This window comes from Stenotrophomonas maltophilia (genome assembly GCF_001676385.1).
Lineage (GTDB): Bacteria > Pseudomonadota > Gammaproteobacteria > Xanthomonadales > Xanthomonadaceae > Stenotrophomonas > Stenotrophomonas maltophilia_J.
In genome coordinates this window covers 57,672-114,093 of record NZ_LYVJ01000007.1, presented here as the reverse complement: position 1 = coordinate 114,093, position 56,422 = coordinate 57,672, and the positions used below count along the sequence as shown (strand labels likewise).

General features: G+C 66.3%; 49 protein-coding genes, 1 other RNA gene, 7 pseudogenes and 1 riboswitch (2 of these 58 only partly in view). Of the genes and pseudogenes, 42 read left to right on the top strand and 15 right to left on the bottom strand.

The annotated features are described in order from the left end of the window. Together bcsC and bcsZ are read left to right on the top strand one after the other, a co-directional pair. Positions 1–1,007, top strand: the final stretch of a protein-coding gene (bcsC, locus tag A9K58_RS10585; protein ID WP_065199323.1) for a cellulose synthase complex outer membrane protein BcsC. 2,575 nt of this gene lie to the left of the window's left edge; 1,007 of the gene's 3,582 nt are visible here — the last part of the coding sequence; the start codon falls outside the window, past its left edge; its stop codon occupies positions 1,005–1,007. After that, a pseudogene (gene bcsZ / locus A9K58_RS20205) lies at positions 991–2,122 on the top strand (cellulose synthase complex periplasmic endoglucanase BcsZ). Before bcsC ends, bcsZ begins: the two are co-directional and overlap by 17 nt. Before the next feature lie 42 nt (positions 2,123–2,164). On the opposite strand, the pseudogene A9K58_RS10575 reads toward bcsZ, so the two are convergent. Together A9K58_RS10575 and ettA are read right to left on the bottom strand one after the other, a co-directional pair. Then, positions 2,165–3,480: pseudogene (locus A9K58_RS10575) on the bottom strand (NCS2 family permease). A 163-nt stretch (positions 3,481–3,643) separates the two neighbouring features. Then, a pseudogene (gene ettA, locus A9K58_RS10570) lies at positions 3,644–5,306 on the bottom strand (energy-dependent translational throttle protein EttA). Between the two features lie 250 nt (positions 5,307–5,556). Here ettA and A9K58_RS10565 point away from each other — a divergent pair. The 5 genes from A9K58_RS10565 (at position 5,557) to ribD (ending at position 9,870) form a co-directional block, all read left to right on the top strand. Continuing rightward, positions 5,557–6,033, top strand: a complete 477-nt coding sequence (locus tag A9K58_RS10565) for an RcnB family protein (RefSeq protein ID WP_065199322.1) — start codon at positions 5,557–5,559, stop codon at positions 6,031–6,033. 186 nt (positions 6,034–6,219) lie between these two features. Continuing rightward, positions 6,220–7,473: a serine hydroxymethyltransferase gene (glyA, locus tag A9K58_RS10560; RefSeq protein WP_065199321.1), complete on the top strand. Its 1,254-nt coding sequence runs from the start codon at positions 6,220–6,222 to the stop codon at positions 7,471–7,473. 124 nt (positions 7,474–7,597) lie between these two features. Next, complete coding sequence (locus tag A9K58_RS10555) at positions 7,598–8,017, top strand: hypothetical protein (protein ID WP_065199320.1); 420 nt, start codon at positions 7,598–7,600, stop codon at positions 8,015–8,017. Positions 8,018–8,142: 125 nt separating this feature from the next. Further along, positions 8,143–8,664 (top strand): transcriptional regulator NrdR, encoded by a 522-nt coding sequence (gene nrdR, locus A9K58_RS10550; RefSeq protein WP_065199319.1) that lies wholly within the window; start codon positions 8,143–8,145, stop codon positions 8,662–8,664. A 120-nt stretch (positions 8,665–8,784) separates the two neighbouring features. Next, complete coding sequence (gene ribD, locus A9K58_RS10545; RefSeq protein ID WP_065199318.1) at positions 8,785–9,870, top strand: bifunctional diaminohydroxyphosphoribosylaminopyrimidine deaminase/5-amino-6-(5-phosphoribosylamino)uracil reductase RibD; 1,086 nt, start codon at positions 8,785–8,787, stop codon at positions 9,868–9,870. Between the two features lie 32 nt (positions 9,871–9,902). Here the strand turns inward: ribD and A9K58_RS10540 are convergent, their stop codons facing one another. The 5 genes and pseudogenes from A9K58_RS10540 to A9K58_RS10520 all read right to left on the bottom strand — a co-directional run bounded on the left by A9K58_RS10540 (position 9,903) and on the right by A9K58_RS10520 (position 14,562). Next, a complete protein-coding gene (locus tag A9K58_RS10540; protein WP_231109295.1) occupies positions 9,903–10,268 on the bottom strand; it encodes a hypothetical protein in 366 nt (121 codons plus the stop codon). Positions 10,269–10,426: 158 nt separating this feature from the next. After that, a pseudogene (locus A9K58_RS10535) lies at positions 10,427–11,310 on the bottom strand (hypothetical protein). A 138-nt stretch (positions 11,311–11,448) separates the two neighbouring features. Further along, complete coding sequence (locus tag A9K58_RS10530; RefSeq protein ID WP_065199317.1) at positions 11,449–12,075, bottom strand: outer membrane beta-barrel protein; 627 nt, start codon at positions 12,073–12,075, stop codon at positions 11,449–11,451. 117 nt (positions 12,076–12,192) lie between these two features. Beyond that, positions 12,193–13,902, bottom strand: a complete 1,710-nt coding sequence (locus tag A9K58_RS10525) for a type IV secretory system conjugative DNA transfer family protein (protein WP_231109306.1) — start codon at positions 13,900–13,902, stop codon at positions 12,193–12,195. A gap of 93 nt (positions 13,903–13,995) precedes the next feature. Beyond that, on the bottom strand, positions 13,996–14,562 hold the full coding sequence (locus A9K58_RS10520; RefSeq protein ID WP_065199315.1) for a hypothetical protein: 567 nt from the start codon (positions 14,560–14,562) through the stop codon (positions 13,996–13,998). 671 nt (positions 14,563–15,233) lie between these two features. Here A9K58_RS10520 and A9K58_RS10515 point away from each other — a divergent pair. From A9K58_RS10515 to thiL, 24 genes and pseudogenes are all read left to right on the top strand, one after another. Next, positions 15,234–15,575, top strand: a complete 342-nt coding sequence (locus A9K58_RS10515; RefSeq protein ID WP_231109292.1) for a hypothetical protein — start codon at positions 15,234–15,236, stop codon at positions 15,573–15,575. Positions 15,576–15,584: 9 nt separating this feature from the next. Next, positions 15,585–16,529 carry a VirB8 family type IV secretion system protein gene (locus A9K58_RS10510; RefSeq protein WP_081284027.1) on the top strand — a complete coding sequence of 315 codons (945 nt, stop codon included), beginning with the start codon at positions 15,585–15,587 and terminating at the stop codon, positions 16,527–16,529. Then, positions 16,526–17,302 (top strand): TrbG/VirB9 family P-type conjugative transfer protein, encoded by a 777-nt coding sequence (locus tag A9K58_RS10505; protein ID WP_081284026.1) that lies wholly within the window; start codon positions 16,526–16,528, stop codon positions 17,300–17,302. The genes A9K58_RS10510 and A9K58_RS10505 overlap by 4 nt, the downstream gene beginning before the upstream one ends. Continuing rightward, the gene (locus A9K58_RS10500; RefSeq protein WP_065199312.1) at positions 17,299–18,489 is read left to right on the top strand and encodes a TraB/TrbI/VirB10 family type IV secretion system protein; all 1,191 of its coding nucleotides are present in this window, start codon (positions 17,299–17,301) and stop codon (positions 18,487–18,489) included. Before A9K58_RS10505 ends, A9K58_RS10500 begins: the two co-directional genes overlap by 4 nt. 19 nt (positions 18,490–18,508) lie before the next feature. Then, positions 18,509–19,543 (top strand): P-type DNA transfer ATPase VirB11, encoded by a 1,035-nt coding sequence (gene virB11, locus A9K58_RS10495; protein WP_065199311.1) that lies wholly within the window; start codon positions 18,509–18,511, stop codon positions 19,541–19,543. 85 nt (positions 19,544–19,628) lie between these two features. Then, the gene (locus tag A9K58_RS20130; protein ID WP_081284025.1) at positions 19,629–20,501 is read left to right on the top strand and encodes a lytic transglycosylase domain-containing protein; all 873 of its coding nucleotides are present in this window, start codon (positions 19,629–19,631) and stop codon (positions 20,499–20,501) included. Between the two features lie 72 nt (positions 20,502–20,573). Next, positions 20,574–20,957 (top strand): TrbC/VirB2 family protein, encoded by a 384-nt coding sequence (locus A9K58_RS10485; protein WP_065199310.1) that lies wholly within the window; start codon positions 20,574–20,576, stop codon positions 20,955–20,957. After that, entirely contained in the window at positions 20,950–21,264 is a 315-nt protein-coding gene (locus A9K58_RS10480; RefSeq protein WP_065199309.1) for a VirB3 family type IV secretion system protein, read from the top strand. The genes A9K58_RS10485 and A9K58_RS10480 overlap by 8 nt, the downstream gene beginning before the upstream one ends. A gap of 4 nt (positions 21,265–21,268) precedes the next feature. Beyond that, positions 21,269–23,734 (top strand): VirB4 family type IV secretion/conjugal transfer ATPase, encoded by a 2,466-nt coding sequence (locus A9K58_RS10475; RefSeq protein ID WP_065199308.1) that lies wholly within the window; start codon positions 21,269–21,271, stop codon positions 23,732–23,734. Between the two features lie 48 nt (positions 23,735–23,782). Further along, the gene (locus tag A9K58_RS10470; protein ID WP_065199307.1) at positions 23,783–24,601 is read left to right on the top strand and encodes a hypothetical protein; all 819 of its coding nucleotides are present in this window, start codon (positions 23,783–23,785) and stop codon (positions 24,599–24,601) included. A 17-nt stretch (positions 24,602–24,618) separates the two neighbouring features. Continuing rightward, positions 24,619–25,605, top strand: coding sequence for a TrbL/VirB6 family protein (locus A9K58_RS10465; protein WP_065199306.1), 987 nt, complete (start codon positions 24,619–24,621; stop codon positions 25,603–25,605). Next, on the top strand, positions 25,602–26,033 hold the full coding sequence (locus A9K58_RS20200) for a DUF4189 domain-containing protein (protein WP_081284024.1): 432 nt from the start codon (positions 25,602–25,604) through the stop codon (positions 26,031–26,033). The genes A9K58_RS10465 and A9K58_RS20200 overlap by 4 nt, the downstream gene beginning before the upstream one ends. An 82-nt stretch (positions 26,034–26,115) precedes the next feature. Beyond that, entirely contained in the window at positions 26,116–26,775 is a 660-nt protein-coding gene (locus A9K58_RS20125; RefSeq protein ID WP_065199305.1) for an XVIPCD domain-containing protein, read from the top strand. Positions 26,776–27,243: 468 nt separating this feature from the next. Beyond that, entirely contained in the window at positions 27,244–27,813 is a 570-nt protein-coding gene (locus tag A9K58_RS10455) for a hypothetical protein (RefSeq protein WP_065199304.1), read from the top strand. Then, entirely contained in the window at positions 27,810–29,015 is a 1,206-nt protein-coding gene (locus A9K58_RS10450) for a Tle-like phospholipase domain-containing protein (RefSeq protein ID WP_065199303.1), read from the top strand. Before A9K58_RS10455 ends, A9K58_RS10450 begins: the two co-directional genes overlap by 4 nt. Positions 29,016–29,081: 66 nt before the next feature. Then, entirely contained in the window at positions 29,082–29,972 is an 891-nt protein-coding gene (locus A9K58_RS10445) for a hypothetical protein (RefSeq protein WP_081284023.1), read from the top strand. 100 nt (positions 29,973–30,072) lie between these two features. Continuing rightward, complete coding sequence (locus A9K58_RS10440; RefSeq protein WP_196769187.1) at positions 30,073–30,549, top strand: transglycosylase SLT domain-containing protein; 477 nt, start codon at positions 30,073–30,075, stop codon at positions 30,547–30,549. A 29-nt stretch (positions 30,550–30,578) separates the two neighbouring features. Continuing rightward, the gene (locus A9K58_RS10435) at positions 30,579–31,907 is read left to right on the top strand and encodes a peptidoglycan-binding protein (protein WP_155760474.1); all 1,329 of its coding nucleotides are present in this window, start codon (positions 30,579–30,581) and stop codon (positions 31,905–31,907) included. 116 nt (positions 31,908–32,023) lie between these two features. Continuing rightward, entirely contained in the window at positions 32,024–32,383 is a 360-nt protein-coding gene (locus tag A9K58_RS10430) for a hypothetical protein (RefSeq protein WP_065199300.1), read from the top strand. Positions 32,384–32,469: 86 nt separating this feature from the next. Next, positions 32,470–32,616: riboswitch (FMN riboswitch) on the top strand. Positions 32,617–32,690: 74 nt separating this feature from the next. Beyond that, positions 32,691–33,316: pseudogene (locus A9K58_RS10425) on the top strand (riboflavin synthase). After that, positions 33,313–34,412 (top strand): annotated as a pseudogene (ribB, locus tag A9K58_RS10420) (3,4-dihydroxy-2-butanone-4-phosphate synthase). Before A9K58_RS10425 ends, ribB begins: the two co-directional pseudogenes overlap by 4 nt. A gap of 179 nt (positions 34,413–34,591) precedes the next feature. Next, positions 34,592–35,059 (top strand): 6,7-dimethyl-8-ribityllumazine synthase, encoded by a 468-nt coding sequence (ribH, locus tag A9K58_RS10415; RefSeq protein ID WP_010481977.1) that lies wholly within the window; start codon positions 34,592–34,594, stop codon positions 35,057–35,059. Further along, complete coding sequence (gene nusB / locus A9K58_RS10410; RefSeq protein ID WP_065199299.1) at positions 35,056–35,535, top strand: transcription antitermination factor NusB; 480 nt, start codon at positions 35,056–35,058, stop codon at positions 35,533–35,535. The genes ribH and nusB overlap by 4 nt, the downstream gene beginning before the upstream one ends. A 125-nt stretch (positions 35,536–35,660) precedes the next feature. Continuing rightward, positions 35,661–36,623 carry a thiamine-phosphate kinase gene (gene thiL / locus A9K58_RS10405; RefSeq protein WP_081284034.1) on the top strand — a complete coding sequence of 321 codons (963 nt, stop codon included), beginning with the start codon at positions 35,661–35,663 and terminating at the stop codon, positions 36,621–36,623. 191 nt (positions 36,624–36,814) lie between these two features. Here thiL and A9K58_RS10400 read toward each other — a convergent pair whose 3' ends face one another. Continuing rightward, positions 36,815–37,186 (bottom strand): DUF805 domain-containing protein, encoded by a 372-nt coding sequence (locus tag A9K58_RS10400; protein WP_065199298.1) that lies wholly within the window; start codon positions 37,184–37,186, stop codon positions 36,815–36,817. Between the two features lie 128 nt (positions 37,187–37,314). Next, positions 37,315–37,725: a hypothetical protein gene (locus A9K58_RS10395; protein WP_065199297.1), complete on the bottom strand. Its 411-nt coding sequence runs from the start codon at positions 37,723–37,725 to the stop codon at positions 37,315–37,317. Positions 37,726–38,212: 487 nt separating this feature from the next. Between A9K58_RS10395 and A9K58_RS10390 the strand changes: the two genes are divergently transcribed. After that, positions 38,213–40,234 (top strand): acyltransferase family protein, encoded by a 2,022-nt coding sequence (locus A9K58_RS10390; RefSeq protein ID WP_065199296.1) that lies wholly within the window; start codon positions 38,213–38,215, stop codon positions 40,232–40,234. A 446-nt stretch (positions 40,235–40,680) separates the two neighbouring features. Here A9K58_RS10390 and A9K58_RS10385 read toward each other — a convergent pair whose 3' ends face one another. Genes A9K58_RS10385 through A9K58_RS10370 form a run of 4 tightly spaced genes read right to left on the bottom strand, consistent with a single transcriptional unit; the run spans position 40,681 to position 44,809 of the window. Next, complete coding sequence (locus tag A9K58_RS10385; protein WP_065199295.1) at positions 40,681–42,066, bottom strand: FAD-binding oxidoreductase; 1,386 nt, start codon at positions 42,064–42,066, stop codon at positions 40,681–40,683. After that, positions 42,063–42,680 carry a metal-dependent hydrolase gene (locus tag A9K58_RS10380; RefSeq protein WP_065199294.1) on the bottom strand — a complete coding sequence of 206 codons (618 nt, stop codon included), beginning with the start codon at positions 42,678–42,680 and terminating at the stop codon, positions 42,063–42,065. Before A9K58_RS10380 ends, A9K58_RS10385 begins: the two co-directional genes overlap by 4 nt. Before the next feature lie 49 nt (positions 42,681–42,729). Then, a complete protein-coding gene (locus tag A9K58_RS10375) occupies positions 42,730–43,098 on the bottom strand; it encodes a YraN family protein (protein WP_196769186.1) in 369 nt (122 codons plus the stop codon). After that, positions 43,088–44,809: a penicillin-binding protein activator gene (locus tag A9K58_RS10370; RefSeq protein WP_065199444.1), complete on the bottom strand. Its 1,722-nt coding sequence runs from the start codon at positions 44,807–44,809 to the stop codon at positions 43,088–43,090. The genes A9K58_RS10375 and A9K58_RS10370 overlap by 11 nt, the downstream gene beginning before the upstream one ends. A gap of 81 nt (positions 44,810–44,890) precedes the next feature. On the opposite strand from A9K58_RS10370, the gene rsmI reads away from it, so the two are divergent. After that, positions 44,891–45,709 carry a 16S rRNA (cytidine(1402)-2'-O)-methyltransferase gene (gene rsmI / locus A9K58_RS10365; protein WP_065199292.1) on the top strand — a complete coding sequence of 273 codons (819 nt, stop codon included), beginning with the start codon at positions 44,891–44,893 and terminating at the stop codon, positions 45,707–45,709. Between the two features lie 154 nt (positions 45,710–45,863). After that, an RNA gene (rnpB, locus tag A9K58_RS10360) (RNase P RNA component class A) lies at positions 45,864–46,214 on the top strand. 88 nt (positions 46,215–46,302) lie between these two features. On the opposite strand, the gene A9K58_RS10355 is transcribed toward rnpB, so the two are convergent. Continuing rightward, entirely contained in the window at positions 46,303–46,782 is a 480-nt protein-coding gene (locus tag A9K58_RS10355; RefSeq protein ID WP_065199291.1) for a DM13 domain-containing protein, read from the bottom strand. A gap of 287 nt (positions 46,783–47,069) precedes the next feature. Next, positions 47,070–47,858, bottom strand: coding sequence for an NRDE family protein (locus tag A9K58_RS10350; RefSeq protein WP_065199290.1), 789 nt, complete (start codon positions 47,856–47,858; stop codon positions 47,070–47,072). Between the two features lie 324 nt (positions 47,859–48,182). Here A9K58_RS10350 and mraZ point away from each other — a divergent pair, with 324 nt between their 5' ends. The 8 genes and pseudogenes from mraZ to ftsW form a co-directional block, all read left to right on the top strand. Further along, positions 48,183–48,629, top strand: coding sequence for a division/cell wall cluster transcriptional repressor MraZ (gene mraZ / locus A9K58_RS10345; RefSeq protein WP_004143635.1), 447 nt, complete (start codon positions 48,183–48,185; stop codon positions 48,627–48,629). A 14-nt stretch (positions 48,630–48,643) separates the two neighbouring features. Next, positions 48,644–49,612 carry a 16S rRNA (cytosine(1402)-N(4))-methyltransferase RsmH gene (gene rsmH, locus A9K58_RS10340; RefSeq protein ID WP_065199289.1) on the top strand — a complete coding sequence of 323 codons (969 nt, stop codon included), beginning with the start codon at positions 48,644–48,646 and terminating at the stop codon, positions 49,610–49,612. Continuing rightward, complete coding sequence (ftsL, locus tag A9K58_RS10335) at positions 49,609–49,872, top strand: cell division protein FtsL (RefSeq protein WP_065199288.1); 264 nt, start codon at positions 49,609–49,611, stop codon at positions 49,870–49,872. The genes rsmH and ftsL overlap by 4 nt, the downstream gene beginning before the upstream one ends. After that, positions 49,869–51,713, top strand: coding sequence for a peptidoglycan D,D-transpeptidase FtsI family protein (locus tag A9K58_RS10330; RefSeq protein WP_065199287.1), 1,845 nt, complete (start codon positions 49,869–49,871; stop codon positions 51,711–51,713). The genes ftsL and A9K58_RS10330 overlap by 4 nt, the downstream gene beginning before the upstream one ends. Next, positions 51,710–53,218, top strand: a complete 1,509-nt coding sequence (locus A9K58_RS10325) for a UDP-N-acetylmuramoyl-L-alanyl-D-glutamate--2,6-diaminopimelate ligase (protein ID WP_065199286.1) — start codon at positions 51,710–51,712, stop codon at positions 53,216–53,218. Before A9K58_RS10330 ends, A9K58_RS10325 begins: the two co-directional genes overlap by 4 nt. Continuing rightward, a complete protein-coding gene (locus A9K58_RS10320) occupies positions 53,215–54,609 on the top strand; it encodes a UDP-N-acetylmuramoyl-tripeptide--D-alanyl-D-alanine ligase (protein ID WP_065199285.1) in 1,395 nt (464 codons plus the stop codon). Before A9K58_RS10325 ends, A9K58_RS10320 begins: the two co-directional genes overlap by 4 nt. After that, positions 54,599–55,683 (top strand): annotated as a pseudogene (mraY, locus tag A9K58_RS10315) (phospho-N-acetylmuramoyl-pentapeptide-transferase). The gene A9K58_RS10320 and the pseudogene mraY overlap by 11 nt, the downstream one beginning before the upstream one ends. Position 55,684: 1 nt before the next feature. Beyond that, positions 55,685–56,422 carry the 5' portion of a putative lipid II flippase FtsW gene (gene ftsW / locus A9K58_RS10310; RefSeq protein WP_065199284.1) on the top strand. 579 nt of this gene lie beyond the right edge of the window, so only the first 738 of its 1,317 coding nucleotides appear in the window; its start codon is at positions 55,685–55,687; its stop codon lies beyond the right edge, outside the window.

Genomic DNA, 56,422 nt, shown 5'->3' with positions numbered 1-56,422 from the left:
ACTTCGGCAGCTGCGATCTGGATCTGGTCCAGGCTGACGGCACGCGCCTGCGGGCGCCGGGCTGCACGCGGTTCGTGCATCAGCGGCGCAATTCGGGGGCCGGCTTCGCCGTGGGTTGGCGTACGCTGGACGATCGCTGGAACATCGATTTAGGCCACACCCCTTCCCACTACGTGGTCGGCAACTGGCTCGGCGGCGTGACTCTCAACGGTGACCTCGGCCGTTTCGGCTGGGGCGCCACAGTGTCGCGGCGACCCATGACCAACTCGCTGCTCTCGCAGGCCGGCGCATATGATCCGCGCAGCGGAATCGCCTGGGGCGGTGTCACCGCCAACGGCGTGACCTTCAGCCTGGGCTACGACCAGGGCGGGCGCAATGGTGTCTGGTCGAACTGGAGCTGGCATCGCCTGACCGGCCGCAACGTGGTGGACAACACCCGCGCGCGCGCGATGGCGGGCTGGTACCACAAGCTGATCCAGCATCCGGACATGCGCCTGGACGTGGGCACGACCGCCATGTACTGGCGTTACCAGAAGGACCTGGGGGGCTATTCGCTGGGCCAGGGCGGCTACTACAGCCCGCAGCGCTATGCCTCGCTGAGCCTGCCGGTGAGCTTCGCTTGGCGAAACGACAACTGGTCGGTGCGCCTGGACGGATCGGTCAGCGTATCCAGTGCGCGGACGTCCTCCATCAGCCGTTACCCCGATCAGGCGCTGATCGAGCGGGTGATCACCCAGCTTGAACCACAGTATGGCCCCTTGGCACTGGACGAGGCCGGGCTGTACACCGGCGACAGCAGCAGCACCGGTACCGGCTATCGGCTTTACGGCGCGGTGGAGCGCCGCCTCGGCGACCATTTCGTGCTTGGGGCTGCCGGCACCCTGCAGCGCAGTCGCGATTTCTCGCCGAACTCGTTCCAGCTCTACCTGCGCTATACCTTCAAGCCCTGGCAGGGCAACCTGCCGTTGCCCGTCTCTCCGCTGGTGCCCTATGGTGAATTCCGCTGACCCGCACCGGCGGCGCCTGCTGCAGGCGACCGCAGCACTGCCGCTGCTGGGTTGGGGGCGGTCGCGGGCGCGACCGGCACCGCGCTGGCCGGCGTGGCAGGTACTGGTCGACAGCAGCCTGAGCCGCGACGGCCGGATGATCGATCACAGCCACGCGGACCAGCGCAGCACCTCGGAAGGGCAGTCCTACGCACTGTTCTTCGCCCTGGTCGGCAACGACCAGGCCTTGTTTGACCGCATGCTCGGCTGGACCCAGGACAACCTTGCAGGCGGCGACATGCGCCAGAACCTGCCTGCCTGGCTATGGGGACGGGATGACAAGGGGGGCTGGAGGGTCCTGGACGGCAACCCCGCGCCGATTCCGATCTGTGGCTGGCCTATGTGCTGCTTGAGGGCGCGCGCCTGTGGCGGCGCCCGGCGCTGCAGGGATCGCCGAAGGCATGCTGCAGCAGGTGCGTGCCAGGGAGATCGTGCAGCTGGACTCCCTGGGCCCCATGCTGATGCCCGGGCCGCAGGGATTCATCAAGGATGACGCGACGCGGATCAATCCCAGCTACCTGCCGCTGCCCCTGCTGCGCCGGTTCGCGTCGGTTGATCGCACGGGGCCGTGGCAGGCATTGGCGGGCAACACGGTGCGCATGCTCCAGCAGAGCAGCCCGCACGGGTTCGCACCGGATTGGACGGCCTGGCAGGCGGGTCGCTTCGTGGCTGACCCGGTCAACGGTGCAGTCGGCAGTTACGATGCCATCCGCTGCTATGCCTGGGCAGGCATGACGGCACCGCGCGACCCGCTGTTCCGCCCGCAGCTGGTGGCACTGTCCGGCCCGCTGCAGCGCCTGCGCAGCGGTGCGACGATGTGGGAGAAGGTGGACACCCGCACCGGGCAGGGGCAGGGCGAAGGCAACTACGGATTCCGCGCAGCCCTGTTGCCGTACCTGCTGGCGCAGGGCGAGAAAGCGCTGGCGGCGACGCTGCTGGCCAGCCTGCCCAGTGCCGAGCAGCAGCGGGCCGATGAGCCGGCCTACTATTCGCAGATGCTGGCCTTGTTCGGCCGCGGCTGGGCCGAAGGCCGCTGGCGCTTCGCCGCCGACGGCCGCCTGCAGCCCGGGGGATGAGGATGGCTTCCGCCGGGCCAGGCCCGGCGCTACCAGGCGTGCCTACTCCAGCGCATAGCGCAGGGCGAACAGCACCGCCACCAGCCATACCGCCGGATGTACATCGCGCCAGCGACCGGTACCGGCTTTCAACGCCGCGTAAGCGATGAAACCGAATGCCAGGCCGTTGGCGATGGAGTAGGTGAACGGCATCGCCAGCGCGCACAACGCGGCCGGCACCGATTCGGTCAGGTCGCTCCAGTCCACCTCCACCAGCTCGCGCAGCATCAGGCCCGCCACGAACAGCGCGCCGGTGCGGTGGCGTAGCTGGGCACCATTGCTGCCAGCGGCGAGAACAGCAGCGCGGCCAGGAACAGTGCCGACACCACCAGCGCGGTCAGGCCGGTACGTCCACCCACCTGCACGCCGGACGCACTTTCGGCGAATGCCGTGGTACTGCTGGTGCCCAGCATCGAACCGGCCACGATGGCGGTACTGTCGGCCAGCAGCGCACGGCCGAAGCGCTTCTGCGCACCCGGCAGCTTCAGCAGGCCGGCGCGGCCGACCACGCCGTACAGGGTCCCGGTGGCATCGAACACTTCCACCAGCACGAACACCAGCACCACCTGCAGCAGCACCGCGACCGGCGCACCGCCGTCATGGTGCAGCAGGCCTGGCAGGTCCAGCTGCAGGAAGGTCGGCGCCAGGCTCGGTGGCAGCGAGACCAGTCCGCGGAACTGCACATCGCCCAAGGCCCAGCCCGCAGCGGTCACGGCCAGGATGCCGATCAGGATCGCGCCGCGGATCCGGCGTGCTTCCAGCACTGCGATCAACAGGAAACCGGCCAGCGCCAGCAGTGGCGGCGCCGTGTTCAAGGGGCCCAGCGCCACCAGCGTGTCTTCGTTGCCGATGATCACGCCGGACTTCTGCAGCGCGATGATCGCCAGGAACAGGCCGATGCCGGCCACGATGGCCGAACGCAGCGAGGCGGGTATGCCCGACACCAACCATGCACGCACGCCGGTCAGCGACAGCACCAGGAACACCAGGCCGGAGATGAACACCGCGCCCAGCGCCTGTTGCCAGTGCAGGCCAGTGGAACCGACCACGGTGAACGCAAAGAACGCGTTCAGGCCCATGCCCGGCGCCATGCCGACCGGGAAGTTGGCGGCCAGCGCCATCACGGCCGATCCCAGCGCGGCGGCCAGGCAGGTAGCGACGAATACCGCGCCTGCGTCCATGCCGGTGGTGCCGAGGATCTCGGGGTTCACGAAGACGATGTAGGACATCGTCAGGAAGGTGGTGGCACCGGCCAGCAGCTCGGTACGCACCGTGGTGCCGTGCTGCTGCAGCTGGAACAGGCGTTCGAACAGGGGCATGGGACTTCTCGCAACAATAAGGTGTCACGACCAACGGTCGTGACCTACCCGAATGAAGAACGTGGGTACCGACCGTTGGTCGGTACGCTTCAAAGCGTCACCACCAACGGTGGTGACCTACCGAAATGAGAAAGGCCGCGCGAGCGCGGCCTTTCCGGTTGCCTTATTTCAGCGCCTTGAAGCGCAGGCGCTTGGGTGCGGCGTCGTCGCCCATGCGGCGCTTCTTGTCTTCCTCGTACTCGCGGTAGTTGCCCTGGAAGAACTCCACATGCGAGTCGCCCTCGAAGGCGATGATGTGGGTGGCGATGCGGTCCAGGAACCAACGGTCGTGCGAGATCACGAAGGTATTGCCCGGGAATTCCAGCAGCGCGTCTTCCAGCGCACGCAGGGTTTCGATGTCCAGGTCGTTGGACGGTTCGTCGAGCAGCAGCACGTTGCCACCCTGCAGCAGGGTCTTGGCCATGTGCAGGCGGCCGCGTTCACCGCCGGACAGGGTGCCGACCATCTTCTGTGGTCCTGGCCCTTGAAGTTGAAGCGGCCGATGTAGGCGCGCGACTGGATCTCGATGCCGTTGATGTTGAGGATGTCCAGGCCACCGGCGATTCCTGGAAGACGTTGTGGTTGCCCTCCAGCTTGTCGCGGCTCTGGTCCACGTAGGACAGCTGCACCGTCGGGCCGATCACGATCTCGCCCGAATCCGGCTTCTCCTGGCCGGTGATCATCTTGAACAGGGTCGACTTGCCGGCGCCGTTCGGGCCGATGATGCCGACGATGGCGCCCGGCGGGATCAGCATCGACAGGTTGTCGATCAGCAGGCGGTCACCGAACTTCTTGGAGACGTTCTTGAACTCCATCACCATGTTGCCCAGGCGCTCGCCCGGCGGGATGAAGATCTCGTTGGTCTCGTTGCGCTTCTGGTAGTCCTGCGACTGCAGCTCTTCCAGGCGGGCCAGGCGGGCCTTGCCCTTGGAACGGCCGCCCTTGGCGTTCTGGCGCGACCACTCCAGTTCCTTCTGGATCGCCTTCTGGCGGGCCTTTTCCTGGTTCTCTTCCTGCTTCAGGCGCTCATCCTTCTGCACCAGCCACTCGGTGTAGTTGCCCTTCCACGGAATGCCGCGGCCGCGGTCCAGTTCCAGGATCCACTCGGCGGCATTGTCCAGGAAGTAGCGATCGTGGGTCACCGCCACCACGGTGCCGGTGTAGCGCGCCAGGAACTGCTCCAGCCATTCCACCGACTCGGCGTCGAGGTGGTTGGTCGGTTCGTCCAGCAGCAGCATGTCCGGCTTCTGCAGCAGCAGGCGGCACAGCGCCACGCGGCGCTTCTCACCGCCGGACAGGTTGGCGATCTTGGCGTCCCACGGCGGCAGGCGCAGCGCGTCGGCGGCCACGTCCAGCTGGTTTTCGAGGGTGTGCGCGTCGCCGGCGGCCAGGATTGCCTCCAGGCGTTCCTGTTCCTTGGCCAGCGCATCGAAGTCGGCGCCTTCCTCGGCGTAGGCGGCATACACCGCCTCCAGCGCAGCCTGCGCCTGCAGCACTTCGCCGACGCCTTCCTCGACCGATTCACGCACGGTCTTGTTCGGGTCCAGCTCCGGCTCCTGCGCCAGGTAGCCGACCTTGATGCCCGGCTGCGGACGGGCCTCGCCCTCGAAATCGGTGTCCACGCCGGCCATGATCTTCAGCACGGTGGACTTGCCGGCGCCGTTCAGGCCCAGCAGGCCGATCTTCGCACCCGGGAAGAAGGACAACGAGATGTCCTTGATGATCTGCCGCTTGGGCGGGACCACCTTGGACACGCGGTTCATGGTGTAAATGTATTGCGAGGACATGAGGTCTCCGTAGGCGCGACCCTGCACCCGGCCCGTCACGGGGCTTCCCGTTGCGGCAGCGGGCACAGACTGGAATGGAATACCGCCAATTATAGCCGGAACCGCTTCCGGGCCGTGCTCCTCTGCGTCGGCCGGCTGGCCACGGGCTGAACACTGCGTCACAGTCCTGCGGTGGGAAGCGTTTCCAGCTGGATACCATTCAGATCGGGTGCGCAATATGGGCTCACCACCACCCAAGCAGAGGTCTGACATGCGCATCAATCGAGTAATGGCCAGCGCCGTGGCCTCTGTGCTGGCGCTCGGCGCGGTTGCTCCGGCCTTCGCCGACGACGACCATCGCCGCGGCCATGACCGGCGCGAGTGGCGGGAGGACCGCCGCGAATGGCGGCAGGACCGCCGTGACTGGGAACGCGACCGCCGCGAGGCGCGGCGCGACTGGGAGCGCGACCGCCGCGACTGGCACCGCGACCATGACCGCTACTACCGTCCGGGACCGCCGCCGCGCGTGGTCTACCGTCCGGCCTATGGCCCGGGCTACGGCTGGAAGGTGGGCCACCGCTACCGCGATTACTACCGCGGCCCGATCTACGTGGTGAACGACTACCCACGCTACCACCTGCGCCGCCCGCCGTACGGGCACCACTGGATCCGCGACGACCGCGGCAACATGCTGCTGGTGGCCGTGGCAACCGGCATCATCGCCGACTACATCATCAACGGCCGCTGAGGATCGCGGCCGGGGTCGGATTCCTTTCCAACGGAAAGGGCTCTGACCCCACAACATCACTCGAAACCATACGGGGCCGGATTCCCTCGGGAATGCCGGCTCCGTCCGTTTCGGCCCCGGCGGGCCAGCGCGGGGCTACAATCACAGGCAGAGCCGTACCCCTTTCCCTGCCTGCTGGAGTACCCGATGTTCCCGCGTGACGTCCGCCTCGAAACCTACGATCCCGAACTGGCCAAGGCCATCGCCGCTGAGACCCAGCGCCAGGAAGACCATGTCGAGCTGATCGCCAGCGAGAACTACACCAGCCCGGCGGTGATGGAAGCCCAGGGCAGCCAGCTGACCAACAAGTACGCCGAGGGCTACCCGGGCAAGCGCTACTACGGTGGCTGCGAATACGTGGATATCGCCGAGCAGCTGGCGATCGACCGCCTCAAGCAGCTGTTCGGCGCCGACTACGCCAACGTGCAGCCGCACAGTGGCTCGCAGGCCAACCAGGCCGTGTACTTCGCCCTGTTGCAGCCGGGCGACACCATCCTTGGCATGAGCCTGGCCCATGGCGGCCACCTCACCCACGGCGCCAAGGTCAATGCCTCCGGGAAGCTGTTCAACGCCGTGCAGTACGGCGTCAACGACCAGGGCCTGATCGACTACGACGAAGTCGAGCGCCTGGCCCTGGAGCACAAGCCGAAGATGGTGGTGGCCGGCTTCTCGGCCTACTCGCAGGTGATCGATTGGGCGCGCTTCCGCGCCATCGCCGACAAGGTCGGTGCCTATCTGTTCGTCGACATGGCCCACGTCGCCGGCCTGGTCGCCGCCGGCGTCTACCCGAGCCCGCTGGACCATGCCCACGTGGTCACCTCCACCACCCACAAGACCCTGCGCGGCCCGCGCGGCGGCATCATCCTCGCCAAGGGCGCCGACGAGGACCTGGTCAAGAAGCTGCAGTCGATCGTGTTCCCGGGCATCCAGGGCGGTCCGCTGATGCACGTCATCGCCGGGAAGGCCGTGGCCTTCAAGGAAGCGCTGGAACCGGCCTTCAGGACCTACCAGCAGCAGGTGGTGAAGAACGCCCAGGCGATGGCGAAGACGCTGATCGCGCGCGGCTACAAGATCGTTTCCGGTGGCACTGAAAACCACCTGATGCTGGTCGACATGATCGGCAAGGACGTGTCCGGCAAGGATGCGGAAGCCGCGCTGGGCAAGGCCCACATCACCGTCAACAAGAACTCCGTGCCGAATGACCCGCGTTCGCCGTTCGTGACCTCGGGCCTGCGCCTGGGCACCCCGGCGGTGACCACCCGCGGCTACACCGAACAGGACTGCGTGGACCTGGCCAACTGGATCGCCGACGTGCTCGACGCACCGAACGATGACGCCGTCATCGCCCGCGTGCGCGACGCTGTCAGCGCGCAGTGCCGCAAGTACCCGGTCTACGGTTGATCGGGGTAGCGGTCAGAGCCCTTTCCTGAGGGAAAGGGATCCGACCCCACCACCTGGATCGAAGCAGGGGGCGGATCCCTTCCCGCAGGGAACGGCCCTGACCCCGCCAGCAGGAATCCCGCGCATGGACGAGCGCCATCTCAAGTACCTGTACACGGCGTTGGCGCTGCTGTTCGGCCTGCCCAGCCTGCTGGCCGGCGGGGCCGCGGCGCTGATGCTGTTGCTGACGGGGCTGGGCCAGTTCGGCCACGGCAGCCTGGCGTCGGTCACCGTGATGCCGCTGTGGGGCCTGGCGGGCATTGCCGGCTGCCTGGCCTGGTTGTGGCTCAGCGCCGGTTATCTGCTGCACGGGCGTGCGGGATTGCAGGTGCGTCCGGTCTGGTGGTGGATCCTGCTGGCCGGAGGCCTCGCCGCCCTGCCGCCGCTGGGGTTGGCGTTGTTGTGGGGCGCGACGGTCGGCCTCGAGGGCTTCAGCCTGCTGCTGCTGGGACCGTCGATGCTGGTGCCGGCAGGCATGCTGGTGAGGCTCAAAGGCCGCCCCTGAAGCCGCCCCCGGGTTGCCCGCAGGCACATCCATGCTGCGGGTATTTGCTGCTTTGCCCCTTCTCAGGTACCGTTGCGACGCTGCCATGACGATGGTGGTCGGTTTTCTCCTGAGCCAGGCGTCCCATGTACTGCCCCTTCTGCCAACACGCCGATACCCGGGTCATCGACTCGCGCGTCTCCGAAGACGGCGCGACGATCCGCCGTCGGCGTGAGTGCGAGGCCTGCGGCGAGCGCTTCAGCACCCTGGAAACCGTTGAACTGAAGCTGCCGGCGATCATCAAGAGCGATGGCACCCGCGAGGCCTTCGATCAGCGCAAGGTGCGCGCCGGTTTCGACCGCGCGCTGCAGAAGCGTGCGGTGGCCGAAGACAAGATCGAAGCGGCGGTGCGTGCGGTGGTGCACCAGCTGCGCATCAGCGGCGAGCGTGAAGTGCCCTCGATCAAGGTCGGCGAGTTCGTGATGAACGAACTGCGCAAGCTCGACCATGTCGGCTACGTGCGCTTCGCCTCGGTGTATCGCAGCTTCGAGGACGTGGCCGATTTCCGCGAGGAAATCGAGAAGCTCGAACGCGAACTGCCTGCCAGCACCGAACAGCTGCAGCTGCTGGGCGATGTGATTGCCCTGACCAAGAAGAAGAAGGGCTGACGGCCTCTGCCTTGGGGGTGCCAACTTTGGTTGGCACCGGTGGCCGCATTCACTGGTGGGTGCCAACCGTTGGTTGGCACTGACGGCGTGGATCAACACCGGCGGCGTTACCATGGCCGCATGAGCACCCCGTTCTCCGTCCTCGACCACCTGCACATGGCCAACGCACTGCGCCTGGCCGAGCGTGCGGCCTATACCACCCGTCCCAATCCAATGGTCGGCTGCGTGATCGCCCACGGCGAACGCGTGGTTGGACAGGGCTGGCACCTGCGCGCCGGTGGCCCGCATGCTGAAGTGTTCGCGCTGCGCGAAGCCGGCAGCGAAGCACGCGGTGCCACCGCCTACGTCACCCTGGAACCGTGCGCGCACCACGGGCGCACGCCACCGTGTGCGCTGGCGCTGATCGAAGCGGGCGTGTCGCGCGTGGTCGCCGCGATGCGCGACCCGTTCCCGCAGGTCGATGGCGGAGGCTTCGATCTGTTGCGCAATGCCGGCATCGAGGTTGCCGAGGGGCTGATGGCGACGCAGGCGCGCGAGCTCAACAAGGGATTCCTGTCGCGCGTGGAACGCAACCGCCCGTGGCTGCGCGTGAAGCTGGCCGCCAGCCTCGACGGCCGCACCGCGATGGCCGACGGCAGCTCCAAGTGGATCACCGGCCCGGCTGCACGCGCGGACGTGCAGCACTGGCGTGCACGTGCGGGTGCGATCCTGACCGGTGCCGGCACGGTGCTGGCCGACGACCCGATGCTGACCGTGCGCCTGGCCGATACCGAGGTAGCGCCACCGCTGCGCGTGGTACTCGACTCGCGCCTGCGTTCGCTGGAATGCGGGGGTGTACGCGAGGGTGGGGCACCGACGTTGTACCTGCATGATGCGGCGACAAGCGCACCGGATGCGGCCGATGCCGAGTTCCGCAGCGTGCGCTGCGTTGATGGCCAGTTGGATCTCGGTGCAGTGCTGGCGCTGCTGGCCGGGCGCGGCATCAACGAGGTGCACACAGAAGCCGGCGCCACGCTGGCTGGTGCGCTGCTGCGCGGCGGCTGGGTGGACGAACTGCTGCTCTACCAGGCGCCCACCTTGCTCGGTGACCGTGGACGCCCGCTGCTGGCGGGTCTCGGCATTGACGCGATGGACCAGCAGCGCCGCCTGCGGGTGGTCGATCAGCGCCAGGTCGGCGATGACATCAGGCTGCTGTTGCGCCCGTGAGGGAGTGAGCCGGCAGGGCTGCTCCAGCGGCCTCAGGCGCCTTCGTCGTCGTCTTCGCCAACCGGGCATTGGCCTTTCCATTGCTGCTTCCACAGCACATGCAGGTCGCGGCAGTACGCGCCCAGTGCCTCGCCCGGCAGTTGTCTGGCCCTCAATCGCAGCTGGTGGCGGGTGAAACCGTCGTCGTACTGATCCGGCAGGACCAGCACGGCACACTGATCGTGGTACATCAGGAAGTCGCGGCAGTGATCATCCTCACTCATCCACGCATCCAGGTGCCTGTCGCTCAGCTGCGTTGACTCGAAGGCGACCGAGGGTTGGACGACGATAATCTTCGTGGCTTTGAATCTGGACGCCTCGGCCTGCCAGCACACCATCAGCGCCAGCAGCGTGAGCATGATCGATGTCATACGGTGTTTCATGCAGTTGCCCCGGTGGAAGAGGGCAACAGCATTGACCATGCGGGCCGCGCAGGGCCATGCAACGGTTCTGAAAGTGTGGGTGCTTTCGTCGTCCGCGGCCGGGAGCCGAGCATGGGCTCGGCTCTACAGCGCGCTTACGCGCATTCGTCGGTCCACATCATCTCGGCGATCGGGCGCAGCGCTTTGCACTCCTGGGTCATTTCCTCGGCCGACTTCACCTTGGCCTTGGCCTTGAGTTCTTCTGCCATCGCGTCCACGCCGCTGATCTGGTCCGGTGCGATCTTCGACACGCAGCTGCGGTGCTGCTGCAGCAGCAGGTCACAACCCGGCACGCCGGTCACCTTGGGTGCGCTGGCCGCTTCAGCGTCCTGCATCCAGTCTTCGAACGGTGCCAGCGCACCGACCACCGTGCCGACCAGGTCGTCGAAATTGCCGCTGTACCAGTAGCCGTTGTCCTTGGCCGGGTACAGCGTGAAGGTGCCGGTGACGCTCTGTCGTGGGCCACCCTGCAGCGCCTGGTGTACGCCTCGGTGAACTGCCTGCGCGTGGCCGGGCTGGCATCGTCGGCAAGGCTCGCCGCGAACAGTGGACGCACCTTGCCAAGGTCCGGCACCTGGCAGGCGAAGGTGATCCGTGCCAGCTTTTCATCGTCCACGTATTCGTTGTCTTCGATCACGCTCTTGCTCGTGCGGCACTTCGTGTCGAGCAGGGCCTTGGCGTACATGGCTTCGACCGCAGCGACGTCGACCTGGCTGCCACTGGCGGCGAGCATCGCGTGCCAGGGTTCGGCCAGTCCCTTGGCGAGCGCCCCGCGCTCGGGCGTCAGCGAGTCCTGGCCTTCGAACGCGGGCTTCAGAGCATCGTTGAGCGTGCGGGTGGCACTGGTGTCGTCTTCCAGCAGCGCACGTGCATACAGGTCGAAGGTCTGCTCGGGGGTAAGCGTGGCAGGCGCAGCGCCGGCCAACAGCGGCGCGCACAGCAGGGTGCTGGCCAGCAGGGTACGGATCGGGGTCTTCATGGGGAGTTCCTGTTCCAGGGGTGGGGAAGACTAACGCATTGGCGCGAATGCGCGATGGCACGCGGAGGCGTGTGAAGTGCTCCAAACGAAAACGGGCCCCATGCGGGGCCCGCCGATTACACGACGAGGATCGGGCAATCAGAAGCTGGCACGGACACCGGCAGAGAACTGGGTAACATCCTCGATCACCTGCACCTCGCCCACCAGGCCCCAGGTCGGAGTGAACTTGACCTGGCCACCTACGACACCCACCCAGCTGCCGTCCATGTCGCTGCCATCAAGGTAGCCACCCTTCAACCAGACTTCGGTATTCGAGGTCGGCATCGCGCGCAGGCCCAGCGTCGCGCGCCCGGCGTTGAAATGGTCCTTCTCGCGGACGTCGTCGAAGCCTCGCTGCTTCAGGCGGGCTTCGGCGTTCTGCCGCACCCAGGCAATATCGGCGGTGAAGTCGACGCGGTCGGACATCGGCAGGCGGTAGCCAATGCCCAGTTCCGGCTGGTCCAGCTCCAGCTTCAGGCTGCCATCCTGCAGGCCATAGGACTTGGACACCTTCGACCAGGCACCGAACACATAGGCCTGCAGCCCGATCGCGTAGGAGCCGCGGATGTACCCGCCGTCCAGTTTCGGGTCGTCGAGCAGGTCATCGTTGACCTGGACCTGGGTCCAGCCGGCCTCGACATAGGTGTAGCTCGGTGCCTTCGGCGCCGCCACGGCCGTCAGGGGCGAAAGGGCGAGCAGGGCAGTGACAAGCAGGGTCTTGCGCATATCGTGTCCTTCTTGGAAGTGCGATCCATGGCGGGCGGCCAGCAAGGCGGCCCGGTGTGGCGTCATGCCACGTATTGCGGGGCAGCAGAACCGCCCGTCAAAAAAACTGCGAGGGCGTCATGCCACCGGGGCCGCCGGGACGCCCTGGCTGGCGTGAGGCGGCCGGGCAGCCGCTTGGGACAGCGCCAGCGGTTTCACCTCGGCGCGTTCGAGCAGCCGCTTGGTGAAGTAGCGATCCTTGTAGTAGCGGATCTTGCTGCACAGCACCGGGTTCGGCAGGCCCTCGTAGAGCACGATTTCCTTTTCCGGACCCATCGCCTTGAGCTCCTGCGGGAGCATCAGCGCGCGCTTCTCCAGCACTTCGTTGTCCGACACCGAGGTGGCGCTGCCGCGTGAGTGGGTGCGCGAGCGACGGCGCACGGTGGTGTAGCCCAGCATCTCCGAGTAGTCGTTGGCGTCCTGCTGCTCGCGCGGTGCATAGATGATCTGCAGCGCGTGGTTGGTGATGATGGTGCGCGAGAGCTCCTTGCCATACACCGCATCGAGCTGCGCCATCGACTGGATGATCGGCAGCAGCCGCAGGTTGTAACCGGCCATGTAGGCCACGGCCTTGGAGATGATGTCGACGCGGCCGATCGAGGTGAATTCGTCCATCAGCAGCAGGCACTGGTGCTTCAGCGACTTGTCGTTCTGCGGCAGGGTGCGGGTATTGACGTTGATCAGCTGGCTGAAGAACAGGTTCACGATCAGCCGGCTCTCGGCCAGCTTGTTCGGCTGGATGCCGACGTAGATGGTCATGCGCTTGCGGCGCACGTCGTCCAGGCGGAAGTCATCGCCACTGGTCGCGGCATCGAGCACCGGGTTCAACCACGGATTGAGCGGTTCGCGGAACGAGCCGATGATCGATGCGAACGTCACGTCAGCCTGCGACAGCAGGCCGGAAAAGGCCGCACGTGCCTGCTCGCTGAGGAACTCTGACTCGGCCAGCTTCTGCAGGTAGGGCTTGAGCTCGGTGCCATCGCCGGAAGACAGCCGCAGGATCGCGCCCAGCGTCGGATAGGGCGTGTCGGGCAATGCGTCCCGCATCTCGAACTGGTACAGGGTGAAAGCGAGGAACGCATTGCGCGCCTGGCTGGTCCAGAACTTGTCCTTGTCGTCGCCGTCGGGGTAGAGCATGGCGCTGATCGCCTGCAGGTCCGACACGCGGAAGGCCGGGTCGCTGGACACGTAGGTCAGCGGGTTCCACCGATGCGTGCGGCGATCCTCGGCGAAGGGATTGAACAGGTAGATCTCGTGGCCGATCGACTTGCGCCAGCCGGAGGTGAGATCGAAGTTCTCCTGCTTGATGTCCAGGACGACCGCCGATTCGCGGTAGTCAAGCAGATTGGGGATGACTACGCCCACGCCCTTGCCGGAGCGGGTGGGCGCGGCAAGGATGACGAACTGCTGCCCGGAAAGGCGCAGCAGCTTGCCGTTCATCTGGCCCAGCACGATGCCGTCGTCCGGAGACTTGAAGAACCCCTTGCCCGCCAGGTCCAGCATGGTGGCGAAACGCGCCTGGCCGTGGATGTTGCTGTGGCTGCGCAGCTTGAACATCAGGATCGTCACCGCCGCCCACAGCAGGAACATCAGGCCGAATGCAGCGACGCCCGCAGCCTTGATCCGCCACGCATAAGGCTGCACGCGCGGGTGATCGATGTTGCGCATGTAGTCGAAGAAGGTGCCGAAGCTGCTGACACGGGTGTCCAGGCCGAGGAACAGCACGGAGAAATAGCTGGCCAGGTAGATCGCGGCGATCGACAGCAGCAGGGCCAGCACGGCAGAGATGACAAGGCGGTTGGTGTTCAAGGCAGTTCCTTCGACCCGGACGATTGTTGCGTGCGCCGCACTAGCCGTGCATGGCGCCTTCTGGTTGAGGGCTCATTTCCCGTGGGCAGGGGGGCGGGCGCGGGCATCGACCAGGACGTACTCGTCATTCTTCTGCCAACGCTGCAGGCCGTCTTCCAGCTTGATGCAGGGATGCCCGTCACAGGACGTGATCGAGACCTGCTGCAGTGCTTCCAGTACCTGGGCTTCGACCTTGGCCTGCTGTGCGCGCTGCACGTTGCTCCAGGCGAAGTAGGCGGTGCCGCCAACGATGGCGGCCGAGCCGGCAACCAGCGCAGCAAGCGCCTTCCAGGTGAGCATGCGCAGGCGCCCGGCCATCGCGGCCTGCTCGCGTGAGAGTTGTTCTGCCAGCGCAGCCAACCGGTCGCCGGAATCGCCGATGGCCTCGACCGCCGCCGGAATCTCCTGCGACAGCGCCTCGCGGACGGCGGCGCGCGCACTCTGCGCCAGTTCCGCGCGACCGGCCGCCACGCCCTGGCCGACTTCGGCGGCAGCACGCTGCAACTGCGCCGAGGAGGCTTCCTGCGCGGCCGCAGCTTTCTCGCACTGCTGCGTCAGGTGGCCGGCAAGCAGCGCGGCGTTGGTAATGAACTCTTCCATCCTTGAGTGATCCACTTCGCACCTGCTGAGTCATCAGCCCTCGGTCGGGGGAGGGAATGTTGCCAGATTTGTCGGGAACATGCTGACTGTAAATTTTTCGTCGAATCCAGTAGACAGAGCGCCGAAATTCACTGCAATATGATTAGGAATTCTCATATTTGAGAATTTCGTCTCATTTACGTTTGTGAAATTACGGGATCCAGTTCACAACACGGGAACAATTCGGTGGATATCCTTCGCGTCGTACGAAGATCACCATCCGGGTCGGTACTGGGGAGTCACCGGTACCCGAGTGGGGATCGTCCGGATTGACAAGGGATTGAGTAGGAGAAATGGAACTTTCATGTTTGCATGCATAGATGTTGGGGACGCGCCGCAGGCCTGACCTGCGAACGTGGACGCATTGCGCACGTTCTTGGTGCCAGATTCCGTGCCGGTAGTGGGACCTGCTGCGCACAACCAGTTCTCTCAACAGACTTCGATGCCCTTGTTGTGGCGTCGCGTTGTCTGTTGGCACAGATTCGTAACCCGTGAATGGTGATTTCGTGAGCCGCAGGATGCCTAGCCGGAATGTGTTTTTTGTTGCTGCTGTCTTGATGACGGTTCTCCTGGCCGGTTGCGTAACGCCGCCTGCGCCCGAGCCGCGTGGCAAGTGGAGGCCGGTGAACCGCATGGCCGACGTCACTCATGCCATCCCCCTGCAGCAGGCCTACGTCTATCAGTCCTCGCCTGTGGACAGCACGCTCAAGGGCCTGCTGACACGCTGGGCCAACGACGGCGGCATGACGCTGTCCTATCTGCACCCCAACGATTACACCCTGTACGCGCCGGTGGGTGACATCCGCACCACCAGCATCGTGGAGGCCGCCGCTGCGCTTTCGCGTGCCTACGCCGCCCAGGGCGTGATGGTCTCGGTGGAACAGTCGCGCATCATCGTGAGCGTCGCCGGCGGGGCCACCGAAGCCGATCCGCTGCCCGCCGCCGGCATCGCGCCGACGTCGCCGGCGCGCTGAGGACCCATCATGTTTGGAAAGAAGAAGACAGCGACGCCGGCCGTGGAAAACGCGGTGTCGCAGGGCGTCAGCTACGAGATCACGCTGGCCGAGCGTTCGCGCAGGAGCGAGCGCCGCGCATGGACCGTGGCCTGGTGCGCAGTCCTGATGTCGGTCCTGCTGGCTGCCGGCTACCTGCTGTTCCTGCCGCTGAAAGAGCGCGTGCCCTATCTGGTCATGGCTGATCCCTACACCGGCTCGGCCACCGTGGCGCGCCTGCGCGGCAACTTCGGCGATCGCGACGTCACCGCCGAGGAGGCCATCAACAAGAGCAACGTGGCGCAGTTCGTACTCGCGCGCGAGTCCTATGACTCCGGCCTGATCGGCCAGCGCAACTGGCGCACCACGTTGTCGATGGCTGGCCCGGCCGTGGCTCCGGACTACACCAACCTGCATGCCGAAGCGAACCCGGTCCGCCCGTTCCGGATCTATGGCGCGTCGCGTGCGCTGCATGTGCGCATCACCAGCATCGTGCTGATCGGGGGTGGCCAGGGCCGCCGTCCGACCGGCGCGACCGTGCGTTTCCAGCGCAGCGTGTTCGACAAGAGCAACGGCCGTTCCGAACCGCTGGACAACAAGATCGCCACGCTGGAGTTCACCTATGACCCGGAACTGCGCCTGGCCGATGAAGATCGCCTGCTCAATCCGCTGGGCTTCCGCGTCATGAACTATCGCGTCGACAACGATTTCGCGCCCGCACCGGCTGCCCCGGCCGCCGTGCCCTACAGCACGGCGCCCCAGGCGCCGGCGGCTGCGCCGGTGCCCGGCCAGGCGATGGACCCGGCCTACCCGGGGACCGTTCCGAATCCGCCCGCGCAGGCCCTGCCGCCGGGCGCACCACAAACCGGCGCATTGCCGCCGCAACCGGCCGAGCAGACCGGCTACGTGCCCGCACAAGGGGGAGTTGAACGATGAGTAGTACGTTGCAGTCTTTGCTGCGCGCGGGCCTGGCACTGATGTTGTGCATCGGCGCTTCCGCACCGGTGGCGGCGAAGGTCATCGAGGACTATGAGTACGCACCGGATCGCATCTACCAGGTGCGCACCGGCCTGGGCATCACCACCCAGATCGAGCTGAGCCCGCACGAGCAGATCCTGGACTACAGCAGTGGCTTCGGCGGAGGCTGGGAAATCAGCCGCCGTGAGAACGTGTTCTACCTCAAGCCGAAGAACGTCGATGTGGACACCAACCTGCTGGTGCGCACCGCGGCCCACTCCTACATCTTCGAACTGAAGGTGGTGGCCACCAGTTGGCGCGCGCTCGAGGATGCCAAGGCATCGGGCGTGCAGTACAAGGTCCGCATGGTGTATCCGGCCGATACCGAGTTCACCGCGAAGAAGGAAAAGGACGCGGACGCACCGGTGTCGGCGCTCGACACCCGGCTCGTCCCGGGCCGCGACTACTACTACGGCTACGACTACACCTACAAGAAGCGTCAGCCGAGCTGGCTGGTTCCGGCTTCCGTGTATGACGATCGCAGCTTCACCTACATCCGCATGGGTGACCGCAGCCGGTTCCCGAGCGGCAACTTCCCGGCAGTGTTCGCGCGCGACAGCGAGTCCGGCGATGAGTTCATCGTCAACTCGACCGTGGAAGGAGACACGATTGTCGTCCATGGCACCTATGCCTACCTCGTCGTGCGCCACGGCGACAACGCGATTGCCCTGCGCAGGAGACCGGAGCAGTGAACCAGATTCCACCGAATGAACATGTCGATCCGGCGCCGGAGCCGCGTCCGCTCGACCACAATCCGTACACCCGGCGCGCTGCTGCCGAGCCGGAGCTGGATGCCGAGGGTCCCTACCTGCGGGCCGACGACGTCCAGCGCCTGAACCGCAAGGCGCTGATGTTCCTCGGCATCATCGTGCTGGTGCTGGCGGCGCTGGCTGCCTGGATCTTCTCCGGCGGGCTGTCGTCGCCGGACAAGCCGGCGGAGAAGGCCCCGCGCCAGGAAGTGGTGATCCCGGCCGCGCCGCGCGACCTGCCCGCACTGCCGCCGGAACGCACCGCACAGGCCGCTCCGCCGATGGAAGAGCTGCCGCCGTTGCCGGTGGTGGATGATCGCCAGCAGGCCGGCGCCGGCCCCGGGTTTTCGATGAACGGCATGGGCCAGCAGGGGGAGCGTGGCCCCAGCCTGATCGAGCGTCGCATGGGCGATGCCAACGGCGGGGAACGCGGCGACGCGGATGCCGGTGGTGCGCCGGGCGGTGGGCTCGCGGGAGCGCTGGGTGGGCAGGGCCCGGCGTCGCGTGGCGTGGTCGACGGTCCGACCAGCGCCCAGCCGCTGTACAAGCCCAACACGCTGCTGCTGCGCGGTACCTACATCCGCTGCGTGCTGCAGGCCCGTGTCATCTCCGATTTCCCCGGCTACACCTCGTGCGTGGTCACCGAGCCGGTGTACTCGGTCGACGGCCAGCGCCTGCTGCTGCCGCGTGGCTCGAAGGTACAGGGGTCGTACGGTGCTGACGGCATCATCGGCAACCGCGTGGCCATCGTCTGGGACCGCATCACCACGCCGACCGGCCTGGACATCAACATGAGCAGCCCGGGCGTGGACATGCTGGGTTCGGCGGGTGCGCCGGGTTACTACAACGCGCACTGGGGCCAGCGTATCGCCTCGTCGCTGCTGATCAGCATCCTGGCCGATGGTTTCAAGTACGCTGCGGCCGAGAACGGTCCGCAGAGCTCGACCGTGGTCAATGGCGCCGTCGTGCAGAACCCCTACGAAAGCGCCACCGCGCGCACCATGGAGCGCATGGCGAACATGGCCATGGAACGCAACATGACCCGCCCGCCGACCGTGACCATCAACCAGGGCACGATCGTCAATGTCTATGTCGCGCGCGACGTCGACTTCTCGGCCGTGATCCGTTGAGCACCGAAACGACCCTGCAATGAACGCCGACTCCGCCACCGCCCGGGTATCCAATGCTTTCCTGGATTACCAGTACGAGATCCTCGGGATCGGCGAGCACATGCATTCGTCCGACGTGACGGAAATCTGCATCAACCGGCCGGGTGAGCTGTATCTGGAAACCCGGTCCGGTTGGCAGCGGGTGGAGGTGCCGTCACTGACGTTCGAACGTGCGCGGCAGTTCTGCACGGCCGTGGTCAACGAAAGCAATACCGGGCAGCGCATCACCGACGCCGATCCGATGGTGTCGCTGACCTTCCCGACCGGGCAGCGCGCGCAGTTCGTCATTCCTCCTGCCTGCGATGCCGGTCGCGTCTCGATCACCATCCGCCTGCCCGCCCGCTTCGGCAAGTCGCTGGAGCAGTATGAGGAAGATGGCTTCTTCAATGAGATCCTGGAGCAGGCACCCACTATCAGCGACCATGACAGGGAGCTGTTGGAACTGCGCGCGGAGCGCGATTACGCCAACTTCTTCAAGAAGGCGGTCCAGTACCACAAGAACATCGTGGTATCCGGCGCCACCGGCAGCGGCAAGACCACCTTCATGAAGTCGCTGGTGAACCACATCTCGCACAACGAGCGCCTGGTCACCATCGAAGATGCCCGCGAGCTGTTCCTGCAGCAGCCGAACGTGGTGCACCTGCTGTACTCCAAGGGTGGCCAGAGCACCAGCAATACCAGCGCCAAGTCGTGCATGGAGGCGTGCCTGCGCATGAAGCCGGACCGGATCATCCTGGCTGAGCTGCGTGGCGACGAGTCGTTCTACTTCATCCGCAACTGTGCCTCCGGCCACCCGGGGTCGATCACCAGCTGCCATGCCGGCAGCACGGCCCAGACCTGGGACCAGCTGGCGTTGATGGTGAAGGCGTCGGCCGAGGGCTCGGGGCTGGAGTTCGAAGTCATCAAGCGCCTGCTCAAGCTCACCATCGACGTGGTCGTGCACATCAAGGCGCATGCCGGGCGCCGCTTCATCACCGGCATCGACTTCGATCCGGCGCGGGGGCTGGCGGCATGAACCCGAACGTACTGCCCCGGTTGTTGACGAACCTGGCTGATGGCGGTCGCCTGGCCCGCCACGCCACTGGCCAAAGGAGGACACCATGCTGCCTGGACTGGAAATGATGGCCTGCACCGATCTGGCGGTGCCCGCCGAGATCATGCGCCACGTGGTGAACGTCGAGTCGTCGTTCAACCCCTACGCGATCGGTGTCGTTGGTGGCCGCCTGGCGCGCCAGCCGAAGAACCTGGCCGAAGCCGTGTCCACCAGCCGCATGCTCGAACGCGAGGGCTACAATTTCTCGCTCGGCATCGCGCAGGTGAACCGCTACAACCTCAGCCGGCACGGCCTGGACAGCTACGAGAAGGCCTTCAATGTGTGCCCGAACCTGCAGGCTGGCTCGCGCATCCTTGCTGAGTGCTATGCACGCTCCGGCCAAGACTGGGGCAAGGCCTTCAGCTGCTACTACTCGGGCAACTTCACCACCGGCTTCCGCCATGGCTACGTCGACAAGGTGATGACCTCCTGGCGCAGCGCCGGCAATACGGCCGTGGCCAGCAATGCGATCCCGGTCATCCGCAACGGCGTGCCCACCGGGACCACCACCACATACCGGCGCGCCGTGCGCGATGACGCTGCCGAGCGCTTGGCTCGACGGGTCGAGGAAGCCGCGCTTTCGCGCCTGCTGCCGATGCCGGCCAACTCGACGGCCAATAGCCCGCAGCCGGCGCCGGTCGCCGCGCCGATGCCGGCGCCTGCCGCTGCCGATCCGCGCCTTGCTGGCCTGCTGCCGGCCAGCGATGCACCGGTGCGCGTGCAGCCGATGGGCGGCGCTCCCAACGTATGGCCGGGCGCGGGCCAGCCGGTACAGCCGGGCACCGCACCTGGCACAGGTTCCGCCGGCGGGGCAGGGGGCTCAGCCCCTGCCATGCCGGCAACCGCAGCGCCGCCGCGCGACGCTGCGCTGGTGTTCTAGCACCACCCACGGCTGCCCCCGCAGCCAGGCAACAACGCTGTATCCCTTTCCATCCAAGAGAAGAGACCTGCCATGAAGCACGATGCCAACATCAAGAACGCCCGTCGCACCCTCGCCGCCATCGCCATGGCCAGCCTGTGCATGCTGCCGCTGGTTGCCAGCGCCCAGGACGTGTCCGGCGCACAGAACAGCGTGACCAGCTTCTTCACCAACCTCAACTCGCTGCTGAACATCGCCTCGATCGCGGTGGTCACCATCGCCGTGATCTTCGCCGGCTACCAGATCGCCTTCAACCACAAGCGCATCAGCGACGTGGCGCCGGTCCTGATCGGTGGCTTCCTGATCGGCGCCGCTGCGCAGATCGCCAACATGCTGCTGCCGGACAACGTGGGCAACATCGGCAGCTCGGGCAACAGCGCGATCATCGTGGTGAGCCAGCTGCTGCAGTATGCGTAAAGACGCGTTGTTCCGCGGTTGCACGCGACCGGCGATGTTCCTCGGGGTGCCGTACCTGCCCTTTGCGATCGCCGCCGGCGCGTGCCTGCTGCTGACCTTCTATTTCAACATGTACTTCCTGCTGCTGCTGCCGGTGGTCATCATGGTCATGCGGCAGATGGCACGGCAGGACGAGATGATCTTCCGCATGCTCGGCCTGCGTTGGACCTTCCGTACCCGGGTACGCAACATCAAGCATCACAACGGCATGTGGGTGTTCACTCCGAACAGCTACCGGCCCACTCTCCAAGACACGAAAACGGATTAGTCCCATGCAGGCGCCAGACACTTCCATCGCCGATTTCATCCCGTTGTCTTCCCACGTGTCTCCGCACGTGGTGAAGACCACGGGCGGCGATTTCCTGATTGTCTGGCGCCTGGATGGGCTGCCTTTCGTGGGTCGTGAGGAATGGGAGCTGGAGCACAAGCACAACACCTTCAACCGCATGCTGCAGACCCTGCGGGCGCCGGATTTCGTCAACGTGGCATTCTGGGTGCACGATATCCGCCGCCGTGGCCGCGTGGACATCCGCAGCAAGTACGACCAGGTGTTCAACCAGCAGATGTCCGACGAGTACTACGATCGCCTCTCGTCGCAGAAGATCATGCAGAACGAGCTGTACCTGACCATGATCTATCGCCCGATCATGGTCGGCAAGAAGTTCGTCGAGCGCTCCAGTGACCTGGGGCGCCTGCAGGCCGAGCAGGACCAGGCCATCAACAAGGTGATGGAGCTTGCCGGCAACGTGGAAGCGGTGCTGAAGGATTACGCCCCGCATCGGCTGAGCATGTACGAAGCGGACAACGGCGTGGTGTTCTCCGAAGTGCTGACGTTCTTCGGCTACCTGCTCAACCGCATCGATGAGCCGGTGCCGGTGCTGCGTGCATCGGTGAACGAGTACCTGCCGGTCTCGCGGCACATGTTCTCGGCCAAGTCCGGCGACTACGTCATCAATACGCCGACCGGGCGCAATCACTACGGTGCCATCCTCAACATCAAGGAATACACCGACGCTACCTATCCGGGCATCCTCAATGGACTGAAGTACCTGGACTTCGAGTACGTCATCACCCATTCGTTCAGCCCGATGGGGCGCCAGGATGCGCTGAAGGTGCTCGAGCGTACCAAGGGCATGATGATCTCCTCCGGCGACAAGGCGGTCAGCCAGATTGCGGAAATGGACCACGCGATGGACCAGGTTGCTTCGGGCAACTTCGTCCTGGGTGAGTACCACTTCATCATTGCGCTGTACGCCGAAGACCAGAAGACGCTGTCGCAGAACCTGGCCACCACCCGCGCCGAACTGTCCAATGCCGGCTTCGTCTCGGCCAAGGAAGACCTGGCCGTGTGCTCCTCGTTCTACTCGCAGCTGCCGGCCAACTGGAAGTACCGCACGCGGCTGGCCAACGTCAGCTCGCTGAATTTCCTCGGCCTGTCACCGCTGCACAATTTCGCTACTGGCAAGCGCGACAACAATCCCTGGGGCGAATGCCTCACGGTGCTGCAGACCACCAATGGCCAGCCTTATTACTTCAACTTCCACGCCACTCATCCGGCGGAGAATTCGCTGGGCGAGAAGGCCATCGGCAACACCATGGTCATCGGCAAGTCGGGCACCGGCAAGACCGCGCTGATCAACTTCCTGCTCAGCCAGGTGCAGAAGTACGAGCCGGCGCCGACCATCTTCTTCTTCGACAAGGACCGCGGCGCGGAGATCTTCGTGCGCGCCTGTGGCGGCAACTACCTGGCACTGGACAACGGCAAGCCGACCGGCTTCAACCCGTTCCAGTGCGAGCGCACCGATGCCAATGTGCAGTTCCTCGGCGACCTGATCAAGGTGCTGGCCGGCAAGGGCAGCTACACCGCGCGCGAGGAAGAAGACATCTTCCGCGCGGTGGAGAGCATGCTGGACATGCCGATGCACCTGCGCTCGATGTCCAACTTCCAGAAGAGCCTGCCCAACATGGGCGACGATGGCCTGTATGCCCGCCTGCGCAAGTGGACGGCCGGCAACACGCTGGGTTGGGTGTTTGACAATCCGACCGACGTCATCGACCTGCAGCGGGCCAACATCATCGGCTTCGACTACACTGATGTCATCGACAACGCCGAAGTGCGCGTGCCGGTCATCAATTACCTGCTGCACCGCCTCGAAGAGCTGATCGATGGCCGCCCGCTCATCTACGTGATGGACGAGTTCTGGAAGATTCTCGACGGCGGTGGCGCGCTGAAGGAATTCGCCAAGAACAAGCAGAAGACCATCCGTAAGCAGAACGGCCTGGGCATCTTCGCCACGCAGAGCCCGGAGGACGCGCTGGCCAGCGATATTTCCGCCGCGCTGATCGAGCAGACGGCCACGCTGATCCTGCTGCCCAATCCCAGCGCTTCGCGCGAGGACTATATGGAAGGCCTGAAGCTGACCGAGGCGGAGTTCGAGGTCGTGGTCAGCCTTGACGAACGCTCGCGCAGCTTCCTGGTCAAGCAGGGTCATGGCTCCACCGTGTGCCAGTTGAACCTGCGTGGCATGGACGATGCGCTGGCCGTGATCAGCGCCAGTACCGACAACATCGAGATTCTCGACCGCGTCCTCAATGAACAGTCCCAGCGCCTGGAAGTGGACCGCGACGAGTTGACACCGGAAGAATGGCTGCAGGCGTTCTACGACAACCGGAAGGGATCCGGTCGTGGCGGCGCCCGCAGCAACGACACCCCGGGCCGCCGCACCGCCGTGCGCTGAGCCCCTCCTCCCCGAACCAGACGAAGTGAAGAACAGCAGAGGTGAACCATGAACTCGCAAGGACATCGCCGTAACGATCGCCAGCACAGCTTCGGCCAGGCATGGAAGCAGACGTTTGGTGCTTCCCTGTCCATGCCGCGCGCCAACAAATGGGTCATCCTCTCGCTGGCCGTCGTCTCGTTGCTGGGGACCGGCGCCGCCATGGCGGCATGGCAGGTCAGTGATTCGAGCACTCACAGCCGGCTGGACCAGATCAACCGCAACATTGGCAACAATGGCACCGTCACAGGCCGACTTACCGAAGTCCGCGACCGGATTGGCAACAACGGTACGGTGACCGGGCAGCTTAATGACGTCAACCGCAAGCTGCGGGTGACGCCGCGCAACAGTACCACCACACCGGAAATGATCGCCACGCCAACCGGGGAGGAGGCATTGAATGCGACGCAGCCCACTGCGCTGAACATCGCCATGGATCAGCTTTGCACTGCGGGCGCGAGCACCACGCTCGGCCAGCAGCAACAGCAGTTGTGCATGGCGGCCGCCCAGACCGAGCTGGCGCAGTATCGCTTTTCGATGCGCATGTTCGAACGGGCGCAGCAGAACTATGACCGGCTGAAGCAGCTGGAGGATCGCCGCCGTACCCTGACGGCCGACGACTATGCCAACGTGCAGTACAACACCAATGAACTGCTGGCATTGACGGCGCTGATGGATAACGATCGTGATCGCTATCGCACCTACATGTCCGCCTACGAGGCGCGTGTTGCTCACATCAACAACGCCCGCGCTGCGCTTACGCGTAATGCACTGAAGGGCAGCGGCAGCGTCAATGTGCCAACCGGCCTCAGTATCCCAGGCCTCTAAGGATCAGGAGTAGTTTGATGGACGGCATCGATCTGGGCCAATTCACTCAGTGGGCTTTCTTTGAAATCCTGCTCAATTTCATCAATGGGCGTATTGACAGTTTCCAGGCAGGACTCCTGACCCGGACGATGGGGTGGGTCAGCGGTATTGCCTTGACTCTGCTTACCCTGTGGGTACTGATGCAGGGGTTCCTGATCGTCACTGGCCGGAGCCGTGAGTCGCTCATGGGGCTGGTGGTGGGGTCGCTGCGCGCGTTCCTCATCGTTATCGCCGCCTCGTCGATGTCGTTCGCTGGCGTCAACTTGACCAACTTCCTCACCCGTACCCTTCCGAACGAGATTCATCAGGTTGTCGCCAACGATAGTGGCAATGTCGAAGACTCAATTGACAACAACCTGCGAACGATGGGGTTGATTTTCGCGATGGTCGATGCACTGCCTGTTGAGAGCAGCAGCTCAAACGCCGACGAGCAGAAGATGGTGACCAACCTGACGGGCATTGGCATCGCCGGGCCTTCGGTGATTGGTGGCGCCATGCTGCTGCTCTACAAGATTGCCCTGGTGTTGTTCGTAGGTTTTGGTCCCCTCTTCATCTTGTGCCTGCTCTTCGACCAGACCAAGGAGCTGTTCAAACGCTGGCTCTTGTATGGAATCGGCACCATGTTCTCAATGGCGGTGCTTTCCTTCATGGTATCGGTGGCTACTGCGCTGGTCGCCCGTACCGCGATCGCCATGGTGACGGCCTACCTGCTGTCCGGCACGGAGCTTCTGGGAGGATCGATCGGCTTTGGTGGTGGTTTGAAGTCTGCTGCCGTTCAGCAGGGTGGTGTTGGACTGCTCATGTCCGTCCTGATGGTCATGGCACCGCCGATCGCGGCCATGTTCTTCAACGGTACGTTGGGCCAGTTCGTGGCAAATTCGAGCTTCGGCAACGTGGGTCGCAACAGCACCGGCCAGAAGTCGGACTTTCAGCAGGATTGGGTGGATAAGGAGAAAAAGCTATGAGGTATTTCGGACCGGGGCTGGCTTTAATGGCGTACTTCATGGTGTCAACGTCCTTTGCGCAACAGCCTGGTACCCCCCAATATAATTCGGTCTTCCTGCCCGCCCACGGAGCCGGAGACACCAGGCAGCCCGCCAGGAAATGGGGAGCGGTTGCAAGAGGAGAAGATCTCCAGCTTGGTTGGGCAGTCAACGGAGACTCGGAACAACAGGCGGGCAATCTTGCGGTCCAGGATTGCTTGGCACGTGGGTCGAGCAACTGTCAGGTCGTAGACACGTTCTTCAATTCTTGTGCGGTGGTAGTGGTGGGTCCCTCGGAACGTCGCTTCGTATCGCAACAGAACCGTACCCTGGACCGTGTGCGAAAGGCTGCACTCAAGAAGTGCGGCCCTGAATGCAGCGTGGTGTTCGAAGGGTGTGCTCTGCCTTGAGCTTGAGCTTCTGGCAGAGCTGACGAGGACGAGTGCACGTCGGTGGTCAGCTGGTTTTCCGGAAGGTGACGAAGAAAATGCTGTGCTCGCCTCCGATGGGCGCACCTATCAGCGCCAGGGCGATGGGGAATGGCTGCATGATGGCTGGATCTACGACTCGCTGGCCAAGGGCAACGTCCGCGATGAGTTGAATGGAACCCTTGTCCAGATCCAGGCCCTGCAGTTGCAGGATGCATCCGCTCCGCACAGGGCGGAGCAGGGCACAGGCGGCGAGCTGCCAGGGCTGGAGGGTGGGCTTCCCGTGGTACCGCGTGCCGATCCGTCCTCATCCATTGCCCCGGTCCTGGCGGACAACCCCGCGCATGCTGATTTCCAGACTTATCAACGGATCCACGCCTGGGTGGCGGGCACGGGCAACTGGGACGACGAAGGGAGTCGGAATGTATCGGCGGCGTTGTATCGCCGGCAGGTCGAAGATCCGCTGGTCAAGCGGGTTGACGCGGTGACGGGTCAGTTGGGGAAGGACGGGGAAGAAAACGTCTTCGCCGTGTACAAGCCATTCGGTGAGCAGGCGCCATTCTTTGCCTCCTGCGTGGATGGTCGCCAAGCACGCCACCAACCGGCCGAACAGAGCCTCCTGCAGGCCGAGATGTTGCTGCAGGCCGGGGCGCAGTCGGCTGCGCAGGAACTGAACCTGCGGCAGGGCGCGCACCCTGATCCGGCGCGGCAACCCTCCTTGTAGGCGCGACGCCGTCGTTTCAGCCCCTCACCGCTCGCGTCATTTGGTTAGCGTCGCGTGAAGGTTGTGGCGCCAGATCCCTGCCAGGTGACTGAAAAAATGTGATGTGACGCACTTTCGCAACTTTTTTTTGACGCATATGGCCTCCTCGGCCTGCTAAAGTTGCCAAGCAAGTGCGCCGGACTGGCGCGTGGAGAGGGCACATGGTTGTGTATTCCTGGGATGGATGTAATGAATGAACATGTTCGCTGAAGCCGGTGGGGTAGACCCGATGGTGGGCATGTCGACGTGCGTCCCGCGTTCCGTGGGGCTGCCATGAGCGTTTTCCCCTGGTCGGCCGCCGGCCCGAAGGCGACGCGTACCCGTTCTGCATCCCATGCGCGCGGTGCCCGCCGGGCGATATCGCTGCTTGCCTGCGCCTTCATCCTGCCTCTGGCCGCCTGTGGCGGCCCGTACCGAGCTGATACCCCTATGAATGCCACTGCCGCGGACACCCGCGCCACCCCGCCGCTGCGCACGCTGAATCCGAACCCGCGGCGCGCCTATGAAATCCGCGTGACCCTGGCCAATGCACCGGGCCCGTTCGAGGTGGTCGAAGGAACCGCCCAGTTCGACGTCATCAACGCGGCACAGTGCGGCAAGATCCAGCCGCTCTCCGGGGCGGTACCGACCATCGCCAGCCACGAACCTTTCGCCTTGTCGCGGGTGTCGGATACGGAGTACGTAGGCACCATCCATACCGATGCCATCCTGGACCAGGACTACTACGGCCGCGGTGTCTGCCGCTGGGCCCTGACCGAGGCGCGGGTCAGGCTGCGCGCGCATGCCGGCCAGGCCGGCACCCGCTTCGTGGCGGGCCTGCCGGCGCAGCAGATCATCGCCGCCGGCAGCAAGACCCGCTATTTCTGGAAGGGCTACTACCCGAGCTACGAGCAGAGGGAATTCGGAGATTTCGGTAGCGAGCACCTGCAGGCGGTGTCCGCTGACAAGCGCGACGAGTTCTTCACCATCACGCTGACCGCCCGTGAGACGACGCCATGACCGTCACCACGCGGGACTACGCCAACCTCGCCAACCATGTCTATGAAGACAGGTCCGTTGGCCGGCCGACCGGCGAGGATGCGAATGTATCCATCAACGGCACCATCTACCGTGTCGTCGAACATGTCGAGAACCCGCGAACCGGCTACCAGGGCACGATCTACGAGAAGCTTGATGGCGGCGACCTGATCGTCTCCCATCGCGGCACCGAGGAGATCTGGAAAGACGCGGTCATCGCCGACGGTGCCATGGTGCTGGGGCGGACCAATCCGCAGGCCGAAGATGCCATTGCGCTGACCCGCAAGGCGCTTGAAGAGGCGCAGACGATAGGTGCGCAGCCGGGCAAGTCCGCGCCGGAAGTCAGCGTCACCGGCCACTCGCTGGGTGGCACGCTGGCGCAGGTGTCGGCGCATCATTTCGATCTGCGTGGCGAGACGTTCAATGCCTATGGGGCAGCCAGCCTGGACCGCGGTATCGGTGCCGGCCCCAACGACCGCGTACGCAACCACGTGCTGGCGACCGACGTGGTCAGTGCGGCCAGCCCGCAGTATGGCGAGGTGATCACCTACGCCAAGGAAAAGGAGATCGACGTCCTGCATCAGTCCGGGTACTTCGAGAACCGGTTTGCGGACCTGCTGGTACCCGATGTGCCGGTCGCGGCGGCGGCCCGCTCGTTCGGGGCGCACAAGATGAGCAACTTCATGCCGACCGACTCGGACGGCACTCCGCACCTGTCGGTACTGGACGACCCGCAGGCACGAACCCGTGCCGAGGAACACTCGCGGATGATTGCCGACTATCGCGGTGACGTGATGGACATCCGTCGCGGCGTGACCTTCGTGGCGGGCGGTCCGGCGGGCTGGGTGCGCGACGGGGTCGACCTGTTCCGCGATCCGGTGCCGGCCGGCGAACCGGCGGCGCGAGAGGCGCGTGAGGCTGCAGCTGCGGCAGGCAAGGCGCCGGATGCAACCACCCGCCAGGATCCTTATGTCACCCAGTTGCTGGACGCGGCGCGCGCCGGTGATCCGGACGGCGTGAAGGTGGCGACCCAGGATCTGTATGCCTCGCCGATGGGACGTATGTGGCAGCAGCAGGTGGACCAGCAGGTACAGCACCTCAACCAGCGCGACGCGGCGCAGCAGCAGGCCCCGGCGCAGCGCCAACCGACGCCGGAGCCGATGGAGATGGCCCGTGGTGGTTGATCGCTTTCCGGCCAGGATTTCCGGCGCCCCTGGCGCGGCCCTGCGCAGCCAAGAACAGGAGGATGCATGAACATCAATCACACGGCCTTGGTGGCGCTGCTGGCGCTTGCGCTGTCGGCCTGCGGAGGCAATGCTCCCGACAAGGGCGCACAAGGAACAGCGGCGGCCCCTGCAGCCGGGCCGGCCGCCGCCGAACATGACAAGGACTCAGCAATGACTGCACTCAAACCCCCTTCCGCGGACAGCGTGCTGTACGTGATCTACCAGCGTGACGGCGATGGCGCGGTCAGCTACAAGGTCGATGGCGGTGCCATCGTCAGCTACTGGTACGGCCAGGCGTTCGATCTGAAGGGCAAGCACTATTTCACTGGTTTCACCAGCAGGACCGAAGGCGAGGAAGGCCCCGATGCCGAAGCCGGCATGATGGAGCCGGGCAACGTGGCGATCGGCCAGGCGACCTTCGTGCAGGGCGGTACCGCCGATGCGCCGGCCTGGGTGCAGCTGGACACCGACGGCTATGTCGGCGAGTTCGGCCGCAACGACCAGCCGGAGCCGCTGGATACCGCGCGCAAGGCCCAGACCCATGCGCTGGAAGACGGCCGCATGCTGCTGGCCGTGCCCACCCGTGATTTCAACGAGGGCGTGGCCATGTTCGGCTATGCCATCTTCCTGTTCGACCCGGACAACGTGGACCAGCTGTCGTTCCGCCGCTGGGGCTACCTGGGCAGCATCCATGCCGGCGACGACAATTCGGCCTCCTGTGAGGACGGCGCCGTGACGCCTTGTGCCGTCAGTACCGGTACACTCGCCTTCGGCGCTGTCTCCGGTGGCCTGCCGACGCTCACGGTGAGCCTGTCGGGCAAGACCATCGACGGCCCGGGCAAGCTGCGTGACCTTGGCCCGGCCGACACCCTGACCTACACCTTCAATGCGGACAAAGAGCGCTACGCGCCCTGAGTCCGTCTTACCGGTTGACCGCCCTGTACATGACTCAAGGATTGAGTCCGGTTGACGTCCAGTGGCCCGCCCGGGCCGCACTTCACCTGAGGAGCCAATGATGGCCAGTACCCACGATCGCAAAGAAGTTCTCGACATCATCGAAAAGCAGGCAGGGCGCAGCGGGATTCCCCGCGAGGATTTCCTGCGATTCGCCTATATCGAGACCGGCGGCACCTTCAACCCGGATGCCAACAATACCAAGAGCGGTGCCAAGGGCCTGTTCCAGTTCGTGCCCACCACGGCCAAGGAATTCGGGCTGACCGGCCACGAATTCGACCCGGTGGCCAACACCCGCGCTGCGGCCGACCTGTACGAGCGCAACCGCGACCAGATTGTCAACCGTTCGGAGAAGACCGGCCGTCCGTTCCTGTCCGGTGCCGCTGAACCCAACGGCATGGACATGTACCTGGCGCACCAGCAGGGCGGCGGCGGTTACGCGTCCATCCAGAGCGCCATTGCCACCGGCGAGTTCTCCCGCGATGACACCCGCAAGAACCTGGTGAACAACATCAGTTCGCGTGATTTCGAGCGTTGACCGGCAAGCCGTACGAGACCCTCGCAGGCATGAACGACCGCGAACTGGCGACCTCGTTCACCCAGTACTGGCAGGGCAAGTACTCGGCCATCGAGATTGCCGACCGTGGCATCACCGCCAGCGCGCCGCTGCCCGGCGCGCAGCCGCGGCCGTCGGCACTGGCCGATGGCGTGCTGCAGCGTGGCGAGCGGGGCGACGAGGTACGTTCCCTGCAGGAATCGCTGAACCAGCTGGGGGCGCGCGACGCGCAGGGCAATACGCTGGAAACCAACAGCGGTATTTACGGCAAGAACACCCAGGACGCAGTGCGCAGCTTCCAGCAGGCCAATGCCCTGGAGCCGACCGGACGTGCCGACGAGGCCACCCGCGAAGCAATCAAGGCGCAGCTGGCGCTGCCGCAGAACGAGCGCAATGCCATCGAGCGTCCGGCACCGCCGGCGCGCGGCGAGGGCGCGACCTGGCCGGCGCCGGGCAACGACCGCATCAACGCCGCCGACAAGGCTGGTGAGGGCCGCGGCGAATTCGGTACGCACCGCAGCGGCGGACGCAAGCATGGTGGCGTGGACATCCAGGGTGATGTCGGTGACCCGATCGTGGCCTTCGCAGGCGGGCGTGTCACCGTGACGCCGAACAATGGGGCGGCCGGCAACACCGTGCGCATCACCCACGACGACGGCTCGATGACCAAGTACTTCCACCTGGACGAGATCTCGGTGCGCAACAACCAGCGCATCGAGGCCGGCCAGCCGATCGGGACCATGGGCCGCACCGGCAACACGCCGAAGCACGGCGATACCCATCTGCATTTCGAACTGTGGCGCGACGGCCGCAAGGTCGACCCGCTGCCCGAACTGCGCGCTGCCGGCCATGGCGCCACCGAGCATTCGGGCGGCAAGTCGAATGATGAGCAGACCCTGCGTGCCGGCGCCCGCGGTCCGGCCGTGGCCGAACTGCAGGAACAGCTCAGCCGCCTCGGGTACAAGGACGCGCAGGGTCACCCGCTGGCGCGGGACGGCGTGTTCGGCGATGCTACGCGCCATGCGCTGGAGGACATGCAGCGGGCCCAGGGGCTGAAGGTGGACGGCGTGTTCGGCCCGCAGTCGCGCGCCGCGCTGCAGTCGCATGCACCGGCCCATGCCGATGAGGCGCATGCCAAGCCGGCCGCGCAGGACTCGGGCAGCTTCGTTGATCGCATGTTGAATGCCGCGCGCAATGGGGACGGTGCCTCGGTGCAGAAGGCGATCAGCGATTTCACTTCCACGCTGAGCCAGCCCTGGGCGAAGCAGGCGCAGGAGCCGGTCGCGCAGGCGCAGCAGGCGCAGGACGCGGCCCGCAATGCCAGTGACCCGCAACGCTGAGCCGTGATTGACGGTTGAAGGGAAGAACGTGCGGGGCCGCGATTGCGGCCCCGCACGCAGACAACGAATGATTCACCATCCCCGCTGGCGGACGCGGCGGGCCTTGAGGACAACCGATGAAAACCTCGCTGAAGATCTGCCTGGGCGCGTTGGTGCTGCTGACCTTCAAATTCAACGCACAAGCGGATGGTTATTATTCGCCGCTCAATTACCGCAAGAATGACCCGTTCCTGTTCTGCACCAAGGGCCAGGATCCGATGAAGAACCCGACCCCATGCTGGCGGCCGATCGCGCCGTACACTGGGGAGTGGCTACCGACCGGGTATTGTCGTCCGGAGAACCCGTATGGCAAGAATTGGACCAATGACGACTATGCGTCACTGGCTCAGTATGAAACGACATGCCCCAGTGCGGAGGAATCTGGCCCTTGGGAAGGCGGCGGAATTCCCGAGACCAGCCCCAGCGGCTGGCACTGACCGGCATCGCCAACCGCCACCTGAAGCGCCTTTCCAGCCGCCGCGCCTGATGCTGCTACACTAGCCGGGCCGGCTCGCCGGTATACAAACGTCTTCAGGGCGGGGTGCAACTCCCCACCGGCGGTAGGTGCCCCAGGGCACGAGCCCGCGAGCGCCCCGGCCCACGGCCGGGGGTCAGCAGATCCGGTCCGATGCCGGAGCCGACGGTATAGTCCGGATGAAAGAAGACGGTGCCACAGGGCTCATGTCCTGCGTGCGCCTGTTTGCCTTGCGGCGTTTTTCGCTCACTTTCCGCGGAGAACGTTACGTGTTTACGGGAATCATCGAGGGCGTCGGCCGCCTGGCCGCACGCGAATCCATCGGCGGCGATGTCCGCTTCACCTTCAATGTCGGCAATCTGCCGTTCGACAACGTGCAGATGGGCGAGAGCATCGCCATCAACGGCGTCTGCCTCACCGTCATCGCTTTCGACGCCAGCAGCTTCCAGGCCGACGCTTCCACCGAGACCCTGGGCCTGACCACGCTGGGCCAGCTGCAGGAAGGGGCGGTCATCAACCTGGAGCGCGCCATGCGCCCGACCGATCGCCTGGGCGGCCACCTGGTCAGTGGCCATGTCGACGGCCTCGGCCAGGTGCTGTCGATCCGCGAAGACGCACGGGCCAGCGCTGGCGTTTCGCCGCGCCGGCCGCGCTGCGCCGCTACATCGCCAGGAAGGGCTCGATCTGCGTGGATGGCGTCAGCCTTACCGTCAACGAGGTGGATGGCGAAGGCTTCGAAGTGGCCCTGATCCCGCACACCGTGGCCAACACCGCCTTCTCCGCCACCGGCGTGGGCAGCGCGGTCAATCTGGAAATCGATCTGGTCGCCCGTTATGTCGAGCGGCTGATCAGTGTGCCGACCAACGGTCAGCACCCACAGGGAGACGCAGCATGAATTTCGCCCCGATTCCGGAGATCCTGGAAGACATCCGCCAGGGCCGCATGGTGGTCATTGTCGATGACGAAGACCGTGAGAACGAAGGTGACCTGATCATGGCCGCCGAGCTGGTCAAGCCGTCGGACATCAACTTCATGGTCACCCACGGCCGTGGCCTGGTGTGCCTGCCACTGACCCGCACCCGCGCCGCCGACCTCGGCCTGGCGCCGATGGTGCAGGCCAATACCGCGCAGTTCCAGACCAACTTCACGGTCAGCATCGAGGCCGCCGAAGGCGTCACCACCGGTATCTCGGCGCACGACCGCGCGCACACCATCCGCACTGCCGTGAAGCCCAACGCCAAGCCGTCGGACCTGCACCAGCCCGGCCACATCTTCCCGCTGATCGCCCAGCCGGGCGGCGTGCTGACCCGTGCTGGCCATACCGAGGCCGGCGTGGACCTGGCCATGCTGGCCGGGCTGGAGCCGGCCGGCGTGCTGGTGGAGATCCTGAACCCGGATGGCAGCATGGCGCGCCGCCCGGAGCTGGAAGTGTTCGCGCGCGAGCACGGCCTGAAGATGGGTTCTATCGCCGATCTGATCGCCTACCGCCTGGCCACCGAAAAGACCGTTGAACGCGTGGACGAGCGCGAGATCGACACCGAATTCGGCCCGTTCAAGCTGGTGACCTACCGCGACCGCATCGCCCACGACCTGCATTTCGCGCTGGTCCGAGGTACCCCGGATGCGGAGACCCCGACTTTGGTGCGCGTGCAGGTGGAAAACCCGCTGGCCGACCTGCTGCATTGGCGCCGCGACGACTTCGGCGTGGCCGCCACCGATGCCCTGCGTGCGATCGATGCCCAGGGCACGGGCGTGATGGTGGTGCTGTCGGCCCCGCGCGATGGCGAAACCTGCTGGCCCGCCTGCGCCAGCAGCCGGCGCCGGTGGTGCCGGGCAAGGACAAGGACGTGGGCCAGTGGCGCCGCAACGGTGCCGGCGCGCAGATCCTGTCCGACCTGGGCCTGGGCAAGCTGCGCGTGCTGGGCACCCCGCGCCGCCAGGTCGGCCTGGCCGGTTACGGCCTGGAAGTGGTGGAGACGGTCACCCTGTAAGCCGCTTGGCGTGCCGACCAACGGTCGGCACCCACCGTCTGCCCTCTGGTGGGTGCCGACCATGCCCTACCTCGGGTGGGTGCCGACCGTTGGTCGGCACACCCTGCGGGCCCCCACCAGCCACGGCCGGGGCCCATCCACGCTAGAATTACCCCCTTATCGAGTTCCCCAAGCCGCATATGAGCCACTACGAAGGCGATCTTCGCACTCCCGAATCGGCGCGCTTCGCCATCCTGGCCAGCCGCTGGAACGCCCGCATCACCGATACGCTGGTCGCTGGCGCCCGCCAGAGCCTGGCCGGCAACGGCATCACCGAAGCCAACATCGACGTGATCCGCGTGCCGGGTGCCTGGGAACTGCCGCTGGTGGCCGCGCGCCTGGCGGCCGCCCATGAACACGCCGCCATCCTCACCCTGGGCTGCGTGATCCGGGGTGATACCCGCCACTACGAACACGTGGCCGACCGCTGCGCCGAAGGCCTGATGCGCGTGCAGCTGGACTTCGGCGTGCCGGTGCTGAACGGCGTGCTGGCGGTGGAACGCGTGGAAGACGCCGAGGCCCGCGCAGGCGGCAGCCACGGCAACAAGGGCGAGGAAGTCGCACTCGCCGCATTGGAAATGGTCAATCTTCTGGAGCAGCTGCCATGAACAAGAACACCCAGGGCAAGCCCTCCGGTAAACCCGTCCGCCGCGATGGCGTCGATCCGGTGCTGCGCTCGCGCGCGCGCCGTCGTGCCGTGCAGGCCATCTACGCCTGGCAGATCTCCGGCGGCAACGCGCAGTCGCTGATCGCCCAGTTCGCCCACGAGCAGGCCCGCGAAATCGCCGACCTGGCGTATTTCGAAGCGCTGGTTCACGGCGTGCTCGACCATCGTCGCGACATCGACGAAGCGCTCGGCCCGTACCTGGACCGTGGCATCGAAGAAGTCGATGCGATCGAGCGTGCGGTGCTGCGCCTGGCCGCCTACGAGTTGCGGCATCGCCTGGACGTGCCGTACCGCGTGGTGATCAACGAAGCCATCGAATCGGCCAAGCGTTTCGGTTCCGAGCACGGCCACACCTACGTCAACGGCGTGCTGGATCGTGCCGCCGTGGAATGGCGCAAGGTCGAATCGGGTCACTGACCTGGTTTCTGTAGAGCCGAGCGATGCTCGGCTCACCGTGCAGCGCACGGTTGCGTCCGGCAGTGCGGCGCGTGATCGAACTGCAGCCGAGCATGGCCCGGCTCTACAAGAAAGCAGAACGCCCCATGTCCCTGGCCGAATTCACCCTCATCGACCGCATCCGCGCCCGCACCCTCGAGCGCGACGACATCCTGCTCGGCATCGGTGACGACGCCGCGCTGCTGCAGCCGCGTGCCAATGAGCAACTGGTGGTCACCGCCGATACGCTCAACAGTGGCGTGCACTTCCCGGTGGAAACCCCGGCCTTTGATATCGGCTGGAAGACCCTGGCGGTCAACCTGTCGGACCTGGCCGCGATGGGCGCGCGCCCGGCGTGGTGCACGCTGGCACTGTCGCTGCCGGAAGCATCTGAAGACTGGATCGAGGCCTTTGCCGATGGCTTCTTCGCCCTGGCCGACCAGCACGACATCGCGCTGGTCGGTGGCGACACCACGCGCGGTCCGCTGTCGCTGTCGGTGACCGCGATGGGCCAGGTCGGGCGCGGCCAGGCGCTGCGCCGCGATCGCGCACAGGTGGGCGATGACATATGGGTGAGCGGCACGCTGGGCGATGCCGCCGGCGCGCTGCGCCTATGGCAGCAGGGCGCGCTGAGCGTGACCACCGCTACCCTGCTGGCCGACTACGAAAGCCTGCGCCTGCGCCTGCTGCGGCCGACGCCGCGCGTGACCCTCGGCCTGCGCCTGCGTGCCTTCGCGCATGCGGCGGTGGATGTCTCCGACGGCCTGCTGGCCGATCTGGGCCACATCGCCACGCGCAGCAACGTGGCCGCGCATGTCGAGGCTGATTCGCTGCCGATCTCGCACGCGCTGCGTGAGCTGCTCGGCCGCGAAACTGCGCGCGAGTGCGCTCTGCGCGGGGGCGACGACTACGAGCTGTGTTTCACCGCGGCTGCCGACCAGCGCGATGCGCTGCACTACCTGGCCGAATCGCTGGACGTGCCGCTCACCCGCATCGGCCGCATCGCCGAAGGGCAGGGCGTGCACGTGGACGGCGAAGCCGCCGACGGCGGATACCAGCACTTCGCGTAGCCGCAGCGGTACTGCACTGGTGGGTGCCGAGCTTCGGGGGGTCAGATCCCTTTGCGCCGCAAAGGGATCTGACCCCAAGTGAAATACATCGATGTTGCTCTGGTAGGTACCAACCTTGGTTGGCACGGATGTGTCAGTCGCCCTTGGCAACACCGTGTCGACCAAGGCCGACACCTACCAACGCGGGCTGGTTACACGTGCGGAACCGCTGCATCGAAGCGGTTGTTGCCCGGCGTGCCGGGTAGCAGCAGGAACACCAGCACCACCAGGCCCACAATCGGCACCAGCATCAGCAGGTACCACCAGCCGGAACGGTCGGTGTCATGCAGCCGGCGCACGGTCACTGCAATCATCGGCACGATGATCGCCAGCCACACCAATGCGCCCACGCCCGTCGATATCAGTGCCAGCGTGCTTGAACCGGTGTAGCCAGCAATGAAGCCCAGCACATTCGACGGTATCAGCACGATCACGACGAACAACTGGAACCACCAGAATTCACTGCGACTGGCGCGCCCGCTGAACTGTGCGTAGCGGGTAAGCGGAATCATCATCTTGTGCATCTGGGCACTCCCTGAAAAGAAGTGCGCACTATTGGTGCTCCTGTGATGAGGAGCCATCGGAATCGTTGCAATTGCGCGCAGTGCGCGACTGAACTGAGCGCTACCCCGCAGTTCTCCTTGTTGGATGCTTACACTGCCCGCAACTGCACATCCACATACTCGGCCAGTCCACGGCAGGCCAGCAGCAGGCCCTCGCGCGCGCCATCGCCTATCTGCTGATCAATATCCCCGTCCACGCGGACGCGTTCGGTGGCGTGCAGCAGCTCCAGCAGGAAACTCAGCCCCGCATTGGCGCGGTCGATGCGCGCCAACGCCAGGCGCTGGCCGGGTGAACGGTTGTTGCCGGGCCACGGCTGGCCATCGGCGGCATCGCCCTGGCGGATGTACTGCAGGCAGGCCTGCAGGGTGATGGCCCCAGCGCTGTTACCGGTCTGCAGCGCAACGAAGGTGTCTTCCAGCGTGCGGGCCAGGTCATCGGGCAGGCGCGTGGCGGCCTCGCCCAGGGTGGCGAACAGGTGCGGGTAAGGGGAAGCGGTCATGGCGGCGTCCTTGTGCAAGCGGCAAGGGGCCACCCTGCTTAACAGCGAGGGTGGCGGACGGTGCGTGGTTCCAATACCGGTGGCTAACGTCGTCAAACGCCGGCGGGCACGAGGCCCCCACGCACCGCCCGCCATAGGTGCGCGGACAGAATGCCTGCCGACGCCACCCAACAAGGAAAGGGCGACGCCGGCAGGCAAGCGAAACGACATTAACCGAACGGGATTGGAAGCCCGTGCCACCCGTTGTCGGTGGCGCTACATCATTTGCGGGAAGCGCCAGCACTGCCAATGAGAAAGATTTGAAAATTCAAAGAAGGTGCAGACGCGTGGCGCGCGCCTCGGCATGGCAATCGCGACATTCCTGTAGAGCCCACGCTCGGATCATCGCGATCTGATCGAAAAGCGGCCGAGCATGGCTCGGCCCTACAGTGGCCATCGGCTGCATCGGGCCTAAACACACGCCTGCGCTGTCGCGACTGTCCATTGAATGACTGCGCCATCGATGGCGATGCTGCCGGATCACTTGCTGCTGGTCACCTGCATGTCGTCTCCCGAACGTTCCCACAACGCTGCCATTGATGGCCTGCGTGCACTGGCGGTGCTGGCCGTCGTCCTCTTCCACACCAACGCGACGTGGCTGCCCGGCGGCTTCACCGGGGTGGACCTGTTCTTCGTGGTCTCCGGCTTCGTGATCAGCCAGTCGCTGGCGTCGCGTGCCAACGCATCACTCGGCGCACTGCTGCTCGACTTCTACCGGCGCCGCGTGCTGCGCCTGTTGCCTGCGCTGCTGGTGATGTTGATGGCCACCTTCGTGCTGTCGGCGCTGTTCATTCCCCGCGCGTGGCGCAACGAGCAGTTCGACCAGACCGGCTGGGCCGCCCTGGTCGGCTTCAGCAACATCGTGCTGGCGGGTCAGCAGGACGACTATTTCTCGCCCGGCGCTGAACTCAATCCGTTCCTGCATACGTGGACGCTGGGTGTGGAGGAGCAGTTCTACCTGGTCTTCCCGCTGCTGTTCTTCGTCTGGCTGCGCGGGCGCGCGCGCTGGCCGTGGTCACGTTGGCTGCTGCCGGTGCTCACCGTGCTGTCGCTGGCGTGGGCCGCGTGGCAGGCGGAGGCAGTACCGGCGGCAGCGTTCTATCTGCTGCCTGCGCGGTTCTGGGAGCTGGCTGCGGGCGCGCTGCTGTATCAGTGGATGCATAAACGTACGCCACGCCAGGGCAGCGACGCGGCTGCCGTGGCGGGCCTGGCGCTGCTGGCCGCGGGTGTGCTGATCGCCCCGCAGTTGGCGATGCCGGTGCCGGGCGTGCTGGCCACCGTGGCCGGTACCCTGCTGCTGTTGGCGAGCGTGTCGACAGCGGGGACATCGCGCATCGCCCGTGCGCTGGGCTGCACACCGCTGGCCTACCTGGGCCGGCTGTCCTATTCGCTGTACCTGTGGCATTGGCCTCTGCTGGTGCTGCTGCGCTGGACGTATGGCCTGCACGGTGCTGCGCTGTGGCTGTATCCCGTGCTGCTGCTGGCGGTGTCGGCCGCGTCCTACCACTTCATCGAGCGCCCACTGCGCAGTGCGGCGCCGCTGCTGCGGCTGGCACCGGCCAAGGTACTGGCGATGGCGTTGCCGCTGGGGGCGCTGTGCGGTGCCGGCGCCTGGGCCACGGTGGAATACCACGAACAGGTCTCGCTCAGCGTCACCCGCGACGGCTACGCATGGCAGGCGCGCCGCTACCCCGCGTGGCGCCCGCTGGAGCCGGTGAGTGCGCCGGCGCTTGAAGGGCGGCGCCTGTTCGTGGCCGGTGATTCGCATGCGGCGGCGTATCGCACCATGACCAGCATGGTCGCGCGGCAGACCGGCATGGAGGTGCGCCAGCAGGATCGCGGCGGCTGCAGCTTCGTCAATCTGCTGCGGGCCAGCCCCACCGACTGCCAGGCCTTCATTGAAGGCGCGTTGTCCACCATCGAGCGCGAGGCGCGCCCCGGTGACTTCGTGCTGCTGGCGGCCCTGCGCATGCCGGAGCTGCGCGGGTTCGACTGGCAGCGGCAGGATGCACAGCAGATCTATCGCCGCTTGCTGGATGAGCGCACGCCTGCGAACGCACGGGCCGCGCGTGATGAGGCCGATCGGGTTCTGGGGCGTCTGCAGAAGCTGGGCGTGCACGTGGTCATCGACGCGCCGCTGCCGTTGTTCAAGGCTGGGGCCTACCGGTGCTCGGACTGGTTCAACCGCCACAACCCGGCATGCGCGGGAGGTCTGAGTATGTCGCGCGCGGATCTGGAGAGGCTGCGCGCGCCGCAGATGGCATTGCTGGGTGAACTGGCCGCGCGCTATCCAGCGCTGGCCGTCTGGGACCCGCTACCGCTGCTGTGCGGGCCGCAGACCTGTTCGGCGGTGGAAGAGGGTGAACCGTTGTTCTTCGACAACGATCATCTGAGCGGGCACGGCAATCGCGTGCTGCTGCCCGGCTTCCGGCAGACCCTGATCGATATTGCGAACGACGCGCCGTTGTAGAGCCGAGCCCACGCTCGGCCTTCGCGCGCAGCGCGGGAATTTCGCGAACGGAATGGAGAGCAGCCGAGCATGGCTCGGCTCTACAGGAGCGCGAAGGTGAACGACACGTTGTAGAGCCGAGCCCACGCTCGGCCTTCGCGCGCAGCGCGGGAATTTCGCGAACGGAATGGAGAGCAGCCGAGCACCGGCTCGGCTCTACGGGAGCGCGGAGGTGAACGACACGCCGTTGTAGAGCCGAGCCCACGCTCGGCCTTCGCGCGAAGCGCGGGAGTTGCGCAAACGGAATGGAGAGCAGCCGAGCATGGCTCGGCTCTACAGGAGCGCGAAGGTGAACGACACGTTGTAGAGCCGAGCCCACGCTCGGCTTTCGCGCGCAGCGCGGGCGTCATCGCGATGTGGTCGAGGAGCAGCCGAGCATGGCTCGGCTCTACAGGAGCGCGCGCGGCCTACGCCGGTGGCAGCACCTTGCCCGGATTTAGGATGCCGTCCGGGTCCAGCGCGGCCTTGATCGCGCGCATCGTCGCCAGCGTTTCCGGGGTAAAGGCCTGCGCCATGAAATCGCGCTTGGCCAGGCCGATGCCGTGTTCGCCCGACAACGTGCCACCCAGCGCCAGCGCCAGCTCGAAGATCCTTGGCAGCGCGGCATGCGCGCGCGTGTTCTCGTCGGCATCCTCCGGGTGGTAGAGGATGTTGACGTGCAGGTTGCCGTTGCCGGCATGGCCGAAGGTGACGATGGTCAGCGTGTAGTCGCGCGCCAATGCCTGCACCCCGGCCACCAGCTCCGGGATGCGCGACACCGGCACCACCACATCTTCGTTGATCTTGCCCGGGGCGACGCTGCGCAAGGCCGGTGACAACGCCTTGCGCGCTGCCCACAGTTGGTCGCGCGCGCGTCCTTCCATCGCCACATCCAGTTCGATCATGCCGTCGCCCTCGGCAGCGCTGGCCAGCGCCTGCAGCAGGTAGGGCAGGGTGTCGTGGTCACCATCGGCCTCGACCAGCAGCATTGCGCCGGCCTCCGGCACGTCGGCACCATTGAGCCGCAGCAGCTCCAGGCTGCGCGCATCCATGAACTCCAGCCGGGTCGGCACCACCGGCTGTGACATCAACCGGGAAACCGCGGCGGCGGCGGCATCGGCGTCGCGGTACAGCACGCGCAGCCCGGCCTGGCTGACCGGCAACGGGGTGAGCTTCAACGTGGCTTCCACGATCAGTGCCAGCGTGCCTTCGCTGCCCACCAGTAGATGGGTGAGGTCGTAGCCGGTGGCGTCCTTGGTGTAGGCGCCGCCGCAGCGGACCACTTCGCCGGTGCCGGTCACCGCCACCAGGCCCAGTACATTGTCGCGGCTGGTGCCGTACTTCACCGCGCGCGGGCCACCGGCATTGCAGGCGAGGTTGCCGCCGATGCTGCAGATGTCGGCGCTGGAAGGATCCGGTGCCCAGAACAGGCCATGCGGGGCCAGGGCCTGCTGCAGGGTTCCATTGAGCACACCCGGCTGCACGACCGCGCAACGATCACCGGCGCGGATCTCGACAATGCGGTCCATGCGGGTGAACGACAGCACGATGCTGCCCGGTTGCGGCACCGCTGCGCCGGTCGTGCCCGTACCCGCGCCGCGTGCGACAAGGGCCACCTTATGGGCGCGGCAGGCGCGCACCAGCGCCTGCACCTGGTCCACATCGCTCGGCAGCGCGACTGCGGCGGGGCGCTGGCGGCGCCATGAGTTGTCCTGCGCGTTCGCCTCCAGCGCGCTGTCATCCGTGCGCCAACCGGCTGCGCCCAGCAGCGCGGACAGTTCGGCAACCAGGGCAGCAGGCAAGGCAGTACTCATGACGGATCTCGTGGGGCCGCAGACGCGGGTTGGATCAGTTTCCAGGCGACAACGCCGGTGGCGAGCGGCAGCCATACCCAGCGCAGTTCAGACAGCAGGGTGGCCAGCCCGCGCGCGCTGAAGAACTGCGGAGCGAACGGTGAGACGCGGATCGGCCGCCACGGTGCGAAGAAGCGTTGCTCGCTCCATGGCCAGGCCAGTGCGACGCCGAGCCCCCCGGAGGTCATCGCATCCAGCAGTGGATGGCTGGCGGCGCAGACGAAGATGAACGCTGCTGCTTGCAAGGCAGGAGCCAACCTTGGTTGGCAGAGAACCGCCGACCCAGGTCGTCGGCTACCGGAGCTGTGGGGTGCCGACCAAGCTCGGCGACTGCCAAGGAACGCCAACACTGCGGCCAATGCCGCCAGCACGCCGGCAAACAGCAATGAATGGCTGGCACCGCGATGGCCGAATGCATCGGCATACGGGATGTGCAGAGCGAAGGCGAGCACGTCGGCGTCGGGCAGCATGGCCGCAACCACGCCCGCAGCCAGCAGGCCCAGCGGAATGCGGTCGCGGTCGGCCGCGCACCACAGAGCGAGCGGTACGGCGGCATGGGTGATGATCGAAGGCATCAGTCACGGTCCATGGTAGTGCCGGCCGCTGGCCGGCAAAGGGTACCCATCAGCAATCATCCAGCCGGAACGCATCACGCAGCCAGTGCAGCTGCGGTGGTTCGCCGGTTGCCTCGACCACATCGAAGCGACAGGGGGCGTTGGCCAGCGCAGGGGTGTCCTGCAGGTAAAGCTGCGCGGCATGCGCCAGGCGCCGGCATTTGCGCGCATCCACCGAAGCGGCACCGCCACCGAAGTCGGACCGCGCCCGATAGCGCACTTCCACGAACACCACCGTGCCGGCATCGTCCATCACCAGGTCCAGCTCGCCTCCGCGATACCGCACGTTGCGTGCAAGCGGCCGCAGCCCGGCCTGTTGCAGGTACTGCTCGGCGGCGGCTTCCACCGCCGAGCCACGCTGGCTGCGCTCAGCGACCACCGGCGATCGGCATCGGCCGGCCGCCATTGAAGGTCGACCAGGCGGGCTGGCGCAGGATGTTGCCGTTGCTGTCCAGGAACAGGGTGCCGGTGGCGCCGTCCAGGCCGCCTTCATTGGCCAGCTTGTCCAGGTAGGCGGTGATCTTCCAGGCATCGGCGCCGAATGCGAACAGGCGGCCGGCCGCGCCGCGGGCGCTGGGCAGGGTGCCGGCCACCTGGCTGGCCGATGGCACGCCGGATACGCTGCGCACGTTCCAGGCTTCGTTCGGGTAGACGATGCCGTCCAGCGCCACGTCCTCCTCCGACTTGCCGCTGCCAACGGTCAGCTGGGAGGTGCCGACGCGGGTTGCGCCACCGGCGCCGGCCAGTGCCAGCTGCGGCGCCAGCAGGCGGGCCTGCGGCGCACGCACGGCGAGGAAGACCGCGTCGACCTGGCCGGCATTGCGCACCTGCGCGCCAACATCGCCGACGGCATCGCCGACGTTGAACGTGGCCGCCACCTGGCCGCCTCGCTGGGTGAAGCGCTGGGCAAAGGCGGCGGCCGCGCGGCGACCGGTGTCGTCGTTGCTGCTGATCACCAGCGCACGGTTGCGCTCGCGTCCACGCAGGTACTCGGCAGCGACGATGCCGTCGTCTTCCGGCGCCAGCGAAAAGCCGGCACTGCCGGCCGGGGGGGCTCCCTTGCCACGGTTCAGGGCCAGCACCGGAACCTGCAACTGCTGGCGGCCGTATACGGCGTCCACTTCGTCACGGCCCAGCGGGCCCACCACGAAGTCGGCGCCGGAGGCGACGGCCTTGTCGTAGGCTGCGAGGGCACCGGCCGGGGTACCGGCGGTATCGAAGAAATGGATGTCCGGGCGGCGGCGGCTCTCACCGTAGTAGGCGCTGAGCAGGCCATCACGCACCGGCTGCGAGGCGGTGGCCAGGCGGCCGCTGAGCGGCAGCAGCACGGCCAGCCTGGAGGGGGGCCGATAGCCGTCGCTCATCGCCGGCGGGCGCTTGCTGGTATCGAACTGGGCTGCGCCGTCACGATCGAATGGGCGCGGCAGCGGCAGGCCGCGCGCGATCAGCGCCCGGCCCGCGAAGTTGTACAGCGGGTCGTTGGCCGGCAGGGCCGCCGCGCGGCTGCGAAGGGTGGCGTCATCGAGGGTGCCGAGCAGTCCGGCAATGGCTGCCTGGTTCTCATTGCGCGCGCTGCCAGCCAGTCCGGCATGCGCGCGGGCGCGCTCGCTGGCGGCAGCGAAGGCATCGCCGGTGCCTTGCAGGGCCTGGGCGCGGGCCAGCAGCCAGCGCGTGCGCAGGCCGACCGCGACGCTGTCGGCCGGGGTCTTCAACAGGGCCAGCGCCTGTGCCGGTTGCTTGTCGGCCAGGGCCAGCTCGGCGCTGGCCAGCTCGTAGCGCTGCTGGCTTGCGCCGGACAGCTGGCGGGCACTGAGCTGTCCCAGCAGGCTGCGTGCGCGGGCGCTGTCACCGGCCAGATGCCAGGCCCAGGCCGCGTCGGCCAGGGCATTGCTGCGCGCGCCGCCGCGCAGGGTGGCCGCCAGGCCTTCCAATTGCAGCGCGGCGTCGCGCGGCTTGCCCTGTTCGATCAGCGCCAGCGCCTGGCTCTGGGCCGGCGAATCAGGCGTGCTGGTCAGGCTGGTGGTGGCACAGCCGGCCAGCAGCATCAGCGACAACGACAGGGCGGAGATCCGTGCGGCGGGCTTGTTCATGATCGGGTCCATGCGATGAGGGCAGCGGCCTTGGCCAGGTACACGCTACGATTCTACCCTTGCCCCGTGAGTACCGCTGAAATGAGTGTTGCAACCCTGTATGTCGTCGCCACCCCGATCGGCAACCTGGCCGATCTGAGCCCGCGCGCGCAGGAGGTGCTGCGTTCGGTGGCGGCCATCTGTGCCGAAGACACCCGCCGCAGCGGCCAGTTGCTGTCCCATTTCGGCATCCAGCAGCCCCTGGTTGCCCTGCACGAACATAACGAGGACGCGCTGGCCCAGCGCCTGGTTGCGCGCCTGCAGGCCGGCGAATCCCTTGCGCTGGTCAGCGACGCTGGCACGCCGCTGGTCAGCGATCCGGGCTTCCGCCTCGTCCGCGCCGCGCGTGCGGCCGGCGTCCGGGTCAGTCCGGTTCCCGGTGCCTGTGCCGCCATCGCTGCGCTGAGTGTGGCTGGCCTGCCCAGTGACCGCTTCAGTTTCGAGGGATTCCTGCCGGCCAAGGCCAGTGGCCGGCGCGACCGCCTGCAGGCGCTGGCGGGAGAGGTGCGCACCATGGTGTTCTACGAGTCCTCGCACCGCATCGCCGAATCACTGGCCGACATGGCGGCGATCTTCGGCGGCGAGCGCCCGGCGGTACTGGCACGCGAGCTGACCAAACTGTTCGAGACCGTGCTTGATGGCGATCTGGCCGGCTTGCTGGCCAGGGTCGAGGCCGACGAGAACCAGCGCAAGGGCGAGTTCGTGGTGATGGTGCAGGGCGCCGGCGACGACGAGGAGGCGCAGCTGGCGCACGGGCGCCAGGTATACGCGAAGCTGAGCGAGCATCTGCCGCCGTCGACCGCCGCCAGGCTGGCTGCCGAGTTGACCGGCGCGCCGCGCAAGGCGTTGTACGGCAGTTGATGGATCGTGCGGACCCAGGTCCGCACCCACCAAAGCGGAATCCGCCCCACCAGAGCAGCGGAATCGGTAGATCCGTGCGATGCGTGGATGGATGAACCGGACGCCGCGATCAGCACGGCAGGAAGGACCTGCGTACGCTAGAATATGCGCTGGCGGAGCCGGCCAGACAGTCGCGTCATCCCTTCGGGGGTGCCGAGGAAAGTCCGGGCTCCACAGGGCAAGGTGCCAGGTAACGCCTGGGCGGCGCAAGCCGACGGAAAGTGCAACAGAAAGATCCGCCTACGTCTTCTTCGGAAGGCCGGCAAGGGTGAAATGGTGCGGTAAGAGCGCACCGCGAGTCTGGCAACAGACCGGCACGGCAAACCCCACCTGGAGCAAGACCAAATAGGGATCCTTTGGCGCGGCCCGCGTTGGATCCGGGTAGGTTGCTTGAGCGTTGCGGTGACGTAACGCCTAGAGGAATGACTGTCCACGACAGAACCCGGCTTATCGGCCGGCTCCGCCTCTTTTTCCGGTAAGCCGAGCATGGCTCGGCTCTACAGTAGAGCCGAGCCAAGCTCGGCTGCTCTCCGTCCAGACGCTCGGGAGGTTGTTCAGCCCGGCGTACGGTACTGCCCTGCGGAAATGAACTGCGAGAAGCGCTCGCACCACACTACAACGGTGGTGTAGTCGTCCACGTCGACGTTCGCTGGCACGTCTACCAGGAAGCGGTTGAAGGTCTTCACCTCGCCGATGCGCTGGGCCTGGGCCTTGATCTTCAGGAAGTCGGCCTTGTTGTCGACGAAATCGCGGACCAGGTACACCTTGTAATCCGGCCCCGGCCCCATCCTGCCGTCGAAGGCGACCTGGGTGGCGCTGACGCTGATCTTGCCTTCGGCCCAGTGCACTGCGTCGCTGCCCTTGAGGTCGCGGCGGAAGGTGGTGCGGTAGGCCGCATCTTTCATGGCGGCCTGCACCTGGGCGACCGGCGGATCATCGGGGGCGATCAGGATCGGCAGGAGGTAGACGCCCAGGCCGAAGCCGAGGCCGAGGGTGAGCAGGTGGGTGGCAAGCAGGATGAGGATGCGGCGCATGGGGTCTCCTTGTGGTTGCGATGGAGTGCGCGGCGCGGTGCCGGGCGCGACCACCCTGGGAGGTCGCAGGCGACATTTATAGACACAGTGCCGAATGAGAAAAGGGCACAGTGGGCGGGCTGCGATGCCGGGACCCCTGTGGCACGGGCGGATCGCGGTCGCGGCTGGAAGCTGAATGACGTTTCAGGCCCGTTGCGATGACGGCTGCCGTCGCGTGGATCGCGACAATGTGTCGCCGGCACTACCCCGCGGGCAAGGGCATCCGGCCAGCGCCCGGCATGATCGGGTCAGAAACTGACGCGGCTTTGTCCGCTGGGAAGGCCCTGCGGGCCGAAGCGGCGTTCGTGGATCTCGCCGTGGCCGTTGGCGTCGATCAGCAGCACGGTACTGGCGCGGGTGCCGTAGTCGTCGCCGCGGATGAAGGCCGAGCTGAGCCAGCGCTCGCGTTCCAGGCCGATGCGGGTATCGGGCAGGTCGCCGTCGGCCGGGCGGTGTTCGTCGGCGAGCGCCTGCCAGAGTGGGGTCAGGTCCGGGGTCAGATCTCTTTCGCCCTGCGAAAGGGATCTGACCCCACCTTCTTCCAGCCAGGCCGACAGGGCTGCCATCAGCCGGCGGGTCTTCGGCCAGGGCGCGTCCAGCGCGCCATTGGACATGCCATGCACGCCCGGGCCGAGGGTCTGCCGCTCGGCTGGATGATTGCCCAGGTACTCCAGCGTGTCGCCATCGGCCAGCAGGAGGTTGAACGGGGCATAGGCGGAGGCCACCGTCGCCAACCGCTCGATATGCACCGCAGCGGGCTCGCGGCCGCGGAGGAAATCCGCCACCAGAGCGCCCCGCGAGGGGCCGGCCTGAGTGGCCAACGGGTCGCGGACATTGGTGACCACGGCCATCCGGCCGCCGGTGTCCACGCCGGCCCAGCCGCCGCCGGAGCGCAGGTCGCGCCCGCCGATGATGGTGGCCTCTTCCTGCCAGGGGGCCAGTGCCGCTGTCGGGCGGGCGTGGAACTCATCGCGATTGCCGGCCATCACCAGCCGCCAGCGCGGATGGTGCATCCAGCCAAGAGCAAGCAGGCACATGGTGACATTGTGCACGGTTTGCGCAATCCAGTGCTCTTTTCGACCGGTTCCGTATGAATGCGCGCGTGACGTTTCACGCCCCGTCCACGCCCCTGAACTTCTGTTCAATCTCAAAAATTGAGACGGATCAGCAACTTGTGGATAAGCCTTGAACAATTCTCTAAAGGTTGTTGCAAGCCATTGATGCGGCTGGCGATTTCCCTGCTGAAAAGTTGTTGACAACCCTCCGCCCGCTGCTAAGGTGGGCATCAGAGGGAAATCCGGGTGTTTTGTGGGTTTTCGTGGTTCAATGTTTCACCGAGCGAAGGACAAGGTGCAGGCGTCGTGTTCCAGGGCGAGACGGCCATCACAGTTGACGACAAAGGGCGCATGGCGGTTCCTACCGCGTACCGCGACCTCGTCGCGCGTGCCAGCAACAACCGTCTCGTACTGACCTACAACCCGTTCGAAGCCGGCTGCCTGTGGCTGTACGCCGAGTCGGAATGGGAACGGGTCCGCGACGATGTGATGTCCAAGCCCAACACCCAGCGCGTCGTGCGCCTGTTGCAGCAGAAGCTGGTCGGCTCGGCCGCCCACCTGGAGCTGGACGGCAACGGTCGCATCAGCATCCCCGCCAGCCACCGCGGTGCGGTGGGCATTGAGAAGAAGGCGGTATTGCTCGGTATGGGCGACAAGTTCGAATTGTGGAGCGAGCAGGCGCATCGGGCCCTGATCCAGCAGACGCTGTCTGACGAGGATCTGGGTGATGGGTTGCTCGACCTGAAGTTGTGAGCCGGGGTGCCCGGATGCGCCCAGAAGCGCAGGCCGGTCACCTTCCGGTGTCGCAGTCGCCGGCGGTGCATCTGCCGGTCCTGTACACCCAGGTCCTTGAAGGCCTGAGGGTGATCGAAAACGGACGTTATCTGGATGGCACGTTCGGTCGTGGCGGTCATGCCCGTGGCGTGCTCACCCAGCTTGGTCCCGAGGGGCGCCTGCTGGTCATGGACAAGGATCCGGAAGCCATTGCCGTTGCCGAGCGCGATTTCGCGCCGGACCCGCGCGTGTCCATCTTCCGCGGCAGCTTCGCCCAGCTGCTGCAATGGGACGCGACGGCAGAGGGCCTGGATGGCGTGCTGTTCGACCTTGGCGTGTCGTCGCCGCAGCTGGACGTGGCCGAGCGTGGCTTCAGCTTCGGCAAGGACGGCCCGCTGGACATGCGCATGGACCCGGACAGTGGTGAAAGCGCCGCGCAGTGGCTCAACCGCGCCGAAGAGCGCGAGATCGCCGACGTGCTGTGGACCTACGGCGAAGAGCGCCAGAGCCGGCGCATCGCCCGCGCCATCGTGGCCCGCCGCGAGAAGCAGCCGTTCTCCCGCACCGCCGAACTGGCCGAGCTGATTGCCTCGGTAATGCCGCGTGGGAAAGACAAGATCCACCCGGCCACGCGCAGCTTCCAGGCCATCCGCATCCACATCAACCGCGAGCTGGCCGATCTGGAGGCCGGGCTCGATGCGGCAGTGGAACGGCTCAAGCCGGGCGGCCGCCTGGCAGTAATCAGCTTCCATTCGCTGGAAGACCGCATCGTCAAGCAGTACATGAACCGCCTGGCCAAGGCACCGCCGGCCAACCGGCGCCTGCCCGAGGCGGGTGCGTTCGTGCCGACGCTGCAGCTGATCGGCGGTGCCATCAAGGCCACCGACGAGGAGCTGGCGGCCAATCCGCGTGCCCGCAGCGCCGTACTGCGCGTAGCGCAGAAGCGGGAGGCCGACGCATGAGCCGGCTGCTGCTGATCATCCTGCTGGCTGCCACCGTGGCCTCGGCGATCGGTGTCGTGTTCGTGCGTCACCGCCATCGCCAGACGTTCATCGAGCTGTCGCGCGCCGAGCGCAAGCGCGATGACATCAACCTTGAGTTCGGCCGCCTGCAGCTGGAGCAGGCCACCCTGGCCGAAGCCAACCGCGTCGATCGCATCGCCCGCGAGAAGCTGGGCATGAAGTTCCCCGAAGCCGCCGACATCGTGGTGGTGCGCCCATGAGCAAGGCCGGCCGCAACCGCCCGCGCAACGCCTTCAACCTGCGCCAGCGCCTGCGCTGGGTGGCGCTGGCGCTCGGCCTGTGCTCGGTGTCGCTGGTCGGCCGTGCGGCCTACGTGCAGATCATCAACAGCGATTTCTACCAGCGGCAGGGCGAGGCCCGCTACCTGCGCGAGCTGCCGATCAAGACCTCGCGCGGCATGATCACCGATCGCAACGGCGAGCCGCTGGCGGTGTCGACGCCGGTCGCTTCGATCTGGGTCAATCCGCAGGATCTGCTGCGTGCCCCCGAGCGCATTCCCGAGTTGGCCCAGGCGGTCGGCATGTCGGTGGATGAGCTCAGCAGCCGCCTGTCGCAGAAGTCGGACAAGGAGTTCATGTACCTGCGTCGCCGGATCAATCCGGACGAAGCGGAGCGGGTGGTCGCGCTGAAGATTCCGGGCGTGGCCGCGCAGCGCGAGTTCCGCCGCTTCTACCCGCAGGGCGAGGCGATGGCGCACGTGCTGGGCTTCACCAACATCGATGACCGGGGCCAGGAAGGCCTGGAGCTCGCGTTCGACGAATGGCTGCGCGGCAAGCCGGGTGCCAAGCGGGTGATCCGCAACCGCAAGGGCGAGACCGTCGAGAGCGACCTGCTGCGCGCCGCCGAGCCGGGCAAGGACCTGACCCTCAGCATCGACCGCCGCATCCAGTACCTGGCCTTCAAGGAGCTGCGCAACGCGCTGGTGGCCAACAAGGCGGCCGGCGGCTCGATGGTGATCATGGACGTGACCACCGGCGAGATCCTGGCCATGGTCAACCTGCCGACCTACAACCCGAATTCGCTGACCGGCGCGTTGCCCGACGCGCGCCGCAACCGTGCAGTGACCGACCTGGTCGAGCCGGGTTCGACGATGAAGCCGTTGACCATCGCCACCGCGCTGCAGGCTGGCGTGGTGACCAAGGACACCATCATCGACACCAACCCGGGCTACATGTCGGTGGCCCGCTTCACCATCCGCGACGTGCCGCGCAACAACGGCGTGCTGAACGTGACCGGGGTGATCACCCGCAGTTCCAACATCGGCGCGGCCAAGATCGCCGCCAGGATGCCGGACCAGGTGTTCTACGACGGCGTGCGCCGTTTTGGCTACGGCTCGGTGCCGCACAGCGGTTTCCCGGGTGAATCCGGCGGCGTGGTGCGGCGTCCGGCCAACTGGGACGGTGCCACCAAGACCACCATGTCCTACGGTTATGGCCTGAACGTAACGCCGCTGCAGATCGCGACCGCCTATTCGGCATTGGCCAATGGCGGCAAGTTGATCGCGCCGACCTTCGTCAAGGGCCAGCGCAACGAGGCGCATCAGGTCATCGACGAGAACGTCGCCAGGCAGGTGGTGGCGATGATGGAAACGGTGGTTACCCAGGGCGGTGCCAAGCAGGCGGCGGTGCTGGGCTACCGCGTGGCCGGCAAGACCGGTACCGCGCGCAAGACCGGCCCCGGTGGTTACGAGCGCGGCCACTACAATGCGCTGTTCGCCGGTGTGGTGCCCGCCACCAATCCGCGTTTCGCCACCGTCATCGTCATCAACGACCCGCAGGCCGGCAAGTTCTACGGCGGCCTGGTATCGGCGCCGGTCTACCACAACGTGATGGAAGGCACGCTGCGCCTGATGGACGTACCGCTGGACGACCTGCAGTCGTGGCTGGCCGCGCAGCAGTCCGGCAAGGTCGGCCATTCGGCCTCGATCCTGCCGGCGCCGCCGGCCGAGGCTGCCCTGCCGGTCGATGCCGCCGCTGAATTCGATGCCGCGCTGCCCAGCGCGCACGCACAGACGCCGCCCGCTACGGGAGGCACGCAATGAGTCCTTCGATGTTGCTTTCGCAGTTGCTTCCGGACGTTGCTCTCGCAGGGCACGACCCCGTCCTGACCGGTCTGGTGCTGGACAGCCGCGCCGTGCGTCCTGGCAATGCCTTTGTCGCCATCGCCGGGTTTGGTGCGCATGGCCTGGGCTTCGTTGAACAGGCCCGTGCGGCGGGTGCCAGCGCCATCCTGTTCGAGCCGCCGGCCCCGGCCGATCTTCCGGCCCCGGCCGATGCGATCGCCGTGCCGGGCCTGCGCGCGCGCATGGGCGCGATGGCCGACCAGTTCCATGGCGCGCCGTCGCGGGCGATGGCGATGGTCGGCGTGACCGGCACCAACGGCAAGACCTCCACCGTACAGCTGCTGGTCCAGGCCTGGCACCTGCTCGGCACGTCCAGTGGCAGTATCGGCACGCTGGGCGCCGGGCTTTACGGTGCGGTCGAGCCGACCGGATTCACCACGCCGCTGGTGCTGCAGATGCATGCCCTGCTGGCGCAGCTGCGGGATGCCGGTGCGCGCGCGGTGGCGATGGAGGTCAGCTCGCATGCCCTGGACCAGGGGCGCGTGGATGCCGTGCATTACGACGTGGCGGTGTTCACCAACCTCACCCGCGATCACCTCGATTACCACGGTGACATGGCCAGCTACGGTGCGGCCAAGGCGCGGCTGTTCCATCGCCCCGGCCTGAAGGCGGCGGTGATCAATCTCGATGACGCCTTCGGCCGCCAGCTGTTCGCGGGCCTGCCGGCGGGCGTGCAGCCGATTGGCCTGAGCTCACGCGGTGCCGCCGGGGCCAGCGTGCGTGCCGAAGCACTGCAGCTGGATGGCCGCGGCATCGCGTTCGAACTGGTCATCGACGGCCAGCGCGCGGTGGTGCAGTCGCCGCTGCTGGGCCGCTTCAACGTGGACAACCTGCTGGCCGTGGCCGGCACCCTGCACGCGCAGGGCCAGCCGCTGCCGCGTATTGCCGAGGTGCTGTCGGCGCTGCAGCCGATCCGTGGCCGCATGAACCGCCTTGGCGGCGAAGGCGGCCTGCCGACGGTGGTGGTCGATTACGCGCATACCCCGGACGCGCTGGAGCAGGCGCTGGACAGCCTGCACGGTCATCTGCAGGGCACGCTGTTCTGCGTGTTCGGCTGCGGCGGCGAGCGTGACACCGGCAAGCGCCCGCAGATGGCGGCCATCGCCGAACGCCTGGCAAACCAGGTCATCGTTACCGACGACAACCCGCGTGGCGAAGATGGCGACGTGATCGTGGCCGACATCCTGGCCGGTTTCCAGAATGCCGAGGCCGTGACCGTGCAGCGCAACCGCGCGCGTGCGATCGGCCTGGCGGTGAAGCGCGCCGGTGCGGGCGACATCATCCTGATCGCCGGCAAGGGCCACGAGCCCTACCAGGAGGTCAACGGCGTGCGCCATGACTTCGACGACACCGAAGTGGCCGCTGCGGCACTGGCTGCCAAGGCCGGCGTACAGCGTGCGCAGGCCGGGGAGGGCACCGCATGAAGCGCACCCTGCTTTCGCTGATCGCGCACTGGGCCGGCGGCGAGATCCACGGCGACGACGTGGCCATCGATGCGGTCAGCAACGACACCCGCAGCCTCGGCCCGGGCAGCCTCTACGTGGCGCTGCGCGGCGAGCGCTTCGACGGCCATGATTTTGCAGCCGATGCACAGGCGCGCGGCGCCAGCGCGCTGCTGGTCGAGCGCCTGCTGCCGATCGAACTGCCGCAGGTGCTGGTGGCCGACAGCGAACTGGCGCTGGCGAAGATTGCCACCGGCATGCAGCGCGACCGCAGTACCGAGGTGTTCGCGATCACCGGCAGCAACGGCAAGACCAGCGTGAAGAGCCTGCTGCTGTCGATCCTGCAGCAGGTGTCGCAGCACGCGCACCGGGTGGTCTATGCCAACCCGGGCAATCGCAACAACGAAATCGGCCTGCCGCTGGCGGTGATCGACGCCCCCGAAGACGCCGACTACGCGGTCTACGAGATGGGCGCCGGCAAGCCGGGCGATATCGCCTACCTGACCGATATCGCCCGCCCGCGCTATGCGCTGGTCAACAACATCGCCCCCGCCCACCTCGAGCGGATGGGCAGCCTGCTCGGCGTGGCGGTCACCAAGGGCGCGATCTATGCCGCGCTGCCGGCCGACGGCGTGGCAGTGATCAACGCCGACGAGGCCTACGGCCGCTGGTTCGAACAGCACTTCGTCGGCACCCCGGCGCGTTGCCGCGTGCTGCGTTACGGCCTGGAACATACGGCCGAAGTGACCGCGCGCGATATCCGCGCCGGTGCGCAGGGCAGCCAGTTCACCCTGGTCGCCCCGACCGGCGAGGCCCGCGTGGTGCTGGGCCTGCCGGGCCGGCACAACGTCAGCAACGCGCTCGCCGCTGCCAGCCTGGCGCTGGCCGCCGGCATCGACCTGGTACTCATCGCGGCCGGCCTGGCTGATGCGCAGCCGGTGCCGGGCCGCCAGATCGCCCATCAGCTGCGCAACGGCGCGGTGCTGGTGGACGACAGCTACAACGCCAATCCTGGTTCGCTGGCTGCCGCCATTGAGGCCCTGGCCGCTGCACCGGAAGAGGGCTGGCTGGTACTGGGTGACATGCGCGAGCTGGGCCCGGATGCCGAGGCACTGCATGCGCAGGCTGGCATCCGTGCACGCGCCGCCGGGCTGAAGCGCCTGTATGCGCTGGGTCCGCTCAGCGCCGCCGCCGCCGCCGCCTTCGGCGAAGGCGGCCGTCATTTCGCCACCCATGACGCGCTGTCGCAGGCGCTGAAGGGCGAGCTGCACGCCGGCGTGCGCTGCCTGGTCAAGGGTTCCCGTGGCAGCGCCATGGACATGATTGTCAAAGCGCTGCTGGCGCAAGGAGAGGAATCCCCGCATGTTGTATGAACTGGCTCGATGGTTGCAGCAGTTGGAGAGCCTGTTCGGGCTGTTCAACTACCAGACGTTCCGCGCCATCCTTGCCGCGTTGACGGCCCTGTTCCTGTCGCTGTGGCTCGGCCCGGCGGTGATCCGCAAGCTTGCCCAGTTCAAGGGCGGCCAGCCGATCCGGAAGGATGGCCCGCAGACGCATTTCTCCAAGGCCGGTACGCCGACCATGGGCGGCTCGCTGATCCTGCTCACCGTCACCCTGTCGGTGCTGATGTGGGCGGACCTGCGCAACCGCTACGTGTGGCTGGTGCTGGCCGTGATGCTGTGCTTCGGCGCCATCGGCTGGTACGACGACTGGATCAAGATCGTCCGTCGCGACCCGAACGGCCTGAAGTCGCGCTGGAAGTACCTGCTGCAGTCGATCTTCGGCCTGGCCGCGGGCCTGTTCCTGTTCTACACCGCCGACGTGCCGGCCGCGCTGACTTCTACATCCCGATGTTCAAGTCGGTAGCGCTGCCGCTGGCCGGCGTCGGCTTCGTGGCCATCGCCTACTTCTGGATCGTCGGCTTCTCCAACGCGGTGAACCTGACCGACGGCCTGGATGGCCTGGCCATCATGCCGACCGTGCTGGTGGCCTGCGCGCTGGGTGTGTTCGCCTATGCCTCCGGCAACGTGGTGTTCGCCAACTACCTGCAGATCCCGCAGATTCCGGGCGCCGGCGAACTGGTCATCATCTGCGCGGCGATCGCCGGCGCGGGCCTGGGCTTCCTGTGGTTCAACACCTATCCGGCCATGGTCTTCATGGGCGATATCGGCGCGCTGGCGCTGGGCGCGGTGCTGGGCACCATCGCGGTGATCACCCGCCAGGAGCTGGTGCTGGTGATCATGGGCGGCGTGTTCGTGATCGAAACCCTGTCGGTGATGATCCAGGTGGCTTCGTTCAAGCTGACCGGCAAGCGCGTGTTCCGCATGGCGCCGATCCACCATCACTTCGAACTGAAGGGCTGGCCCGAGCCGCGCGTGATCGTGCGCTTCTGGATCATCTCCGTCGTGCTCGTGCTGATCGGCCTGGCCACGTTGAAGGTGCGCTGAGATGAACGACCTGTCCCGCCAGGCAACACGCCTTGAAGCCATCGAAGGCAGCTACGACAAGTGGCTGCTGGGCGCGATCATCGCGCTCACCGGCATTGGCGTGGTGATGGTGGCGTCCAGCTCGATCGCCTTGATGAGCAGCCCGTTCTACTACCTCAACCGCCACCTGGTCTTCCTGGCGGTGGGCATCGTGCTGGCGTTCTTCGCTGCCCGCACCGAGCTGAAGTCCATCGAGCAGTACAACCAGATGCTGCTGCTGGGGTGCTTCGTGCTGCTGCTGGCGGTGTTCATGCCGGGCCTGGGCAGCACGGTCAACGGCGCGCGCCGCTGGATCAACCTGGGCATCTCCAAGTTCCAGACGGTCGAAGCGGTGAAGGTGCTGTATATCGTCTGGCTGTCCAGCTACCTGGTGCGCTTCCGCGACGAGGTCAACGCCACCTGGCCGGCGATGCTCAAGCCGCTGGGCGTAGCCGGTGCGCTGGTGCTGCTGCTGCTGCTGCAGCCGGACTTCGGTTCGTCGACCCTGCTGCTGGCGATCACCGCCGGCATGCTGGTGCTGGGCGGGGTGAACATGCCGCGCATGTCGATGCCGGTGATCATCGGCCTGGTCGGCATGAGCGCGCTGGCGATCATCGAGCCGTACCGCATGCGCCGCATCACCTCCTTCCTGGACCCGTGGGCCGACCAGCAGGGCGACGGCTACCAGTTGTCGAACGCGCTGATGGCGGTGGGCCGTGGT

What these genes read in the sequence shown, in the direction of transcription:
- A9K58_RS10380 (WP_065199294.1), bottom strand. Translation starts at nt 42,680, where the DNA reads ATGCCTTCGATCATCACCCATGCCGCCGTACCGCTCGCTCTGTGGTGC.
- A9K58_RS10515 (WP_231109292.1), top strand. Translation starts at nt 15,234, where the DNA reads ATGGCCGACGTCACTCATGCCATCCCCCTGCAGCAGGCCTACGTCTAT.
- A9K58_RS10480 (WP_065199309.1), top strand. Translation starts at nt 20,950, where the DNA reads ATGCGTAAAGACGCGTTGTTCCGCGGTTGCACGCGACCGGCGATGTTC.
- A9K58_RS10320 (WP_065199285.1), top strand. Translation starts at nt 53,215, where the DNA reads ATGAAGCGCACCCTGCTTTCGCTGATCGCGCACTGGGCCGGCGGCGAG.
- rsmH (WP_065199289.1), top strand. Translation starts at nt 48,644, where the DNA reads ATGCGCCCAGAAGCGCAGGCCGGTCACCTTCCGGTGTCGCAGTCGCCG.
- A9K58_RS10440 (WP_196769187.1), top strand. Translation starts at nt 30,073, where the DNA reads ATGGCCAGTACCCACGATCGCAAAGAAGTTCTCGACATCATCGAAAAG.
- A9K58_RS10450 (WP_065199303.1), top strand. Translation starts at nt 27,810, where the DNA reads ATGACCGTCACCACGCGGGACTACGCCAACCTCGCCAACCATGTCTAT.
- A9K58_RS10465 (WP_065199306.1), top strand. Translation starts at nt 24,619, where the DNA reads ATGGACGGCATCGATCTGGGCCAATTCACTCAGTGGGCTTTCTTTGAA.
- A9K58_RS10350 (WP_065199290.1), bottom strand. Translation starts at nt 47,858, where the DNA reads ATGTGCCTGCTTGCTCTTGGCTGGATGCACCATCCGCGCTGGCGGCTG.
- A9K58_RS10435 (WP_155760474.1), top strand. Translation starts at nt 30,579, where the DNA reads ATGAACGACCGCGAACTGGCGACCTCGTTCACCCAGTACTGGCAGGGC.
- A9K58_RS10470 (WP_065199307.1), top strand. Translation starts at nt 23,783, where the DNA reads ATGAACTCGCAAGGACATCGCCGTAACGATCGCCAGCACAGCTTCGGC.
- virB11 (WP_065199311.1), top strand. Translation starts at nt 18,509, where the DNA reads ATGAACGCCGACTCCGCCACCGCCCGGGTATCCAATGCTTTCCTGGAT.
- A9K58_RS10510 (WP_081284027.1), top strand. Translation starts at nt 15,585, where the DNA reads ATGTTTGGAAAGAAGAAGACAGCGACGCCGGCCGTGGAAAACGCGGTG.
- A9K58_RS10505 (WP_081284026.1), top strand. Translation starts at nt 16,526, where the DNA reads ATGAGTAGTACGTTGCAGTCTTTGCTGCGCGCGGGCCTGGCACTGATG.
- A9K58_RS20200 (WP_081284024.1), top strand. Translation starts at nt 25,602, where the DNA reads ATGAGGTATTTCGGACCGGGGCTGGCTTTAATGGCGTACTTCATGGTG.
- A9K58_RS10370 (WP_065199444.1), bottom strand. Translation starts at nt 44,809, where the DNA reads ATGAACAAGCCCGCCGCACGGATCTCCGCCCTGTCGTTGTCGCTGATG.
- glyA (WP_065199321.1), top strand. Translation starts at nt 6,220, where the DNA reads ATGTTCCCGCGTGACGTCCGCCTCGAAACCTACGATCCCGAACTGGCC.
- A9K58_RS20130 (WP_081284025.1), top strand. Translation starts at nt 19,629, where the DNA reads ATGCTGCCTGGACTGGAAATGATGGCCTGCACCGATCTGGCGGTGCCC.
- A9K58_RS10555 (WP_065199320.1), top strand. Translation starts at nt 7,598, where the DNA reads ATGGACGAGCGCCATCTCAAGTACCTGTACACGGCGTTGGCGCTGCTG.
- A9K58_RS10485 (WP_065199310.1), top strand. Translation starts at nt 20,574, where the DNA reads ATGAAGCACGATGCCAACATCAAGAACGCCCGTCGCACCCTCGCCGCC.
- A9K58_RS10395 (WP_065199297.1), bottom strand. Translation starts at nt 37,725, where the DNA reads ATGACCGCTTCCCCTTACCCGCACCTGTTCGCCACCCTGGGCGAGGCC.
- A9K58_RS10520 (WP_065199315.1), bottom strand. Translation starts at nt 14,562, where the DNA reads ATGGAAGAGTTCATTACCAACGCCGCGCTGCTTGCCGGCCACCTGACG.
- A9K58_RS10430 (WP_065199300.1), top strand. Translation starts at nt 32,024, where the DNA reads ATGAAAACCTCGCTGAAGATCTGCCTGGGCGCGTTGGTGCTGCTGACC.
- ribH (WP_010481977.1), top strand. Translation starts at nt 34,592, where the DNA reads ATGAGCCACTACGAAGGCGATCTTCGCACTCCCGAATCGGCGCGCTTC.
- A9K58_RS10400 (WP_065199298.1), bottom strand. Translation starts at nt 37,186, where the DNA reads ATGCACAAGATGATGATTCCGCTTACCCGCTACGCACAGTTCAGCGGG.
- ribD (WP_065199318.1), top strand. Translation starts at nt 8,785, where the DNA reads ATGAGCACCCCGTTCTCCGTCCTCGACCACCTGCACATGGCCAACGCA.
- A9K58_RS10325 (WP_065199286.1), top strand. Translation starts at nt 51,710, where the DNA reads ATGAGTCCTTCGATGTTGCTTTCGCAGTTGCTTCCGGACGTTGCTCTC.
- ftsL (WP_065199288.1), top strand. Translation starts at nt 49,609, where the DNA reads ATGAGCCGGCTGCTGCTGATCATCCTGCTGGCTGCCACCGTGGCCTCG.
- A9K58_RS10330 (WP_065199287.1), top strand. Translation starts at nt 49,869, where the DNA reads ATGAGCAAGGCCGGCCGCAACCGCCCGCGCAACGCCTTCAACCTGCGC.
- A9K58_RS10540 (WP_231109295.1), bottom strand. Translation starts at nt 10,268, where the DNA reads ATGCTCACGCTGCTGGCGCTGATGGTGTGCTGGCAGGCCGAGGCGTCC.
- A9K58_RS10475 (WP_065199308.1), top strand. Translation starts at nt 21,269, where the DNA reads ATGCAGGCGCCAGACACTTCCATCGCCGATTTCATCCCGTTGTCTTCC.
- A9K58_RS10355 (WP_065199291.1), bottom strand. Translation starts at nt 46,782, where the DNA reads ATGCGCCGCATCCTCATCCTGCTTGCCACCCACCTGCTCACCCTCGGC.
- A9K58_RS10530 (WP_065199317.1), bottom strand. Translation starts at nt 12,075, where the DNA reads ATGCGCAAGACCCTGCTTGTCACTGCCCTGCTCGCCCTTTCGCCCCTG.
- nusB (WP_065199299.1), top strand. Translation starts at nt 35,056, where the DNA reads ATGAACAAGAACACCCAGGGCAAGCCCTCCGGTAAACCCGTCCGCCGC.
- A9K58_RS10455 (WP_065199304.1), top strand. Translation starts at nt 27,244, where the DNA reads ATGAATGCCACTGCCGCGGACACCCGCGCCACCCCGCCGCTGCGCACG.
- nrdR (WP_065199319.1), top strand. Translation starts at nt 8,143, where the DNA reads ATGTACTGCCCCTTCTGCCAACACGCCGATACCCGGGTCATCGACTCG.
- A9K58_RS10385 (WP_065199295.1), bottom strand. Translation starts at nt 42,066, where the DNA reads ATGAGTACTGCCTTGCCTGCTGCCCTGGTTGCCGAACTGTCCGCGCTG.
- thiL (WP_081284034.1), top strand. Translation starts at nt 35,661, where the DNA reads ATGTCCCTGGCCGAATTCACCCTCATCGACCGCATCCGCGCCCGCACC.
- A9K58_RS10565 (WP_065199322.1), top strand. Translation starts at nt 5,557, where the DNA reads ATGCGCATCAATCGAGTAATGGCCAGCGCCGTGGCCTCTGTGCTGGCG.
- A9K58_RS10445 (WP_081284023.1), top strand. Translation starts at nt 29,082, where the DNA reads ATGAACATCAATCACACGGCCTTGGTGGCGCTGCTGGCGCTTGCGCTG.
- A9K58_RS10390 (WP_065199296.1), top strand. Translation starts at nt 38,213, where the DNA reads ATGACTGCGCCATCGATGGCGATGCTGCCGGATCACTTGCTGCTGGTC.
- rsmI (WP_065199292.1), top strand. Translation starts at nt 44,891, where the DNA reads ATGAGTGTTGCAACCCTGTATGTCGTCGCCACCCCGATCGGCAACCTG.